Annotated in this window: 35 protein-coding genes and 2 pseudogenes (1 of these 37 only partly in view); 18 read left to right on the top strand and 19 right to left on the bottom strand. The window is 70.9% G+C overall.

Annotated elements, in window-relative coordinates; genetic code table 11:
• The first annotated feature begins 153 nt into the window (after positions 1–153).
• A complete protein-coding gene (locus ACIP9H_RS37800) occupies positions 154–942 on the top strand; it encodes an alpha/beta hydrolase family protein (RefSeq protein ID WP_401595640.1) in 789 nt (262 codons plus the stop codon).
• 7 nt (positions 943–949) lie between these two features.
• Here ACIP9H_RS37800 and ACIP9H_RS37795 read toward each other — a convergent pair whose 3' ends face one another.
• Both ACIP9H_RS37795 and ACIP9H_RS37790 read right to left on the bottom strand, forming a co-directional pair.
• The gene (locus tag ACIP9H_RS37795) at positions 950–1945 is read right to left on the bottom strand and encodes a helix-turn-helix domain-containing protein (RefSeq protein ID WP_401595638.1); all 996 of its coding nucleotides are present in this window, start codon (positions 1943–1945) and stop codon (positions 950–952) included.
• A gap of 229 nt (positions 1946–2174) precedes the next feature.
• Positions 2175–2858, bottom strand: coding sequence for a hemerythrin domain-containing protein (locus tag ACIP9H_RS37790; protein WP_401595635.1), 684 nt, complete (start codon positions 2856–2858; stop codon positions 2175–2177).
• A gap of 490 nt (positions 2859–3348) precedes the next feature.
• Here ACIP9H_RS37790 and ACIP9H_RS37785 point away from each other — a divergent pair, with 490 nt between their 5' ends.
• On the top strand, positions 3349–5772 hold the full coding sequence (locus ACIP9H_RS37785; RefSeq protein WP_401595633.1) for a SpoIIE family protein phosphatase: 2424 nt from the start codon (positions 3349–3351) through the stop codon (positions 5770–5772).
• A 21-nt stretch (positions 5773–5793) separates the two neighbouring features.
• Here ACIP9H_RS37785 and lepB read toward each other — a convergent pair whose 3' ends face one another.
• From lepB to ACIP9H_RS37770, 3 genes are all read right to left on the bottom strand, one after another.
• Positions 5794–6546: a signal peptidase I gene (gene lepB, locus ACIP9H_RS37780; protein ID WP_401595631.1), complete on the bottom strand. Its 753-nt coding sequence runs from the start codon at positions 6544–6546 to the stop codon at positions 5794–5796.
• An 87-nt stretch (positions 6547–6633) separates the two neighbouring features.
• Entirely contained in the window at positions 6634–9435 is a 2802-nt protein-coding gene (locus ACIP9H_RS37775) for an FtsX-like permease family protein (RefSeq protein WP_401963495.1), read from the bottom strand.
• Between the two features lie 5 nt (positions 9436–9440).
• On the bottom strand, positions 9441–10139 hold the full coding sequence (locus ACIP9H_RS37770) for an ABC transporter ATP-binding protein (protein ID WP_401963490.1): 699 nt from the start codon (positions 10137–10139) through the stop codon (positions 9441–9443).
• 70 nt (positions 10140–10209) lie between these two features.
• On the opposite strand from ACIP9H_RS37770, the gene ACIP9H_RS37765 reads away from it, so the two are divergent.
• From ACIP9H_RS37765 to ACIP9H_RS37755, 3 genes are all read left to right on the top strand, one after another.
• On the top strand, positions 10210–10821 hold the full coding sequence (locus ACIP9H_RS37765; protein WP_401963488.1) for a PadR family transcriptional regulator: 612 nt from the start codon (positions 10210–10212) through the stop codon (positions 10819–10821).
• Between the two features lie 139 nt (positions 10822–10960).
• Positions 10961–13732: an AAA family ATPase gene (locus ACIP9H_RS37760; protein ID WP_401963486.1), complete on the top strand. Its 2772-nt coding sequence runs from the start codon at positions 10961–10963 to the stop codon at positions 13730–13732.
• A 181-nt stretch (positions 13733–13913) separates the two neighbouring features.
• Positions 13914–14993, top strand: coding sequence for a PP2C family protein-serine/threonine phosphatase (locus tag ACIP9H_RS37755; protein WP_401595622.1), 1080 nt, complete (start codon positions 13914–13916; stop codon positions 14991–14993).
• A gap of 135 nt (positions 14994–15128) precedes the next feature.
• Here the strand turns inward: ACIP9H_RS37755 and ACIP9H_RS37750 are convergent, their stop codons facing one another.
• Positions 15129–15911: an IclR family transcriptional regulator gene (locus ACIP9H_RS37750; protein WP_401595620.1), complete on the bottom strand. Its 783-nt coding sequence runs from the start codon at positions 15909–15911 to the stop codon at positions 15129–15131.
• A 487-nt stretch (positions 15912–16398) separates the two neighbouring features.
• Here ACIP9H_RS37750 and ACIP9H_RS37745 point away from each other — a divergent pair, with 487 nt between their 5' ends.
• Both ACIP9H_RS37745 and ACIP9H_RS37740 read left to right on the top strand, forming a co-directional pair.
• On the top strand, positions 16399–16638 hold the full coding sequence (locus ACIP9H_RS37745) for a hypothetical protein (RefSeq protein ID WP_401963484.1): 240 nt from the start codon (positions 16399–16401) through the stop codon (positions 16636–16638).
• Positions 16626–16976: pseudogene (locus ACIP9H_RS37740) on the top strand (transposase); the annotation flags it as partial. The gene ACIP9H_RS37745 and the pseudogene ACIP9H_RS37740, both read left to right, overlap by 13 nt.
• Before the next feature lie 100 nt (positions 16977–17076).
• Here ACIP9H_RS37740 and ACIP9H_RS37735 read toward each other — a convergent pair.
• The 5 genes from ACIP9H_RS37735 to ACIP9H_RS37715 all read right to left on the bottom strand — a co-directional run bounded on the left by ACIP9H_RS37735 (position 17077) and on the right by ACIP9H_RS37715 (position 23435).
• A complete protein-coding gene (locus tag ACIP9H_RS37735; protein ID WP_401963482.1) occupies positions 17077–17736 on the bottom strand; it encodes a hemerythrin domain-containing protein in 660 nt (219 codons plus the stop codon).
• Between the two features lie 244 nt (positions 17737–17980).
• Complete coding sequence (locus ACIP9H_RS37730; RefSeq protein WP_401963493.1) at positions 17981–18763, bottom strand: maleylpyruvate isomerase N-terminal domain-containing protein; 783 nt, start codon at positions 18761–18763, stop codon at positions 17981–17983.
• Positions 18764–18940: 177 nt separating this feature from the next.
• A complete protein-coding gene (locus ACIP9H_RS37725; protein ID WP_401963480.1) occupies positions 18941–20203 on the bottom strand; it encodes a hypothetical protein in 1263 nt (420 codons plus the stop codon).
• On the bottom strand, positions 20196–21737 hold the full coding sequence (locus tag ACIP9H_RS37720) for an alkaline phosphatase D family protein (RefSeq protein ID WP_401963478.1): 1542 nt from the start codon (positions 21735–21737) through the stop codon (positions 20196–20198). The genes ACIP9H_RS37725 and ACIP9H_RS37720 overlap by 8 nt, the downstream gene beginning before the upstream one ends.
• 360 nt (positions 21738–22097) lie before the next feature.
• The gene (locus ACIP9H_RS37715) at positions 22098–23435 is read right to left on the bottom strand and encodes an FAD-binding oxidoreductase (protein WP_401963476.1); all 1338 of its coding nucleotides are present in this window, start codon (positions 23433–23435) and stop codon (positions 22098–22100) included.
• A 482-nt stretch (positions 23436–23917) separates the two neighbouring features.
• On the opposite strand from ACIP9H_RS37715, the gene ACIP9H_RS37710 reads away from it, so the two are divergent.
• Positions 23918–24457 (top strand): hypothetical protein, encoded by a 540-nt coding sequence (locus ACIP9H_RS37710; RefSeq protein WP_401595606.1) that lies wholly within the window; start codon positions 23918–23920, stop codon positions 24455–24457.
• Between the two features lie 11 nt (positions 24458–24468).
• On the opposite strand, the gene ACIP9H_RS37705 is transcribed toward ACIP9H_RS37710, so the two are convergent.
• Positions 24469–24729: an Imm51 family immunity protein gene (locus ACIP9H_RS37705; RefSeq protein WP_401595604.1), complete on the bottom strand. Its 261-nt coding sequence runs from the start codon at positions 24727–24729 to the stop codon at positions 24469–24471.
• Positions 24730–25405: 676 nt separating this feature from the next.
• Between ACIP9H_RS37705 and ACIP9H_RS37700 the strand changes: the two genes are divergently transcribed.
• The 5 genes and pseudogenes from ACIP9H_RS37700 (at position 25406) to ACIP9H_RS37680 (ending at position 28459) form a co-directional block, all read left to right on the top strand.
• A complete protein-coding gene (locus ACIP9H_RS37700) occupies positions 25406–26125 on the top strand; it encodes a DinB family protein (RefSeq protein ID WP_401963474.1) in 720 nt (239 codons plus the stop codon).
• A gap of 26 nt (positions 26126–26151) precedes the next feature.
• A pseudogene (locus tag ACIP9H_RS37695) lies at positions 26152–26399 on the top strand (transposase); the annotation flags it as partial.
• A gap of 209 nt (positions 26400–26608) precedes the next feature.
• Positions 26609–27535, top strand: coding sequence for a phosphotransferase (locus tag ACIP9H_RS37690; RefSeq protein ID WP_401595599.1), 927 nt, complete (start codon positions 26609–26611; stop codon positions 27533–27535).
• A gap of 128 nt (positions 27536–27663) precedes the next feature.
• Positions 27664–28122, top strand: coding sequence for a hypothetical protein (locus ACIP9H_RS37685; protein ID WP_401595596.1), 459 nt, complete (start codon positions 27664–27666; stop codon positions 28120–28122).
• Positions 28112–28459 carry a hypothetical protein gene (locus ACIP9H_RS37680; RefSeq protein WP_401595593.1) on the top strand — a complete coding sequence of 116 codons (348 nt, stop codon included), beginning with the start codon at positions 28112–28114 and terminating at the stop codon, positions 28457–28459. Before ACIP9H_RS37685 ends, ACIP9H_RS37680 begins: the two co-directional genes overlap by 11 nt.
• An 81-nt stretch (positions 28460–28540) precedes the next feature.
• Here ACIP9H_RS37680 and ACIP9H_RS37675 read toward each other — a convergent pair whose 3' ends face one another.
• Both ACIP9H_RS37675 and ACIP9H_RS37670 read right to left on the bottom strand, forming a co-directional pair.
• Positions 28541–30904: a glycosyl hydrolase family 95 catalytic domain-containing protein gene (locus tag ACIP9H_RS37675; protein ID WP_401595591.1), complete on the bottom strand. Its 2364-nt coding sequence runs from the start codon at positions 30902–30904 to the stop codon at positions 28541–28543.
• A 227-nt stretch (positions 30905–31131) separates the two neighbouring features.
• On the bottom strand, positions 31132–31794 hold the full coding sequence (locus ACIP9H_RS37670; protein ID WP_401963471.1) for a TetR/AcrR family transcriptional regulator: 663 nt from the start codon (positions 31792–31794) through the stop codon (positions 31132–31134).
• Between the two features lie 62 nt (positions 31795–31856).
• On the opposite strand from ACIP9H_RS37670, the gene ACIP9H_RS37665 reads away from it, so the two are divergent.
• A complete protein-coding gene (locus ACIP9H_RS37665) occupies positions 31857–32483 on the top strand; it encodes a class I SAM-dependent methyltransferase (RefSeq protein WP_401963469.1) in 627 nt (208 codons plus the stop codon).
• Positions 32484–32613: 130 nt separating this feature from the next.
• Here ACIP9H_RS37665 and ACIP9H_RS37660 read toward each other — a convergent pair whose 3' ends face one another.
• Positions 32614–33036 (bottom strand): MarR family winged helix-turn-helix transcriptional regulator, encoded by a 423-nt coding sequence (locus ACIP9H_RS37660; RefSeq protein ID WP_401595584.1) that lies wholly within the window; start codon positions 33034–33036, stop codon positions 32614–32616.
• Between the two features lie 77 nt (positions 33037–33113).
• Here ACIP9H_RS37660 and ACIP9H_RS37655 point away from each other — a divergent pair, with 77 nt between their 5' ends.
• Positions 33114–34211: a hypothetical protein gene (locus tag ACIP9H_RS37655; RefSeq protein ID WP_401595582.1), complete on the top strand. Its 1098-nt coding sequence runs from the start codon at positions 33114–33116 to the stop codon at positions 34209–34211.
• 39 nt (positions 34212–34250) lie between these two features.
• Here the strand turns inward: ACIP9H_RS37655 and rph are convergent, their stop codons facing one another.
• The gene (gene rph, locus ACIP9H_RS37650) at positions 34251–36881 is read right to left on the bottom strand and encodes a rifamycin-inactivating phosphotransferase (protein WP_401963467.1); all 2631 of its coding nucleotides are present in this window, start codon (positions 36879–36881) and stop codon (positions 34251–34253) included.
• 343 nt (positions 36882–37224) lie between these two features.
• Between rph and ACIP9H_RS37645 the strand changes: the two genes are divergently transcribed.
• Entirely contained in the window at positions 37225–38196 is a 972-nt protein-coding gene (locus ACIP9H_RS37645) for an alpha/beta fold hydrolase (protein WP_401963465.1), read from the top strand.
• Between the two features lie 323 nt (positions 38197–38519).
• On the opposite strand, the gene ACIP9H_RS37640 is transcribed toward ACIP9H_RS37645, so the two are convergent.
• Positions 38520–38693, bottom strand: coding sequence for a CsbD family protein (locus ACIP9H_RS37640; protein ID WP_360903657.1), 174 nt, complete (start codon positions 38691–38693; stop codon positions 38520–38522).
• Positions 38694–38978: 285 nt separating this feature from the next.
• Between ACIP9H_RS37640 and ACIP9H_RS37635 the strand changes: the two genes are divergently transcribed.
• Together ACIP9H_RS37635 and ACIP9H_RS37630 are read left to right on the top strand one after the other, a co-directional pair.
• Positions 38979–39950 carry a TIGR03557 family F420-dependent LLM class oxidoreductase gene (locus ACIP9H_RS37635; RefSeq protein WP_401963463.1) on the top strand — a complete coding sequence of 324 codons (972 nt, stop codon included), beginning with the start codon at positions 38979–38981 and terminating at the stop codon, positions 39948–39950.
• Positions 39951–40088: 138 nt separating this feature from the next.
• Positions 40089–40943 carry a hypothetical protein gene (locus ACIP9H_RS37630; protein WP_401963462.1) on the top strand — a complete coding sequence of 285 codons (855 nt, stop codon included), beginning with the start codon at positions 40089–40091 and terminating at the stop codon, positions 40941–40943.
• A 97-nt stretch (positions 40944–41040) separates the two neighbouring features.
• Here ACIP9H_RS37630 and murQ read toward each other — a convergent pair whose 3' ends face one another.
• Together murQ and ACIP9H_RS37620 are read right to left on the bottom strand one after the other, a co-directional pair.
• Positions 41041–41946: an N-acetylmuramic acid 6-phosphate etherase gene (gene murQ / locus ACIP9H_RS37625; protein ID WP_401963461.1), complete on the bottom strand. Its 906-nt coding sequence runs from the start codon at positions 41944–41946 to the stop codon at positions 41041–41043.
• Between the two features lie 58 nt (positions 41947–42004).
• Positions 42005–42602, bottom strand: partial view of a MurR/RpiR family transcriptional regulator gene (locus ACIP9H_RS37620; protein WP_401963460.1) — the 3' portion only. 362 nt of this gene lie beyond the right edge of the window; only the last 598 of its 960 coding nucleotides appear in the window; its start codon lies beyond the right edge, outside the window; its stop codon occupies positions 42005–42007.

Here is a 42602-nt window from a genome sequence, read left to right as displayed (position 1 = left end):
CCCACATGCACAACCTCGCCCTCGTGTCATGAGAAGACGAGCCCGGCGCCCACTCTGACCTGCCCGCGCGCAGGCTTGTGCAACACCCTTTAGCAACCTCGGTCCGTTGGCAGCCCGCCGCCGCCCGGAGCCGCAGAGCCGGAGGACACACCGATGCACACCAAGAGGGTCGAGTTCACGGGGTCGCAGGGCGCCGCGCTGGCCGCGCGGCTGGAACTGCCCGAGGGCGAGCCGCGGGCGTACGCGCTGTTCGCGCACTGCTTCACCTGCGGCAAGGACCAGGTCGCGGCCACCCGTATCTCACGGGCGCTGACGGAGTTCGGCATCGCGGTGATGCGCTTCGACTTCACCGGTCTCGGGGGCTCCGGTGGAGAGTTCGGCAACACGCACTTCAGCTCCAACACCGACGACCTGGTGCACGCCGCCGAATACCTGGAGGCCCACCACAAGGCCCCAGGCCTCCTCATCGGGCACTCGCTCGGTGGTGCGGCGGTCCTCGCCGCACGGCACCGCATCCCCCGGGTACGGGCCGTCGCCACGATCGCCGCACCCTTCAGCCCCGCTCACGTCCTGCACCTGCTCGGGGACGACCGCGACGAGATCGAGCGGGAGGGCGAGGCCGAGGTCGTGCTCGCGGGCCGCACCTTCTGCATCCAGCGGAACTTCCTGGACGACTTCGCCACCCAGCCGCAGACCGAGCGCATCGCGGGCCTCAGAGCCCCGTTGCTCGTCTTCCACTCGCCGACGGACGAGTTGGTGGGCGTCGACAACGCACGGCACATCTTCGACACCGCGCGCCACCCCAAGTCCTTCATCGCTCTCGACGGGGCCGACCACCTGCTGACCAAGGTCGCCGACGCCGCGTACGTGGCGACCGTGCTCGCCGCGTGGGCCGGCCGCTACGTGCTCGGACCGGCCGGGCAGCCCAGCCTTACGAATTGACGGCTCGTCAGAGACGATGGACGGCGTCGGGTACCGCAGCCGCCTGCGGGAGGCCGGCCTGACGCCACTCCGCCGGCGACGATCCGTAGACCGCCCGGAAAGTACGGCTGAAGTGGGCGTGGCTCGCGAAGCCCCAGCGGTGCGCGATGGCCGCCACGGTCTGCCCCGCGAGTTCGGGACGTACGAGGTCCCTCCGGCAGGCCTCGAGCCGCAGGCGCTGGATCCACCGGCCGACGGTCATGGGTTCGCCCTGGAAGAGCTGGTAGAGGTAGCGGACCGAGATGTGGTGCGCCGCCGCCACCGAGGCCGGGCAGAGTGACGGATCGTTGAGGTGGCTGCGGATGTAGGTGCGCAGGCGAAGCAGCAGGGCCGCCTCCACGGCGGGCGTGGCCTCCTGCTTGACGTTCCCCTCCAGGGTGACCAGGGCCGTCAGCACGTCGACGATCCCCTGCTTGAGGAATTCCTTCGGCGCCGGTGCGCAGATGCAGTTGTCCGTGATCGTGACGAGTCCGTTCACGTACGACGCGAGGATGCCGCTGATGCCCTGGCCGGGGGAGTAGGTCCGGCCGGTGGCCAGGCGCAGGGCCGAGTCGGGGAGGTCCACCATCTCGCGCGGGACGGTGGCGACGTGCTGCCGCACCGGGCCGGCGAAGTCCAGGACGTACGGCCTGCGGGTGTCGAGGATGACGAGCTGGCCGGCGGCGACCGGCGCCTCCCGGCCGTCCTGGGTCGCGACGCCGGCCCCCGTCCTTTGCAGGCTCACGACGAGTGAGTCGTCGCCGTCCGCGGCGATGAGCGGCGCGGACCGGGTCATCCGTTGCGGGCTCGCCTCGAGGGACCCGACCTGGACGCCCGCGACGCATGCCCGCCGTATGGTGCCGTGGATCGTGGCCTCCCCCCGCGTGCGGACCTCCAGCTGGATGAACGCCTTGCCCACGGCGTCCGTCCAGTAGTCGGTCCTCTCGTCGGGCGGTTTGATGTCCGTGGAGAATGCTTGGATCACGATGCCCTCGCGAATTGCCAGGAGGCATTGGGTCCCAGGAACCGGCGTGGTACGTGGTTCCGGGGGAACCCCTTACGCTGCCACCGTAAAGTCCGGCCGCGGTCCCGGAAGGCGTTTTGGGCGAGACTGCGGGACACCCGCAGAAATGCGAATCCGGGGTTGCGGCAAATCCCGGAGACCTCCTCCGGGCAAATGCGCGCGTGATCCGGTCGCGGGCCTGCCAGGACTGTCAGGCGCCGATGCGGGGCGGCGTGGCGGTTCCGTGGACGGCCTTGGCGTGGGACGCGTACCGGCGGCGTGCCAGCGCGGGGACGATCAGCCGGACGGGCAGCGGGGCCGTCGCCAGTACGGCCTTGACGACCTCCGGATCGCCCTCGTACATCGCCATGCCGAAAGCCAGTGGCAGGTCCTTCTTCGGCGTGGCCGTCATCCCGTGCTCGCCGAGCCGGTGCCACTCCGCCGCGGTCACGTGTTGCTCGGCGAGCGGCAGGATCTCCTTCTCCTCCAGGGCCATGTGCTCCAGGAGCACGCTCGCGAGGCGCTCCAGCGCCTCGGCGAGTTCCGCGCCGCGCAGCCCGGTGGAGCGCCAGCCTCCGAGGAGTGCGGTCACTTCCTGGTGCGCGGTGTCGATGGCGTGGTGCTGCTCCTCCATCGTGGGCACGACGGCGGCGGCCTCCGCACCGCCGCGCTCGACGAGCTTGGGCCACAGCAGCAGGTCCTCGCCCTCGTGGTGGGTGTGCAGGATGCGGCACAGCAGGTCCGCGTGGGCACCGACGACCTCCGTGCGCCGGATGTCGCCCGGCGCCACGGTCCGGACGAGGCCGGGAAGCAGGATGAACTCGCGGCGCAGCGCGGTGTGGGCCATGTACATGTCGCGCGTATCGGCCATCGGTTCAACGACGTGTGGTGCCATGGTGCGTTCCTTGTCCTGCCGTCTGCTGTGTGTGGGGGCGGGCGGCGAGCACGGAGCCGGCGGGCGATGCCTGTCGCGGACGGGAGAGCCCTGCCGTGTCGCTGCCCGGGCCACTGTGTCACCGGCGCCGATGGTCGCGCATGGGTCATATGCCCTTCGTGCGCGGCCGACGCCCGGGTCGTTCGGCCCTGCCCCCGTGTGCTGTTCGAGTCGGCCGCCGCAGGCCGGGCGACCGCGCCGGGTCCGTCCCGCGCCCTTTGCCCGTGCGTGCACGGTCTTTGTCCCTCCACGCAATCCACCGCCGGCGGCACGGAAATCGTCCGCGTCGCAGTTCCCGCGGGGGCACACTGTAATCCGACTCACAGTCCTCCTTCTTGAATGCGACGTGAACGCATTCCTGCGAGCACAATTCGGCGAGCACGCCCACGCCATGGCTTGTCGAGGATCTACATCAGTCAGGAATCTCCGATGACAGCACGCAAAGAACGGCTTGACGCAGCGTTTTTGGGGGGTCTCGGAGGTCGTCTGCACACCGATCGCGATACTCGGTGCGGACGGCTCGGTGTCGGGGTGGGTCGAGTCCGCCCGGCACCTCCTCGGCTACTCCGCGCAGGACGCGGTGGGGCGGCCGGCCGCGGCCATGCTGGCCTCGCCCGGCGACCGGGCCGCGGCATCCGCGCTCGCCCGGCGCTCCCACGTGCTGCCGCAGGCGTGGGCCGGCACGGTCGGGGTGCGCCACAGGGACGGCCGGGCGCTCGACGTGGGGCTGCGCGTCTCCCGGCTGTCCGGACGGCAGGACGGTTGCCGATGGCTGGTCTCGGCGACCCGCGTGGACGGGGTGGCGGACTCGCCCGCGGTGAGCGGGCTCCCGCTGTCGTCGCTCCTGGGCAGCGCACCGGTCGCGATCTGTGTCCGCGACACGGGGCTGCGCTGCGTGTGGGTGAACGACACCGCTGAACTCCTGGACGGGATACCGCCCGTGACACGCCTCGGCCGGCGGCTGACGGAAGTGCGGCCCGGCGCCGAGTCCGGCGCGCTGGAGGCGGTGATGAGGAAGGTGCTGGACAGCGGGACCCCGGCGCTCGACCTCGAGTACCCGGAGTGGCTCTCGGCGGTCGGCACCTGCGGCCCCTTCGAGGCCTCGTACTTCCGTCTGGACGGCGCGGACGGCAGCCCCGTGGGCGTGTGCTCGATGTGGGTGGACGTCGCCGAACGGGACCGGGCCCGCGAACGCCTGGCGATCCTGAGCGAGGCCGACAGCCGTGTCGGGACCACCCTGGACGTCGCGCGGACCGGGCAGGAACTGGCCGCCGTCGCGGTGCCGGCGCTGGCGGACTTCGCGATCGTCGACCTTGCGGACCCGGGCGGGCTCGGCCCCGACGTGCTGTTCCATCCGGCCCTGGTGGACGGGCCCGTCCCCGTGTTCCGCCGGGTCGCCCTGGCCTCGATCCACGAGGGGCCGTGCGAACCCCTGTGGACACCGGGGGAGGTGATCCTCGCGCCCGCGAACTCGACCTATGCCGGTGTCCTGTCCACGGGGAAGCCGGCGTGCACGGTCCTGGAGCCCTCCTGCCTCGACCCGCAGGACCCCTGGGCGGAGAAGGCCCGCACGTACGGGATCCACGCCCTCATGGCGGTACCGATACGAGCCCGCGACGAGGTGCTGGGCGTGGCGGTCTTCGCCCGGTCGAGGAATCCGGCGCCGTTCGACGAGGGCGATCTGCTGCTGGCCGAGGAACTGGTGGCCCGTGCCGCGCCGAGCCTGGACAACGCCGACCGCTACTCCCGCGGGCGCGCGTTCGCCCTGACCCTGCAACGCAACCTGCTGCCCCGGAAGTTGACGGGCGGATCGGCCGTCGAGGTGGCCTCTCGCTATCTGCCCGCGGACATCGTCGCGGGAGTCGGCGGCGACTGGTTCGACGTGATCCCCCTGTCCGGCGCCAGGGTGGCGCTGGTGGTGGGGGACGTGGTCGGGCACGGCATCGAGGCCGCCGCGACGATGGGCCGGCTGCGCACCGCGGTTCGGGCGCTGGCCTATCTGGACCTGCTCCCCGACGAGTTGCTCACCCATCTCGACGACCTGGTCACCCGCATCACCCAGGAGCACGAGAACGTCCAGGGACCGCCTGCCCAAGTCCTCTGGGCCACCTGCCTGTACATCGTCTACGACCCCGTCACGCGGACGTGCACCATGGCACGGGCCGGCCATCCGCCGCCCGCCGTCATCGACCCCGAGGGCCGCATCACCTTCCCGGACCTTCCCCCCGGAACGCCGCTCGGGGCAGGCGTGTCCTCCTTCGAGGCGGTGGAACTCGAACTGCCCGAGGACAGCGTGCTCGCCCTGTATACCGACGGCCTGGTCGAGTCCCGGACCCGGGACATCGACGCCGGCATCGACCGCCTCACGACGGTCCTGGCCCGGCGCGGCCGCTCGCTGGACGTGCAGTGCTCCGACGTCGTCGACGCCCTGTCGACACACCCGCCCGACGACGACGTCACGTTGCTGCTGGCGCAGACCCGCGTCCTCGGCCCCTGTCAGGTCGTCTCCTGGGACCTTCCCCTCCAGCCTGCCGCGGTGAGCAGCGCACGGGCCCTGACCACCCGGCAGTTGGCGCGGTGGGGGCTGGAGCATCTGGTGCCGTCCACCGAACTCATCGTCAGCGAACTGGTCACCAACGCGATACGCCACGGCAGGGGGCCCATCGGCCTGCGGCTGATTCGCGACCAGGTCATGACCTGCGAGGTCTCCGACAGCAGCAACAGCCTGCCGCGCCTGCGCCACGCCCGCCCCACGGACGAGAGCGGCCGCGGGCTGCTCCTGGTGAACCGGCTCTCCCGACGGCGCGGCACCCGCTACACGCGGGGCGAGGGGAAGATCGTCTGGGCCGAGCAGGACGTGGCACCCGGGGCGTGACGCGCGCCGCGCCACCGGGTGTCATCCCCCGTCGAAGCCGACGGGCACCGGAAGCGTGGACCACCGCGGCACCGGCCAGGCGACGGCGAAGGCCCGGCCGATCACGTCGTCCACGGGCACGAAGCCGCCGCCCGGTTCCTGGACATGGACGCGGGAGTCCCCGGAGTCGTCGCGGTGGTCGCCCATCACCCACAGGCGGTCCTTCGGGACCTTCACGGTGCCGACCGGGAAATCGTCGCACGGTGTGGCCCCGGGATAGATGTAGGGCTCGGCCAGGGGCTTCCCGTTGACCTCGACGGGCTTGCCGCTCTCGCACGTCACGGTGTCGCCGCCGACCGCGATCACGCGTTTGATGAGGTCCTTCTCGTCGGCCGAGGGCATCAGCCCGACGAAGGCCAGGACCTTCGTGACCGCGTTCGGGGCGGGGGCGCTCCGCTGCGCGGACCGGTCGTCCAGCCAGCCGCCGGGGTCCCGGAAGACCACGACCTCACCGCGTTCCGGCTGCGCGCCGAACCACGGGGTGAGCTTGTCCACCAGCACCCGGTCGCCGACCTGGAGGGTGTTCTGCATCGAGCGCGAGGGGATGGAGAAGGCCTGGACGAAGAAGGTCTTGATCCCCAGCGCCAGGACCAGTGCCACCACGATCAGGATCGGCAGCTCCTGCCACCAGGGGCGCGGCTCACGGACCGTGCGCGGCCGCTTGCGGCCGGCTGCCGCCGTGCCGTCGTCACCGGACCCCGCGGTGCCGGTGCGGTCGTCTTCCCCGACGGTCATGGCTGCTCCTTCGCGCTGAACGGGTGTACGGCGCACCGCGGTGGGTGCCGCGCGCTCCTGGACATCGTCATCTTGCGTCACGACCGGTCAGTCCGCCGCGAGGAGGTGGGCGGGGGCGATGCGGGAGTGGGCGCGGATGGGGAAGGCGAGGGCGGCGCTGACGAGGGTGATGGCGGCGAGGGTGGCCAGGCCGGCGGCACCGGCCACGGTCAGCAGGTGTCCTTCCAGCACACCCCGTCCGATGGCCAGGACCGCGGCGAGTCCCGCGACCGCGCCGGTGAGCCCGCCGAGCAGGGCGAGCAGGATGCCCTCGTAGAGGGTGAGGCGGGCGAGTTCCCGGGTCGTCCATCCGGTGGCGCGCAGGACGGCTAGGTCGGCGGCGCGTTCGCGCTGCGACAGGACGAGCACGTCCACGGCCCCGGCCGCGCCGAGCAGCAGGGAAAGGGCGACGCTGAGGTAGTCCGCGGAGCGCGCCTGGGCGACCACGCTGTTGCCGAGCAGGGAGCCGGCGACCTCACCGCGGAAGGCGAGGGTGAGGGCGAGGAGCACGGTGAACGCGGCGACGCCGAGGGCGAGTCCGGCCGCGCCCAGCAGGGTGCGGCCGCGGACACGCAGGAGGTTGCGCGCGGCGAGGCCGATCAGGGAGTGGACCGGCGCGGTCCGGCCGCCGGCCGTGACCGGGGGTCTGATGGCGTCCAGGGGGCGCAGCCTGGTGGCCCGCCAGGCGGGGAACGCTCCGGCCGTGACCGCGAGCAGCAGGGCGACGGGCAGGACGAGGGCGGCCTTCGCACCCGCGTCGGGGAGCCCGAGCAGGGCGCCCAGGACATAGGCGAGCAGGGAGCCGGCGGCGCCCGCCCCGAGCCCGATGGCGGCGAGTTCGCCGAGGACCAGCCGGAGGATGTCGGAGGAGGTCCAGCCCACGCAGCGCAGGGTGCCGATCTCGATGCGGCGGGAGCGGACGGAGGCGAGGGCGGCCTGTGCGAGGAAGAGCGCGCACACCACGAGTACGAGCACGAAGAGCACCGCGCTCTTGGTGTCGACGGCCTTGAGGATGTGCAGGGCCACGCCCTTGGCGGTCCAGTACTCGCGGACGTTGATGCCGGACAGGGCGACGGTCTGCGGCGCCGGGGAGCTGCCGATGGTGATGTCCACCTGGAGGCCGGGGAAGGCGGTGCGGATGTGTCCGGCGACGGCGTTGACGCGGGCCTGCGAGGCGGGGTCGACACCGGTGACGCCGCTCACCCGGATGCGGATGGCGCTGACGGGTGCCTTGTCCTGCAGGGAGGGTTGCCGGCGGCTCTTGGTGAGGGTGGGGATCGAGTCGAGGGTGGTGAGCATGGTGGGCGGGGCCGTGAGGTAGCCGCCGAGGTTGCGGTCGGGGGCCAGCGGCCGGTCGTGCAGGGCGGTCCGCGCTTCCTTGTCGGCGCCCGTGACCTCTGGCGAGCGGTAGGTCTCCAGCGGCACCTGCGACAGCGAGGAGAAACCGGGCAGTTCGCCGGCGTCGTAGCGTCCGACCGGGACCAGATACGGGATCGAGGTCCGCCCGTAGTCCTCGTGGTCGCAGGTGAGGTAGCCGAAGCAGAAAGTGCCGGGGTGGCTGGTGACCTTCCGGTACTGGGTGCCGGTGTTCTCCTCGGGGACGAGGTCGACGAACTGGCGGTTCACGTTGGTCCGCCAGATCTCGGGTGACTGGCCGGCACGAGGCCGCGGGACCAGGCCGTGCGCCGTGCGGCGGTAGTCGACCGGGCCGACCGTCCAGTAGTTGGACAGCGTGGGCGGATACGCGAACTTCTCGGGGTAGCCCTTCTCGATCTTCGCGGTGGCGTGGCCGACGGGCGTTCCGCGCAGGCCGTTGACGAAGTCGTGGGCGGCGGGGCTGCCGAGCTTCGCGGGCAGGAGGGCCGGGTCGCCGGCCTGGAGGCGTTCGACACGGGCGTCGAGAGTGCCGGCGGTCAGCGTGCGGTCGTTGAGCAGGACCGGGACCTTCCAGTACGAGGACTCCGCCGACCAACGCTCCTTGTTGCCCCAGACGGGCTTGTCCCGGTCGGTGAGCACACGGCCGGAGGTGACCGCCTGGTTCAGGCCCACCAGTTGGTTCTCGGCGACGGGGTCGATCGCCGACAGCAGCACCGGATAGGAGACCGGGACTTCGGCCGCCACTTTTTCGTGGCCGGTCCGGCAGGTCAGCCACGCGTTCATGTCGCGGTCGAACGGTGACTCCTCGCGACGGTCCTCCGGGATGAAACTGGGTTCCAGCGGTTCGTAGCCGCCGTCGTCGGAGTGCTGAATGTGGAGGTCGGTCTTGTTGTAGTTGTAGTACCAGCAGACCGAGTACACGCCGTGCCCCGTGTCCTCCTGGAGCAGGTCTTCCGGCGACGAATCGTGGGGAAGCTCGGCGGGCCGCTTGATCGGGTTGCGGCTCACGTACACGTACTGGTCCGCGGTCCGGTACTGGTTCGGGCCCGCGGTCAGGGTCGGCCGGATCCGCAGCATCTGGGCGGGCGCGCCCGGATCGAGGAACGTGGAGACGTCGATCCTCATGGTGCCCTGCACCATGAGGTAGCCGAGGTTGGCGACCGGCGCGGCGATCTGTACTCCGGCCATGTCCTTGATGGCGTCGTACTGGTCCAGGGTGATCCCGCCGTAGATCCCGGACAGGAAGTTGGCCTCGACCAGGCCGTCGGCCCGCTCGACGGCGCCCTGACTGCCGTGGGGGCGGACGAGGACGTCGTAGGCGGAGCGGGCGTTCTTGCGGACGGTGTCGGTGGTGCGGGCCTGACTGGTCGTCACCGTCGAGGTGAGCAGGGTGAAACTGGTGGCGGCCACCAGGATGCCGGCGGCCAGCGCCAGCGCGCGGCCGCGGTGGCGCCGCAACTGCGAGAGGATCATGGCGATCACGGACGCAGGCCCCCCAGGCGGTCGAGCACGTCGGCGGCGGGTGTCACCTGCCGGTCGGAGGTGATCCGGCCGTCCTGGAGCCGGACGATCCGGTCGCAGTTCGCGGCGACTTCGGCGTCATGAGTGGCGATCAGCATCGTCATGGCGTACTGCTCGCTCAGCGTCAGCAGCAGGTCGATGATCTCCCTTCCGGTGGCACTGTCGAGATTGCCCGTCGGCTCGTCCGCGAGCAGGAGTCCCGGACGGTTGATCAACGCCCGGGCCACCGCGACCCGTTGCTGCTGGCCACCCGAGAGTTGCGAGGGCAGCGCACCGGCACGCCCGGCCAGGCCGACGGCGTCCAGGAGTTCCATGGCGCGGGCCCGCCGGTCGAAGTCCACCCGGCGCGGCAGCACCGGCACCAGGACGTTGTCCAGCGCCGTGAGGGCCGGCAGCAGGTGGAACCGCTGGAAGACGAAGCCGATGCGGCGGCGGTGCGCGTCCAGCCGGGACGCGGTGAGTTCGGCCCCGTCGACCTCGACCGTCCCGGAGTCCGGCCGGTCCATTCCGCCGATCACATGGAGCACGGTGGACTTGCCCGCGCCCGACGGCCCGGTCAACGCGACCGACACACCGTCGGCGATCACCAGGTCGACACCGTCCAGCGCCGTGATCCCCGGGTAACGGCGGGTCACCCCCCGCAAGGTCACACCCATGAGCCCTTCCCACCCTCCTGCATTGCCGCAATGCAGCGGTACATTGTCACAATACATAGGGGGTGTGAAAGTGCCACTGCATCATGCGGTGCTCGCTCTGCTGTCCGAAGGGCCCAGCCACGGCTACGAGCTCAAGGGCCGCTTCGAGCAGGCCATCGGCCCGCAATGGGGCGGCCTCAACATCGGCCACCTCTACCAGATCCTCGACCGCCTCGTCCGCGACGGCTACGTCACCCGCTCCCAGGTCGCCCAGACCGACCGGCCCGACAAGACGCGCTACCAGCTCACCCCCACCGGCCAGGACGAGTTGACCGAGTGGGCCACCGCCGCCTGGACCCGCACCGGCGGCTTCCGCGACGAGTTGTTCCTCAAGCTCCTCGGTGCCGCCTCCCTGGGGGCCGACGCCCTGGACACCCTCGTCGAGGCCCAGCGGCAGACCTACGTGTCGGAACTCGCCGGACTCGCGCGCCTGCGCCGCACCCACGCCGACGACCCCCTCGTCGCCCTGCTCATCGACGCCGCCATCGCCCACACCAAAGCCGATCTCAACGTCGTCGACAACGCGGTGCAGCGGCTCACACCACTCATCAACACCGGGCTGGGCACTCGTGGTGACGCATCCCCGTCAGGAAGTGCGAGCGGTGAGGAGCAAAGCGGACGAAAGGAAACACTGTCCGCATGAGGTCTCTTCTCGTGTCATGTAACACTTTCCAGTACAGATCATGGTGAGAAGGTGATGCTTTCGACCCTGCCGGACGCCAGGCGTCCCGGATCGAGAGCGCCCGCCTGAACCAGGGAGCACGAACCATCCGATGCAGTCCATGGTGTACACGGCCGACGCAAACAGCCTTCCGGCACTGGTGGGTCGTGATGAGGATGTGGAGCGGGTCGAGGCTCTGCTCGGCTCGGTCGACTCCGGCGGTGCGGTGCTGCTGTCGGGAGAGCCCGGAGTGGGCAAGACGACGCTGCTCAACCTGCTCGGCCAGCGGGCCCTCACCGCGGGTGCCAGGGTGCTGCGCGCGGGGGGCACGGCCGTCGAGAGCGAGGTCGCGTACTCGGGCCTCAACCAGCTGCTCTTCCCCGTCTGGGAGGAGAGTTCCGGGACCTTGGAAGGCGCGCACCGGGACGCGCTGCGCGTGGCGCTGGGCTTCGGCAGCGGAACGCCGCCGGACCGGTTCCTGGTCTCCAACGCCGCCCTCGTGCTGCTGCGCGGCGCGGCCGCCGAGACACCCATCCTGCTGATCGTCGACGACCTCCAGTGGGTGGACCCGGCCAGCACGGCCGTGCTGCAGTTCGTGGCACGCAGGCTCTCCGGCAGCCGCATCACGTTCCTCGCCGCGACCCACCCGGGGAAGCGCGGCCATCTCGAGAGCGGTGGACGCGCCGAGTACGAGATCCCGCCGCTGGACGGGGAGTCGTCACGGCTGCTGGCCGGTCTCCGCCATCCGGACCTGGCCGGATGCGCGCTGGACTGCGTCATCGCCGCCGCGCAGGGAAACCCGCTGGCCCTGGTGGAACTCCCGGCCGCGCTCAGCGGACCGCAGCGCGCCGGGCTGGAGCGCCTGCCCGACCCGCTGCCGCTCAGCCGCCGCCTCCGGGAGGCCTTCGGTTCGCGGGTCGCGGCGCTGCCGGCGGCCACCCGCAGACTGCTTCTGGTCTCCGCGGTGGAGGAGACGGGGGACGTCGCGGTGCTCCAGGCGGCCGTGCAAAGGCTCTGCTCCGCGTCCGGTCCCACGGACCTCGAGGCCGCCGAGTGCCACGGACTCGTGCACATCGACCAGTTCGGCCATCGCCTCAGGTTCCTGCACCCGATGATCCGTACCGCGGTGCTGGAGGGATCCACCCCCACTGAGCGCCGCGCCGTGCACCGCGAACTCGCCGAGGTGCTGAACGAATGGCCCGACCGGCGCGCGTACCACCTGGGGGAGGCGTGCACGGAACTCGACGAGTGCGTCGCCGCCCTGCTGGAGGGCAGCGCCCACCGCCTCGTGCGGCGGGGCGACGCCACGGCGGCGATCCGCGCCCTCACCAAGGCCGCGCACCTGTCCCCCGGCGCCGCCGACCGCGCGCGCCGGCTCTCCGCGGCCGCCTACGTACGGGCGGACGCCTCCGGTGAGTTGATCACGGCCTCCCGGCTGATCGACGACGCCCGGCGCGTCGGCACCGACGAACGCGCGCTGCTCTACTCGGCCGCCGTCTCGGTCCACCGGCTGCTCGACGGCGAGGGGGACATCGACACGGCCCACCAGACGCTGCTCAAGGCGATCGAGAGCCTCGACCGCTCCTACGACGCCTGCGATCTCGCGCTGGACGAGGCGCTCCACCTCCTGGTCCTGCTGTGCTGCCTCGGCGGCCGCCGGGAGCTGTGGGTCCCCCTGGAGAAGATCCTCGACCGACTCGGGGCCGACGTCCCCCGGCTGCTGGCCGTCTACGTCGCGACGCAGGGCGACCCCGCCCGCACCGCCCTGCCCGCGCAACCCGACCTGGAGGAACTCATCGCCGGGTTGCCCCAGGAGAGCAGTCCGGCGCGGATCACGCGGATCGGTGTCGTCAGCCTCACCGCCGACCGCTTCGCCGATGTGCGCGACTCCGTGTCGCGCATCTCGCCCCAGGGGCGCAAGCAGATCTTCGTGCTGCCGCTGCTGTGCACGGACGCGTTCCTGACCGGCAGGTGGGACGAGGCGACGGCGCTGGCCGACCAGGGGGTGCGGCTGTGCAAGGAGCTGTCCTTCGAAGCCCTCTCCTGGTACTTCGTGTACTACCGGGCCGTGGTCGCGGCGGCGCGCGGCGACGCCGCGACCGCCGGGGAGGCGGCCGAGGCGATGGCCCTGTGGGGGACATCGCGCGGCGCGCTCCATCTGGTGACCCTGGCCGAGCACGTCCAGGTGCTGATCCGGCAGGCGGAGGGCGACTTCGAGCGCGTCTACGGGCACGCGGCGGCCGTCAGCCCGGCCGGCGAGCTGGCCCCGTACACCCCCGTGGCACTGCTCGTGGTGGTGGACCTGGTGGAGGCCGCGGTCCGCACCGGCCGGCGGGAGGAGGCGGCCGCCCATGTCCGGGCGGTCCGCAGCGCCGGGATCGCCCGGCTCTCCCCGCGCAGGGCCATGCTCGTCGACGCCGCGGCCGCCATGGCGGCCGAAGCGGACGAGGCCGCGATCGAGTTGTTCGAGCAGGCCCTGTCCCACCCCGGTGTCCAGCAATGGCCCTTCGACTGGGCACGCGTGACCCTGGCCTACGGCGAACGTCTTCGCAAGGCGCGATCGACCACCGAGGCCAGGGCCTCGCTGCGCGCGGCCCTGGCGGCCTTCGAGGAACTCGGTGCCCGGCCCTGGGCGGACCGGGCGGCACGCACGCTGCAGGCGAGCGGGGGGATGGCCAGGCGCGCCGAGGGACCGGAGCCCGTCATGCTCACCCCGCAGGAGCTGGAGATCGCCCATCTCGCGGCCACCGGTCTGACCAACAAGCAGATCGCCGAGCGGCTCTACCTCTCCCCGCGCACCGTGGGGGGCCATCTGGGCCGTATCTTCCCCAAACTCGGGATCGCCTCCCGCGCGGCACTGCGCGATGCCCTGATGAATCTCGGCGAGCGCTGAACCGCGCGCGTCGAGCGCCGCCGGACGGGCACGTGCCGGCGGCGCCTCGGCGTCCCGGGGGGCTGCAGGGATGGGCAAGGCACCGTGCGTCACGGAGCAAGGAGCAGGACCGGTCACGAACCTACGGTCGACAGTGGCCCACCCTCAGTGGAGCCGGGACGACCGTGGAGGAGTGACGCAGATGACGCATATGGACAGGTTCGAGGAGGAGCGGGGCGAAAAGCAGCCGGGACACCATCTGGCTGTGGCAGGGATCCTGGGGGCCCTGGCCGTCTGCGGGGTGAGCGCGCTCTGCGCGACCTTGCCGCTGCACCATCCGAGCTACGCGTGCGGCCTGGCCCCGGTGATCACCACCGGGGTGGTTGCGGCGATCCTGGCCCGACTGAAGAACCGGTACCGTTCCACGGCCACGCAGGCGCGCGCGGTGTCCGACACCGTCCAGCGCGTGTTGTTGCGGCCGCTGCCGAGGCGTATCGGCGCCCTGGGCATCGCCTCCGTCTACCGCGCGTGCGGTGGCCGGAGCGAGGTGGGCGGTGACCTGTACGCCGTGGCCCGGACGGGCGGCGCGACACGCCTGATCATCGGTGACGTGTGCGGCAAGGGCCTGCCCACGTTCGAGGACGTCGCGGCCGTGCTCGGGGCCTTCCGTGAATGGGCCCCCTGCACCACCACCTTGACCGAACTGTCGGGGCGCCTGGAGCAGAGTTTCCTGCGCCACCTGGCGGAGACCGACGACAGCACCGACGGCACCCGGGCCCGGGACGAACGCTTCGTGACCGCTCTGCTCCTGGAAGTCCCGGACGGCGAGCGGCAGGTGCGCATGGTCAACCGGGGCCATCCCCCGCCGGTCCGGGCCCACTGCGGTTCCGTGGCCCTGGTCTCGGGCTGCTCGTCGCCCCCGCTGGGCCTGCACGGCCTCCAGGACGTGGGTGCCATCGAGGAGCGCTTCGAACTGGCTGCCGGGGACGCGCTGTTGCTCTACACCGACGGGCTGATCGAGGCCCGTGACGCCGCCGGGCGCTGCTACCCGCTGCTGGAGCGCGCGACGGCCTGGGAGTGGACCCGGCAGAGCGCGGCCCGTCGCGTCTGCCTGCCCGACGCGCTGTCGGAGATCCTCCAGGACCTCGTCGCGCACACCGGGGCGCTTCCCGATGACGATCTGGCGATGGTCGCGCTGACGCGGGTCGAGAAGCCGGATGCCGCAGCGCTCACCGGGGCGGCCGGCGACTCCCGCCCCGAGGAGAGGGGGCGGTTGGGGTAGGACCGGCCGGCCACCGCCTGCGGCGGTGGCCGGGCGGGGGAGCGGGCCGGCGTCCCGCGGGGAACTTCCCCGCGGGACGCCGGCTTCGTCGTGCCCGGGACGGGCGGTGCCGCCGGCCGGGTCCGGCGGACGGACTCACCCGGACCACCGGCTCGTCGCCAGGAAGCGCGATATGTCCAGGGCGCAGTCCGTCACCTGCCGGGCGAGTCCCTCCACCCGGTCCGAGGTCAGCCGCTGCGTCGGCCCCCCGAGGGTGACGGCGGCCGTCACGGTGCCGTCGGTGGCGTAGACGGGGGCGGCGAGGGCGTTCAGGCCCATTTCGTGCTCCTCGCAGACGAAGGTCCAGCCCCGCAGCCTGATCTCGTCCAGTTGCCGGTGCAGGGCCTCGGGCTGGACGACCGTTCTGCGCGTGTAGGCGGTCAGTCCCGCGTCCAGGACGAGCCGGAGGGCATGGGGTTCGTAGGCCATGAAGACCTTGCCCGCCGCACTGCCGCACAGGGGCCTGACCTGGCCGACGTAGCCGTGAGGGGTGAGCGGGTGCGTGGAGTTCGCCCACACCACGGTGACCTGGTTGCCGTGCCGGCGGATGTGGAGGCCGCAGCACTCACCGGTCTTGTCGCGGAGTGCCGCGACCGCGGGCCTGGCCGCTGTGATGAGGTCCGAGGCCACGTCCGCGGACGCCGACCACCGGATCACCCGCAGACCGACACAGAAGAAGGCCCCCTCGCGCTGGAGCGCGTTCTCCTCGACCAGTGCGTGCAGGATCCCGGTCAGCGTCGATGACGGCATGCCCGTCATGCGGACGATTTCCGAGGGGTGCAGGCACGGTGTGTCGACGGAGAAGCAGTCCAGAATTCTGAAGGCCTCCTGGAGGATCTGCGGGGCGGGGTGTGGTTCAGCTGAGTGATGGATTGTCATGTTCGTATCCTCCGCGCGCAAATCCCGCTGGGATTGAAGCGGCCACGGTGATAGGCTGGTGCATCATTCAAGTAGTCGCGTGATGACTGCAGATGATGACATGGACCGAGTGAATCGCCGCTCGGTGTCTCCGCTGGTGCCGGGCACTGCTGAACAGCGCTTTTCCCGGCCTTGTTGATCCTTTTGGCCGATGTACCGCGTTCCGCCGCATTGCGAGGGTCGGGAAGACCGGCGGCGGTCCATGCGTTTATGGTGCCCGTCGGCTTTCCTTGTCTACCCTGCGAAAAGCTTTATGGGCGTGTTTTCTTTGGCCTCTCTCCGCGGCTGATTCGTACCGTGCTCGTTCGGTGTCTCCCGCTCGGTTCCCGATTCTTCCGGGCGCAGCCAGAGGCAAGGTGCGGTGCGTTCTCGGGCAAGGAATCCGGCGGGGCCGCTGCCTACGGTGGAGACGCACATGCCCGGGAACGATCGGGAAGGAACGACGCCGATGCCGGACGCGGAGGAGACGACAGAGATGGAAGCGGCATGGGACGACGGGCGGGCGGGCCGCCACCTGGCCGTCATGGGAGCCGTGACCGTCTGCGTGGCGTGCGCGCTGTGCCTGGTCCCTGGCATCGCCCACGGCATCGCGCCGCCGGCCACCGTGGGAGCGGTGGCGGTGGTGCTCACCCGCCTCTGGGCCTGGGCCCGTGACGTGAGGGCGTTGAGCCGGCCATGGCAGACCTGACGACGCGGCTGGCCCCGGAGGAACTGTGGGTTCTGTTCCGGCTGGTCGTGCCGCCGACCGAGGTGGAGCGCGCGCAGGGCGGGGGCCGGAGGCGGGCGGGTGACCGCGAGGCCCTGGCCGCCATCATCTTCGTGGCCACGTCCGGGTGTGCGTGGCGGCAACTGCCGCCGGTGTTCGGGCCCGCCTGGCCCACGGTGTACCGGCGTTTCGCCCAGTGGAGCCGGGAGGGGGTCTGGGCACGGCTCCGCGAGGTCCTCCTCGACGAACTCAGCGCCCGCAGCGGACTCGACTGGCCGTGTTTCGCGATCGAATCCGTCAGCGTCCGTGCGGCGGAGGGCGGGCGCCCGCGGGCCGTCGTCCCCGCCGCCCAGCCACCGCCACCCACGCCCGACGGGTTCGCTGTTCACTGCGGCGGCGCGGCGGCCGACGGCGGGTGCTTCAGGAACCGACGCGAAAGGGCGTGACCGTTCCGTGGACCTGCCGGGCGTGGGACGCGTAACGACGCCGCCCCAGCACGGTGACGGCGAGCCGGACGCGCAACGGGGCGTTCGCCAGGACGGCTTGGACGACCTCCGGATCCCCCTCGTACAACGCCATCCCGAAGACCAGCGGCAGATCCCTCTTCGCGATGCCGGCCATCCCGTGCACGCCGAGCTCGTGCCATTCGGCCGCGGTGATGTGCCGCTCCGACAGCGGCAGCACCTCCTTCTCCACCAGGGCCATGTGCCTGAGGAGCAGGGGCGCCAGCCGCTCGAACGCCCCCGCGAGGCCCGCAGAGTTCCGACCGTCGCTGCGCCAGCCCGCGAGCAGCCCGGTCGCCTCCGCGTGCAGACCCGCGACGGACCGGCGCTGCTGCCGCACGGTCGAGACGATGATCTCCGCCTCCACACCGGCGCGTTCGAGGAGCCTGGGCCACAGCAGCAGCTCCTCGCCCTCGTGCTGGGTGCGCAGGATCCGGCACAGCAGCGCCGCGTGGGCACCGACGGTCTCGGCGCGACGGGTGTCGCCGGGGACGACGGACCGGACGAGGTCGGGAAGCAGCCTGAATTCGCGGTGCAGCGCGGTGTGTACGGCGCTCATCCCACGGGTGTCGGCCATGGGTTCATTGACGAGTGGAGCCATTGTCTCTTCCGTGTCGTGCTGCCCGGCAGCGTCGCGGACGCCGCCGCGCAGCCGGTACGGGGGACTGCGCGCGACGTGGCCGCGTCGGCCCACGGCGTCGCGGCGCGATGCCGGGCTCTTCTGCCCAGGCCACTGTGCCAGCGGTGCCGGACCACCGCATGGGTCGAACAGCCCTGATGTGCGGGGGCAGCGCGGGTCGTTTGACGCCGCCGCCGGTTCCTCAGGCGCCTGGGTCCCATTCCTGGAGCAGGTCGAAGAGGCGCGGGTCGCCCTCGAGCTTGAGGGAGTCCGCCGGAATGCGGCCGTACAGGACCATGACCAGCTCGTGGGCCGTGCCCCGGGCGGAGGCGTCGACCGTCTCGTCCGGGGTCGCGGACGTGGCGCCGGGTGTGGGGATACGGGCGGTCCGCGCGCCGTCGGCGGAGAGCCACAGCCGCCAGGAGCGGCCCTCGGTGGCGTGGTAGTCGACGATGGCGGGCTCGTGCGGCCAGGCGCTCGTCGTGGCGCAGCAGGTGGACAGGAACTCGTCGACCCCGTCGAGTGCCACCTCCTCCGGCAGCGGCTCGGCGCCGCCCACCGTGAGCTGCGCGTCGTAGGTGTGCACCGCGAGCTGCTGGAGCTGGTGCCGGGCGACGGCACCGCAGGTCTGCGGCGACTGGGAATCCCCCCACCACGTCCAGCAACCGCGGTCCGGGCCGGCCTCGCGCAGGGCGTCCAGCAACTCCCGCGTCGCGCCGGCCAGCCAGTCCTGCTGCGCCTCGCGCTCCCGGGGCACGTCAGGGGCGTCGACCGGTACGGCCTTCCCCGGGGCGCCGGGTCCGGCGGCGACGGTGGCCGCCCAGGCGTGGCGTCCCTCACCGATGTGCTGCACCAGATCGAACAGTGTCCACTCGGGGCAGGTCGGCACCTGCACGTCGAGGCTGGGCGCGGAGGCGACGGCGGCGCGGAAGGCGGCGGCCCGCTCGTCGATCAGCCGCAGCAGATCGGGGAAGTCCAAAGTCATGTTCACGCCGGTTGTCTACCACGGTGCTCCGGCGACGGGACAGCGGTTTTTGCCGCCCCGTCACGGGCGTGCGGCCCGGCGCCCGGAGAGGATCCGGCAGCGGTTCCGAGTGCCGCGTTCTTGCGCGGTTCCGGAACCGGCTGCCGGATCTGCCCAGTCGGCGTGGCCCGGTGGACGTCACCAGTCCGAGTTGGTCGCCCCCAGACTCAGCAGGACCTGGTCGAAGGTGTTGCCGTCGTTGTCGTCGGTGTACGCCATGGAGAGGGTGCCGAACGGGGAGGAGGTCAGCGAGAGCTGCTCCTGCCGGCCGGTCGTGACCTGGCTGACGGACTGGGCCGGCAACCGGCCGGCGAAGGTGCCGTCGGGGTTGAGGCCCCGGGCCCAGACCGCCGGATCGGTGCCGGCGACGCTCCAACCGACCACGGCGTCGCGCTGGTCGTCGATGCCGACGGTGGGGTTGCCCGCCCCGGTTCCGGTGGAGACCTCGACCTCGGCCGAGCCGGCGGTGCCGGTCGCCGTGAACGACCGGGCCCAGACACCACGGGTCCCGGTGTGATCGGACTCCCACGCCACGGCGAAGTCGCCGTTGAAGTTCGCGGCCACGGCCGGGCGCTGCTGCTGCCCGTCGCCGAGGCTGTTGGCGCTGCGGCGGCTGAGCGTGACCGCCCCGTTCGCCTTGGTCAGCTTCACCAGGCCGATCTGGTAGAAGCCGTTGTTGTCGGTGTCCTCGTCCCAGACGACGACGGCGTCGCCCGAGGCGGAGGTCGCGATGTCGGGGTTGTGGTGCGCGCCGCCGGCCGCGTTGACCGTCACCTCGTAGGCCTTCGTCGTGGTCCCGGTGAACCCGGCGGCCTTCACCGTCGCCGCCGCGGTGCCCTGGATGTCCTCCCACACCACGGAGAACGCGACCGCCGTGGTGCTGTTGGGCGCGCCGTCCGGGTCGACCGCGACGCGCGGATGGATCTGCTGGCCGTCGGCGCTCGCGTTGGCCTGGCCGGAGCCGAGGAGCGTACCGGCCGGGGAGAGCACCCGGTAGGTGATGTTGTAGAACCCGTTGCCGTCCGGGTCCTCCGCCCATACGACGACGGTGTTGCCCCGGTCGTCGATGCCCACGTCCGGCTCGAGATGGCGCCAGGCCACCCCCGCGGTCCCGCCGGCCGAGAGCTTCTTCTCGTAGGCCGAGACGCCGTTGCGGTACATCCGCACCCACACGTCGCTGTGCGCGTTGTCGCCCGGATTGGTCGAGTCGCGGTCGTCCTCCCAGACCACCGCGGTGTCGCCGAGGCGGTTGGCCGCGATCGAGGAGGTGTCCTGGTCACCGGCGGAGTCGCTGTTCGCGGTCGCCCAGGACGAGGGCCCGGCCGCCGAGGCCGGGGAGACCATGGCGAGGACCGCGGCGAAGCCGGCGACGGCCGCGCCGAGTACGGAGAGCTTACGCATCGGCCAACCCCGGCTGTCCGTCGTGAATGACAAAGGTCCGCGCGGTGGTTGCCGCCGCGCCGTGTTCGGTCACCGTCGCCACCGACCGGAAGTCGGCTGTCAGCTGCGACGGCGTGATGTGGGTGCGGACGTAGCCGCGCCGCTCGGAGTAGAAGCGCAGGTGCGGGTTGAGCGATCCGTTGGGGATCGTCGTCGTGGCGCTTCCGTTGCCGGTGCTGGTGATGGAGGTGCAGACCAGCTCGGAGCCGATCGTCGCCGACGACGGATTGGCGTAGTCGGCCTTGAGGTTGTTGCCCCACGACGCGTGCACGTCACCGGTGAGGACGACCGGGTTGCGTACGCCGCGGTCGATGATGCCCTGCTGGATCCGCGCCCGGCTGCCCCGGTACCCGTCCCAGGCGTCCATGTTCATCGCGCCGGCCGAGTTCACGTTGCGGGCGAAGAAGACCTGCTGGCCGATGAGGTCCCAGGTGCCCAGACGCTGGCCGAGTCCGTCGAGCAGCCACGCCTCCTGAGCCGCGCCGGTGATCGAACGGGACGGCAGATCGGCGTCGGCACAGACCTTCGTGCCGTCGCCGCAGGCCTGGTCGTCGCGGAACTGGCGGGTGTCGAGCATGTGGAACGTGGCGAGGGTGCCCCAGCGGACCCGGCGGTAGAGCTGGATGCTGTTGCCGGAGGGCGTCGCGGCGGCCCGCAGCGGCATGTTCTCGAAGTAGGCCTGGTACGCGGCGGTGCGGCGCGCGGTCCACTGGGCCGCCGTCAGCGCGGGGCTGCTGTCGGCGCGGACCATGTTGGCGTAGTTGTTCTCCACCTCGTGGTCGTCCGGCACGACCAGCCACGGCGCGATCGCGTGCGCGGCCTGCAGGTCGGGGTCGCTGCGGTAGAGCGCGTAGCGGCGGCGGTAGTCGGCCAGCGACACGATCTCGCTGCCGAGGTGCTGGCGCACGGCGCCGGCGGTGGCGCCGCCCTCGTAGATGTAGTCGCCCAGGTGCAGGATCAGGTCGGGGCGGTCGTCGGCCATCCGGCGGTAGGCGGTGTAGTAGCCCTGCTCGTAGTGGGCGCACGAGGCGAAGGCCATCGTGAAGTCGCGCCCGACCGTGTTCACCGCCGGCGCGGTGCGGGTCCGGCCCACCGGGGAGATGAATCCCTGCGCCCGGAACCGGTAGTAGTACTCGGAGTCCGGAGCGAGTCCGCCGGCCAGCACGTGCACCGCGTGGGCCTGGGCGTAGCGCGCGGTGAACGTACCGGAGCTGACGAGGGTGGTGAAGTTCTGGTTGGTCGACACCTGCCAGTCGACGGCGACGTCGGCGTTGGGCATGCCGCCCTGACCGTCCGCGTTGGTCGGTGCGGGAGCCAGACGCGTCCAGAGAACCACGCTGCTGTCGTCCGGTTCGCCGGAGGCGACACCGAGCGTGAAGGGGAAGGGAGTGGAGGCGGCGGCCGACGGCTGGGCCGTCGCCCCGATCTGGAGCGCCGCGACGCTCGCTGTGGTGAGCCCGCCTAGGATGAAGATGCGGCGACTGAGGTTGCTCATGGGCGCCGATGCTCGTGGACCCGGGTGAACTTCCCGCCCTGCGACGGGGGCGGTCAAGTGACATGCCCAGGCCGCGAGTTGGTGCGCTTTTATGGGCATGTCGCGGGCGCCGGAACGGGGGCTCGGCCGCTGATCAGCCGTTGTGGTCCAGCCGCGCTGTTCACATTCCCGGCGTCCGTTAACCACCCGTCCAATGAGCGCCCCGGCACGCAACCCGTCCTTCATTTTTTGGCATGCCTCGACCAGTGGGTGCACGTCGTGACCGGCCGTTGTGTCGCTCGCCGCGGGGGACGTCAGGTTCCGCGATGCCGTCCGGAACGCGTCTCCCGGCCCGCCGTGTACGCCACGCGGAGTGTCCGGTCAGGCAGCCGGCGCCACGTTGTGGTTGAGCCGGAACATGTTCGCCGGATCGTAGGTCCTCTTGACCGCCGCCAGCCGCTCGTAACGCTCCGGCCCATAGACCGCGGGGGCGTCGGCAGCCTCGTCCGGCGCCAGGTTGTTCACCAACCGCCGGTCGCCCCGCCAGGGCTCCATGCCGTCGAGCAGCACGGCGACGGAGTCCTTGAGCTGCTGCTCCCGCGAGACCGGACCGCCCGCGACGCCCAGTAGGACGTACGGCAGTCCCCTGGTCGCGACGGCGTTGGGCACGGCCGGTTCCCGGTCCCATGCGCCGCCCAGAGCGCGCAGTTCGACCATCGTCAGGCTGCTCCCGGAGCCCGGGCCGGCGAGGTCGACGAGCCGGTGCTGGGCCAGTGAGGGGAACTCCCGCAGCATGATGCTCCGTTCGTAGTAGGGCACTGGTTCGGCCGGCTCATTGTGGATTGTCGCCACCTTCGTGTACGGCATGTCCGCAACGGTGTCCATGACGGCCGGGGCCGCCGCCCGCAGCGGCGCCACCATCCACTCGCCGTCCGAGACGGTGCCGTTGTAGGCGATCCGAACGGACACCAGGAACTGCCGGTGCAGGGGCACGGGCAGTTCGGTCTGCCCTGCGAGCCGCAGGACGGCGAACGACGAGACCATGGTCTCGGGCGTGCCCGGGTGCCAGGCAGTCCAGGCGCCCAGCACGTCGGCCATCCGCTCACCGGGGAAGTAGAGGGCGCCGCCGTAGAGCCGGGACACCGGGAACAGGTCGAATTCCAGCGCGGTGACGACCCCGAAGTTGCCCTTGCCGCCGCGCAGTGCCCAGAACAGTTCGGGCTCGGAGCGCGCGTCGGCATGCCGTAGTGCGCCGTCGGCGGTCACCACGTCGAGCGAGCGGACGTGGTCGGCGGCGTAGCCCTGGGAACGGCCGAGGGTCGGGCTGAGTCCGCCGCCCAGGGTGTAACCGGCAACGCCCACCGTGGGGTTGGACCCGTTCAGCGGAGCCAGCCCGGCCTCGGCAGCCCTCTTGACGACCTCGGACCACACCGCTCCGGCGCCGACTCGGGCCGTGCGGCCGGCCGCGTCGACGTTCACGTCGTTCATCCGGTGAGTAGCGATCACGACGGCGCCGAGAGCCGGGCCGACCATCTGGTGGCCGGTGCTCTTCACCACGACCGGCCGGCGCTGTCCCGCCGCGAACGTGACGGCCGCCCGGACATCGGCCGCGTTCTCCGCCACCACGATCACCGCGGGCAGCAGGTCGTGATTCAGGTTGAAGACCACGCGTTCGTCGTCGTATCCGGCGTCGCCCGGCAGCAGAACCGAACCTGTCACCGCTGCATCGAGGGCCGCCGCGGCATCCGCCGACAGGACCGGTGAAATGGATGAATTGCCGAAAGCCATGGCACACTTCCCGCTACTCGTGTGAATACCCGGGAGCCGCGACACCCGGGTACACCCGGAAGCCCCGTACTCGCTCCCAACCTTCACACTGCCCGACCTGAGTTGCCACGCCCATTCGGCCCAAAAGCACCTTAATTCGGACATTGGGGGGTGGGGCTGAAGCAACCAAGTAGGCTTTTTGCTTCGGGTCCTTCGCCACGTCGCGGAGTGCTCCGCGTCAGGTGTGTGTGCCTGGACCTGGCCCGGCCACCACCGGACGTCGGGGGAGTCGGCGCGAATGACCTTGGCTCTGCTGAGGATCTTGGCGTCGAGCGTGCCCGGGACCGGGTCGCGCACGAAACGACAGCGCGGCAGCGCCCCGGTCTGATCTACAGTCACGAAATCTGGTCGCAGATCGACAGGGGGTACGTACGGTGCCTACTACTGGCGAGAAAATAAGTAGCTGGGTCGAGGAAATGGCGGGACTCTCCTCGAAGTTTTCGAGGGGCTTTGAGGTGTGGTACGGATACGAGCCGGACGCGAACGAGTTGATGCTGACATCACTAGCCGAGTCTGATGCCCGCCGGGCTCTCTCGGCCATGGGGGCTCCTGGCGATCTGCTGAAATTCTATGAGCGGGTACTCCGGATATCGTGGCCCGATGTTGGTAATGGATTCTTTGTGAATTCCGCTGAAGAGGTCGTTGCTGGGCGCGGAGACTGGCAGCCGGCCGAGGTGATTGGGGCCGTTACTGACTCGGTCATCGTGTTCGCGTCTGACGGCGGGGGTGGCCTGTACGCCCTGACGTCCACCGACGGAAAGGTGTACCGACTGTTTGGCGGGTCTCTCGTCGGTGCCACCTACGACGTTGATGAATCGGGCGTGGGGCTAATTGCAGTCGACTTCTGGGAGTTCCTGGAATATCTGCGAAAGCAATTGTTGCTCGCCATGACCGCACAGATCCCTGAATGCTGATGCAGAGGAAGTCAGGCGCCACGCCCTGGGTCGTTACCCCGCAATAGGTGGAAAGTTCGGCAGTGGAGCTTGTCGACGCTTTCCGGCAAGCGGGAGCGGACCAGTGACTCGGCCAGGCCTTCCCAGCCGTGACCGTGGCTTTCGGCATTGTGCCCCTCGAAGACGTCAGCGACCTGCTCCATGTCGATTTCGAATAGGTAGAGGCAGTGGGAGGGCTCGGATTCGCGGCCCTCGTCCAGGTGGAACGGTGCCAGGGCTGATGGTTCGCTCATGCGGCGATGGTGTTGATGGCCGTGTTCCGACGCTGCGCCCTGGTGCACGGTCGGTGTGCAGAGGCTTTGGGCTGGAGCTGCCATCGGGCGAGAGACATCTCATGTCGTTGCGGGTCAAGTCTGAGCGTCAGACTGCCGGGGTTGGCGAGGTGGCGAAGGCTCGGTTGGGGTCGTACTTCGTGTGCCTCGCCGGGCTGCAGGGTTCCGTCTGCCTCTCCGACGGCGTACCAAAAGTCGTAGTCGAGCATCACTACGCGAACTGTCGTGGGCACCGTGCCGTCATACAGCCACGCACCCGTCGCCACGACTGACCCCATGCGATCATCCTAAGCGCGGCCGGATCGGTCGCCGGCGGCCGTTTCGAAGGCTGCGCGCACAGTTCTTGTCGAAGTGGAGGGCCGGTCTCTCACGTGGGCGTCTCTCCTGGCCGACCATCGTGACCTGAGGGCACACCATCAGCCTCGGTTGTCGTCTGTCAACGTCGGCCTGCCTCGGACGGCCCAGGGGCGGCCCGACGCGGCTCAATACCGGAAGCGTGCGGTATCGCCGTCGATCCGCAGCAGAAGTCTCTGATGACTTCGCCCCACTTTCGGGCACCAATTGGGTCTGATGCCTGTCCCGCAAGTCGCGATCCGGGGATGCTGGCTTGTCGGTGCTCGGACCTAGTATGCGAAGCATGACGCGGTATGTTGATGAGGATCTCCACGGTGTGGAGTTCCGCGAGTGCGATTTGACCGGGGCACGCCTGATCGGCGTCGTCATGCAGGATGCCGTGATCGACGGGCTCGTCACCAACCTTGTGGTGAACGGTGTCGAGGTCACCGAGTACGTCGAGGCAGAGCTCGACCGGCGTCATCCGGTGCGGGTGCTGATCCGCTCGGAGGACCCTGCTGATCTGCGCGAGGCATCGCGTCAGCTCCATGCGGGCTGGGCCGCCACGATCGAGAGAATCCGCCGTACGCCCGGCATCGAGCGCCGCAGCGTGAACGACGAGTGGTCGGCGGTGGAGACGATGCGCCACCTGGTCTTCGTCCACGACTCGTGGTTCCGCCGCTGCTGCCTGGGCTCGACGGAGCTGTTCACGCCGATGGGCATCGGGCCGACCGTTGAGCCCTACCGTGAAGCGCACGGGCTCGACCTCTCGCTCGATCCGGGCCTCGACGAAATCGTGAGCGTGCGCGAGGCGCAGGCCGCCGAGCTCGACGCCTGGCTCGACGAGGTCACCGCTGTCCAGCTCGCAGCGCGAGCGCCGGTGCCCGACGACGATGTCTGGCCGCCTTACGCCCGGGGCCGTTTGGTGCGGCAGTGCCTCCGCACGGTGCTCCACGAGACCTTCGAGCACCACGGCTTCTGCGTCCGTGACCTCGACCTGATCGAGGCACAGGACGCTGAGTAGGGCCGGGTGTGAACTCGGCCGGCGGCTTCTTGGCCACGGCGGGGTGTACCTGGCGGCAACTGCCGCCTGGGTCTGACCCGTCCGGGCCGACCGCACGCCGGAGGTTCACCGAGTGGAGCCGAGCCCGGGTATGGGGGGACCGGTCAGCCCCTCTCCATCGGAGTCTCCGCAGCCAACACCCGCAACATCCAGGGGCTCGCCCCCTGTGCCCGGCATACCGCCCATCTGCTCACACCGTGGATCGCGGCTGCGAAAATCCGTCAAGCCCCATGGCGCGGTATGACCGCGCGCTGCGGATCAGGTCAGGGGGCCCGCGATGCCGCTCATCAGCTGATCGAACATCCCCCGCCAACAGGCGGGCACTACGCTGTGACTCGCGGCATCCGCTTGATCCTCAGTCGTCACGCACCGATGATCATTGCTGGCCCCACCGCCTGTTCGTCGAGCTCACCAGCAAGATCACCGTCAACGGCTGGAGTACTGATGACCGACTTGCGGCAGGCTCACGATGCCGCTCGCGCGATCGCGGTAGCGACCCTCGGACGTGACCCCGGTGTCATGACCACCGCTGAGAGCAGCTCCCATCACGTGTTTGTCGGCTCGGACGTCGTCGTGAAGATCATCGATGCCGACGGCCACGCGCGACTGAACCGGGAGATCACGCTCGCGCCCCACCTGCCACTAGGCCTGACGGCCCCTCTGCTCGGCAGCGGGTTTCATCACCTGGGGACTCGGGACGTTCGCTACGCCTGCTATGCCCGCATGCCGGGGGCGGCTCCCGGTATGGGCATGCCCGGTGTCGACGGTGTGACCGCGCGTCTTTTGGCGGAGGAGGCAGTCCAGCGGCTCGACGCACTGCACAGCTGGATGCCCACGGCCCACGTCGAACGCACGCTCAGAGAATCTCTCGACCACGGCGGGTTCACCAGCCGGGCCGCGCTCTTTGCCGAGGTTGAGAGCCTCGCCGCCCTCGACCAGCACGGAACCGTGCCTCGCCGTCTGCTCGACGGCCTGACGGCGATCGCGGAGCGGGCACCGCTGCATGCACGAGCAGTTGTTCCGGTTCACGCGGACTGTCACTGGGGCAACTGGCTCGCGTGCGACCAAAGCGTGACGGCCCTGCTGGACTTCGAATGGGCCCGCTTCGGCGAACCGGTCGATGACTGGTTCTTCCTGGCCCGATTCAGCGGGCCGCACATGGAGACCGTACTCGACGTCATCGCCCGCGCGACGACGACCTCTCCGGAGACTCTTCGAGCAGGATGCGAGGTCCGTGAGGCGAGCTACCTCGCTTCCGACCTCCGTACCGCGATCGAACACCCTGGTGCCTCCGCGCAGATGGCTGCTGCGAGGCTCCGTGAACTCGAGGAGCTCGTCGTCGGACGCTACTGGTGGCGACACACCCAGTGATACCAGCTGTGGCGAGGACTGAACGTCGGCCCATGCCACTGACCGCGCGTGTGCGAGCACGGTGTCGACTTTGCAGGTGTCAGAGGGGGTATCGCCGCCCCGGCTCCGGCCCCTGGCAGGATCGGGGCATGGAGGTCATCCCCGGACGTGGTGTCGACCTCGTCAAAATCGGCGAGCACCGTTCGCGAGTCGAGGAGCGCGTCGGGCTGCCGCATCACGGGCCCGGCGGCGAGCGCGCGGTCTGCAACACCTCGCCAATGCTGGTGATCACCTATGCGGCGGACGGCACGGTCGAACTCGTTGAGATCAGTCATGGCGGCGGGGGCGGGGATGCCGAAGCCGAGTTCGACGGAGTCCAGCTGACCTACCGCTTTCTCGATGATGTCGTCTCTGAACTCCATGCCCGCGGGTACACCAGCACCCGCTCCGACATCGGTCACGACTTCCATGCCGGCTTCGCGGTGTGGTCCATGGACTCACTGTGGGCAGGCGACCTCGATCCAACAGCCGGCGAGGACGATGAACGTGCCATTTCAGAGGGCGTGTCCGTAGCGCCGTACTCCTACTTCCGTGGGAATGAGACGTAGTTCCGAGCGTTACGCATGCCGCTGGGCGGCGGATCCGGGCCCGTACAGCTCTGGGCGACTCGGGCAGGACGCGGCGGCTTCGGGCAACGGCACCCCAGCGATCGACGCCGTCGAGCACGCCGGCTCGTTCCTCCGGCTGTGGGCCGACAGCGCCGATGAGCGGCCCATCGAAATTCCCGCCGTTGAGCTGCTGGGCATGCTTCAGACCGTGCACACCGAGCTGAGCGGCTTCCTCGCTCTCGTCGAGCTGTGGGCGGATCGGTACGTCCCTGCACTCGCCCCAGCGCTTGTGGGCAAGCTCGCGGAGGATCTGGACATCGGCGCCCCGCTGGGCTGAGCCCACGCCCCGGCTGACCGCGACGGCCGAGGGGGTGTGCTCCAACCGGCCGGAGCACACCCCCCCTGTACCGCCGACGACCTACGGGATCCGTACCGTCACGGACTTCCCCGGCTTGACGGTGAGCTGCTTGCGGAAGGCGCCCGCGCGCAGTTCGGTCGTGGTTCCGCCGGTGCTGCGGACGGTCGCCTCGGTCACCTTGCCGTTGCGCCAGGCGAGGTCCACCTCGAAGCCGCCGCGGGCGCCCACTCCGGTCACCGAACCCTTCGCCGCCCAGGCGTCGGGAAGTGCGGGCAGCAGCTCGATGACGCCCGGTCGCGAGTAGAGGATCATCTCCAGCGCGGCGGTGGCACCGCCCAGGTTCGCGTCGATCTGGAAGATCGTGTAGCTGCCCTGGCTGTACATGTCGAACCAGTTGGCCGAGGTGCCGTTGCTGTTGGTGATGGACGGCCGCAGCACGGTCAGATAGAGCTGGTAGGCCTTCTCGGCGTCCTTCAGCCGCGACCAGCACAGCGAACGCCACGCGCACGCCCAGCCGTAACTGTCCATGCCGCGGGCCGTGAGCAGCGCCCGCACCCCGTCGAGCAGCGCCGGCGAAGCGGTGTCGGAGGCGATCCGGTCGCCCGGGTAGAAGCCGATGAGCGGGGACAGGTGACGGTGCGTGACCTCGCCGAGGTTGTCGGGGGTCATCCATTCCTCGAGCCAGCCGGTCTTCGGGCTCACCCGGGGCAGGTAGAGCCTGGCCTGCATCGCGTCCAGCTCGGCGGCCATCCCGGTGTCCCGGTCGAGTACGCGGGAGGCGGTCTTGAACTCCTCGAAGAGCTCCCACGCCAGTTCCTGGCCGTAGGTGTTGCCCTTCCCGTCCGGGCCGTGCTCGGGCGACCAGGAGGTGTCGTCGATCAGGACCTCGTGCGACGTCCCGTCCTCGTCCTTGACGGTGGTCGTGATCAGCCGCGCCTGCCAGAACTCGGCCGCGCCCTTGAGGACCGGGTAGATCAGCTCCAGGTACTCCCGGTCCTGGCTGTACTCGTAGTGCCGCCACAGCGAGTTGCACAGCCAGGCGTTGCCTGAGGGGTGCCAGGCCCAGCCGCTGCCGCCGTGGATGTTGGTGGAGAACGCGACCGCCCACCCGGCGATCTTCCCCGAGCTGTTGCGGAACCGGTTGCGGTCGCTGTTGAACAACCGCTTGGTGACGTCGGTCCAGACGGGCAGCTGGGACACGCAGTACCGGGCGAGGGCGAGGGAGTTCTCGCCGAGGCCCGCCGGGTCGGCGAGCCAGTAGTTCATCTGGATGTTGATGTCGGTGTGGTAGTCGGCGTACCAGTCCGGGTTGTTGTTGTGCACCCAGATGCCCTGCAGGTTCATCGGCAGCCAGTCGCGGGAGCCGGTGATCGTCAGGTAGCGGCCGTACTGGACGTACGCGGCCTCCAGTTCCGGGTCGGGCGTCGTCGCGTCGGTGTACCTGACGGCGATGCGCGACCACGAGTCCAGGGAGCGCTGCAGCGCCGACGACTCGCCCAGGTCGATGGCGAACCGGTTGTAGAGCCGCTGGTAGTCGGCGACGTGCGTCCGCAGCAGCGCGTTGCCGGAGACCTTAGCCGCGGCGGCGACCTTGGCGCGGGCCACGGCCAGGGGATCGGTGCCCGGCTCGCGGAAGTCCTTCGCGGCGTCGGGGGAGTAGTCCGTGCCGCCGCACACCACGATCAGCAGCTCACGGCAGCCGGCGAAGGACAGCTTGTCGCCGTCCACACTGACCCGGCCCGTGGAACTGACCGCGGTCACCGCGGCGGCGTAGCGCAGGCCGTTCTTCAGCGCGCCATTGAAGGCGAGTTGCCCGCTGCCGCCCGTGGTGGTCTCGCCGTGGGTGCCGGCCAAGGAGACGGTACCGGTGTGCGGGCCGCCGGAGAGGCGGATGACGACCACGTCGTCCGGGTGGCTGGCGTAGACCTCGCGGCGGTGGACGCTGCCGTTGTGGAGGTACGTCGCCGAGACCACGCCGTTGCTGAGGTCGAGCTGCCGGCGGTACTTGGTGACCGCGTCACCGGAGTGGCCGGGCAGCGCGATCCGGAGCTTGGCGAGCAGGCCGAAGCTGCCGAAGTCGTCGGGACCGTACGGGAGTTGCCCGTCGTCGGTCGGGGTGTCGTTGGCGCCGCCGGACCAGAACGCGCCGTCGGTCAGGTAGAGGAAGTCGTCCGCCGGGTCGCAGCCGGTCAGCGCGCCCAGCCGGCCGTTGCCGACCGGCAGGCCCTCCTGGATGATCCGTCCCTCGTTGGCGGGCGTGCGGTACCAGAGCGTCGTGGCCTGGCCGTCGGGAACGAGGTCCACGCTGGTCGGGCGGGCGGGGGCGGCGTGTGCGGCGAACGGGGAGAGGCCGCCCGACAGGGCGATACCTCCGCTGGTGACGCCGGCGATGCGGAGGAAGTCGCGGCGGGAGGAAGCGGACACGGCAAGGGGTCCTTTCCAGGGGTTGCGGGGAGCCCACGAGAAGTATTCATAAATAATCAACTTGCCTTGGGCACGTCAACGCCTGGAGGCCAAATTAGTCCGACCTTTCTTGCGATGGGTGCGGGTATTGTCCCTATTTAGTCCGTGATTTCGGCACGATAGGCCCAGTGTCGGGGCGCTCTCGCGGGAGTAGATCGGATGTCTGCAGTGTGTGGTGCCGAGTGCGGCTACTCCGGGACGATGCAGAGGTCGGCGGTCAGCGCCGCGCGCGCCCATTCCTCCCAGGCCCCGGGGGGCCAGCCCCGGTCGCGCACGAAGATCAGGTACAGCTCGGGGCTGAGCAGCCCGTACAGCAGGTCGGCGGCGCGGGCCGCATCGATGCCGGGGCGGACGTCGGGCTTGGCGACCAGCGCCTCCGCGGCGGCGTACTGGACGGTGTACCGCGGATCCGGGTCGGCGGCCCACTCCGCGGCGATCTGCGGGTCGGTGGCCGCGGCGGCCGCGATCAGCGGCATGATCGGGCCGACCCGGCCGAGGATCCCGCCGACGCCCTGTACGTGGGCGCGCAGTTGGCCGACGGCGGTGGGCTCGGCGCATGCCGCGCGGAACCAGGGCCGGTCCATCGTGGCGACCGGTTCCGCATCGCCGGCGATGGACGTGTCGACGACGTCCTTGAACAGCGCGCGCTTGTTTCGGAACACGAAGTAGACGGTCTGCACGGCCACCCCTGCGTGGTCGGCGACCTCCTGAAGGCTCGTCGCCCCGTACCCCTGCGCGACGAACAACTCCCGCGCCGCCGCGACGATCCTCTCGCGGGTGCGCCGCGAGCGTTCGGCCCGCTTGTCGGGGAGTTTGACGGTGCGTTGGCCGGAACCCTTGACCGCGTCCATGGGGGAAGTCTATCTCTAGAGTCAGTCACTAGAGTTGGACTCTAGATTTCTGGAGGGCAGTCGTGAGCGAGCCTCGGACCGCTGCGGAACTCGACCAAGAGGCGGCCCTGCGCCGCGCGTTGGAGGACTACTACCGGGACGGCAAACCACCGTGGGACAGCGGTGTCACGCCGCCCGAACTGATCGCCCTCGTGGAGGGCCCGGACGCGGTCCCGCCCGGCCGCGCCCTCGAACTCGGCTGCGGCACCGGGACCAACGCGGTGTACCTGGCCCGGCACGGCTGGCACGTCGCGGCCGTCGACCTGGTCGACCGCGCCGTCCGGCAGGCCCGTGGGAAGGCCGACGCGGCGGGGGTGGACATCGCGGTGCTGTGCGGGGACGCCACCCGGCTCGACGAGGTGGGCGTGCCCGGTCCGTACGACCTCTTCTTCGACCTGAGCTGCTACTGCGGCATCCCCCCGCACCGCCGCGACGCCTACGCGGACGGCCTCACGAAGCGGGCCGCGGAGGGAGCGCGCCTGCTGATGTTCGGCTACGGCCCCGGAGCCCTGGACGACCCGGTCCCCGGCGTCACCGCGGACGAACTCAGCACCAGGTTCGCCGGGTGGCACCTGACCGACGTGACCCCCGGCACGAACCCCTTCCCGACGTTTTGGTTCACGCTGCGCCGCGCTTCCGCACAGGCGTGAGGGCCGCCGTGCCCCCGCGCGGCAGGCGTCGCTGACGCGGCCGGATCCGCCCGCCCGGCGGATCCGGCCGGCCGTGGCCGCGTCACACACCGGCGCTTCGGGCCTGACCGGGGGCGCTCTGCGTGAGGGCTCAGTCGGCCGCGTTGTAGCGCTGGAGGTGGTCGGCGAGCTGCTGCACGTCCGTGTCGTCCCAGTCGGCGAAGCGTCCGGCGAAGGCCTGCCGGCGTCGTTCATTGGCCTCGGCCAGCAGGCGCAGGCCCTGTTCGGAGGGGTGGAGGATCTGTCCGCGCTGGTCGTTCGGGTCGGCGGCGCGCACGATCAGGCCGGCGCGCTCCAGCACCGCGGTCTGGCGGCTGACGGTGGACTTGTCGAGCAGGAAGTGGCAGGCCAGGTCGGTGCCGCGGCAGCCGCCGCGCTCCGTCATGTAGTCGAGCATGCCGTACGCCACCAGTGACAGTTCGGGGTGGATCTGCGCGGCGCGCGTGCGGGCGCGGCGGGCGAACGCGGTGAGTTCGCGCTGGATCGTGTCGATGGCGTTCTCGCGTGCGGGCATCCGGGCCTCCTCCATATAGATGTACTATACAAGAAAGAAGGTTGCATTTACCAATCACATCGAGAGGTATGTTCCCCATGACCGCATCCTCGGCCGCCGCCGCTTCGGGAGGGGCCCACGCTCACGCGGCCCCCCGTCTGCGCCACAGCGTGGGGCGCATAGCCCTCCACCTGGTGACCCCGCTGCTGATGTGCCTGGGCATGGGCCTCGCCTACCTGGGTGCCTTTCACGCCCCCGAGCCGCACGGGATGAAGGTGGCGGTTGTCGGGACCGGACCGCGCGCGCAGGTCCTCGCGCAGACCCTCAAGGACAAGGCCGGCGACGCGCTGGACGTCACGACCGTCCCCACGCGTGGCGCCGCCGTGCACCAGCTGATGGACCGCGACCTGGCCGGTGCCTACCTGCCGTCCGCGGACCATCCGCGCCTGCTGGTCGCCAAGGCCAACTCCGACACCACCGCGACGGCCGCCGAGACCGTCTTCCGCCTGGTGGCCGACCGCACGGGTACCGCCCTGGACGTCACGGACGTCGCGCCCACCTCGCACGGCGACCCGACAGGGCAGGGCCTCTTCTTCGTCCTGGTCACCATCAGCATCGGCTCCTACGCCAGCGTGGCCGCGATCGGCGCGGCCGGCGCCGCGCTGCGGCTGTGGACCCGCGCCGCCATCGGCCTGGCGACCTCACTGGTGGTGAGCGTCATCGGCACCGTGCTCGCGGGGCCGGTGTTCGACATCGTCGATCACGACCTCGCCGCCGTGTGGGCCATGGCCTGGCTCTACTCGGCGGGCATCATCGCCATCGGTGTCGGCCTGCACACCTTCCTCAAGCGGTGGACCACCCTGACGATGATGACCCTCTTCGTCATGCTCAACTTCACCACCTCGGGCGGCATCTTCCGCCCCGAACTCCAGAACGGCTTCTTCGGCGCCCTCCACGCCTTCTGGAACGGCGCGGGCTTCGTCGAGGGCGTCCGCAGCATCCTCTACTTCCCCTCCGGCGCCGGCCTGGCCGGCCGGGTCACCTCGCTGGTCCTCTGGCTCGGTGCCGGACTCATCGCCCTGGCCGCTGCGGACGCGGCGGAACGACGCACCCGCCGGGCCGGTGCGCCGCCCGCCGCGCTGCCCCCGGTGGAACGGGAGGCCGAGGAGGAGATCGGCGAGGCCGTGGCCGTCTGACGCCCGGACCCCGACCCCGGCCACTGCCTGCGCCGCCGGTCAGGACAGGATCTCGACGAACCCGTCGGTCCCGTGCACGCGGATCCGCTGCCCGTCCCGGATCAGCCGGGTGGCGCTCTCCACGCCCACGACGGCCGGCAGGCCGTACTCCCGGGCGATCACCGCGCCGTGCGTCATCAGGCCGCCCACCTCCGTCACCAGGCCCGCGATGCCGACGAACAGCGGCGACCAGCTCGGGTCCGTGAACGTGGTGACCAGGATGTCGCCCGCCGCGAGGTCGGCGTCCCCGATGTCGAGGACGACACGGGCCCTGCCCTCGACGGTCCCGGCCGACACCGGCAGACCGGTGAGGGCGCCGGCCGGCACGTCGTCGCGCCGGTAGGCCCCGTTCAGGGCCTCACCGTCCGAGGTGAGCACCCGGGGCGGTGTGAGCGCGGCGTACGAGCGGAACGCCTCCTTGCGCTGCCGGATGAGCCCGCCGTCCACCCGCCGGGAGCGCACCGCCTCGTGGAACTCCTGGAACGTCAGGTGGAAGACGTCCTCCTGCTCCGGCAGCACACCGTCCCGCACGAGGCGCTCGGCCTCGCCCATCAGGGCCCGCTTGTAGACGAAGTAGCGGCTGACGATGCCGTACTTCGGGTACTCCCGGTAGCCGATGAAGGTACGGACCCGGTCGATCATCCACTTCGCCTCGCCGGCCTTCCGCTCCCCGTCCGGCAGGGCCCGCAGACGCGACAGCACGTCCCGTTCCTTCTCCTCCGCCTTCCGTCGCCCCTCCTCGAAGCGCCGCCCGGCCGCGCCGGGCCCGGAGTTCCTGACGTTGTCGAGGATCACGGGCACGAGCGCGGTGGGGCGTTCGCGCCACCGCGGCCTGGTGATGTCGATCTCGCCGACGCAGCGCATGCCGTACCGGTCGAGGTAGGCCTCGATGGCGTCGCGCGCCTCCGTCCCGCCGGGGACCTTGGGCAGTTCGTCCAGGAAGCCCTCGTCCAAGGCGCCCTGGAGGAACGCCACCACCTCGGCGCGCGGGCGGACGACGTCCGCGACGTCGAGCAGCGCCAGCCCCATCTCCGACGTGATGTTGTCGGGGGCGGACAGCGTGAGCGTGTCGGCCGCGTTCTTCTCGCCCAGCCACTCCCGCAGCCTGTCGTTGAGCCACCAGGTGGCCTCCATCCCCGCCATGATCGCCTGCATGCTCAAGGGATCACCGAGGGCCCGCTTGTGCTCGGCGAAGGCCTCCAGCAGGAAGTCGAACAGCGCCGGACCGGTCTTCGCCCGGATGTCGCGCTCCAGGGCGGCGACCGACGCCCGGCTGCGCTCGATCAGCTCGGTGACGACGGCCGGATCGTTCCCGATCGGCTCGGGCGCGCCCCCGGCCGGCGGCCCGCCGGGAGCCGGGGCCGGGTCCGGGAGCGACGGGACGAAGTCGCCCCGGTCGAGGACGGTTTCCAGTGCATCCCTGACCAGGGGATCCCCCTTCCCCATGATGTCCAGGAGGGCGGCGCGGCTCGCGGGGGAGGCCAGGCGCCGGGTGGCGTCGACGAACAGCCTCCCGCCGGCCTCGTGCATCGGCGCCATGGCCGTCAGCTGCCACATGGAGTACCCCAGGGCCTTCATGGGGTCGGTCATCATCTGCTGGTGGCCGACGGAGACGTAGACATGGTTCTCCTCGTCGCCGGCTTCCGGAACGGGGAACAGCGTCGTGATCGGCCGGCTCTGGACGATCCGGAAGCCGTCGTCGACCAGGCACCACTCGATGTCCTGCGGGCGGCCGAAGTGGGTCTCGATCCGCCGCCCGAGCTCCACGAGCCGCACCACTTGCGCGTCCGTCAGCGCCGGCTGCTCCCGCCGCCGCGCGTCGATCGCGACTTCCCGCGTACCGCCCGCCGGAAGGGGCTGCACGGCACGCTCCTTGGCGGCGATCGTCCTGGCGACGACCTCGCCGTTCCGTACCGTGAAGACGTCCGGGTCGACCAGTCCGGAGACCAGGGCCTCCCCGAGACCGAAGCCCGCGTCCACGGTAGCGGCCTTCCGGTTGCCGGTGACGGGATCGGCTGTGAACAGAACGCCGGCCGCATCCGGGAAGACCATCCGCTGCACCACCACGGCCATGTGGACCGTGCGGTGGTCGATGCCGTTGCGCCGGCGGTAGGTCACGGCCCGCTCGGTGAACAGCGAGGCCCAGCAGCGGCTGACGTGCCGCAGGATCTCCGCCGGCCCCACGACGTTCAGATACGTGTCCTGCTGGCCGGCGAAGGAGGCCGTCGGCAGGTCCTCCGCCGTCGCACTGGACCGGACGGCGTACGCGGCCCGCTCACCCAGCCCGGCGACCGCGCCGGTGATCGCCGCCGCGAGACCGTCCGGGACGGCGGTCTCCTCGACGGCCCGGCGGATCGCCGCGCTGAGCGTCCTGATCGCCGCCCGGTCGTCCGGGTCCACGCGCGACAGCTCGTCGAGCCGGTCGCCGAACGACGGTACGTCCGCCATGACCCGCCGGAAAGCGGCCGTTGTCACGCAGAAGCCGTCGGGCACGCGGACGCCCTCGATCCGCGACAGCCCGCCCAGGTGCGCTCCCTTGCCGCCGACGACCGCGACCTGCGTCTCGTCGACCTCCTGAAGCCCCAGCACGTACGCGTCCCTGCTTGCCTTGTCGTCCTGCTGATCCCGCACGCACCCTCATTTCCGCACGTTCTGACATCGGCCGACGATTCTGCGGCACGACCGGGGCCTTGCCGCAAGCCCCCCAGTGCGCTATAAGTTGAGAGTGGCAAGGAGAGCTCTCTCCTTGCCTTTGCCTTTGCCGCACCGTTCCGTGCCACTCCCGGACGGGCAGCCCCCCTGGCGGCACGAAGTTGCACCGCACCGGGGGCCGATTTAGCGTCGATTGACCGCCGGTACCGAGTGCGCGCACGAATCGCTCCGCGCCGCGGCGGACTCGCATGACCACACATCGGTCCCGGATTGGTGCAACGTGGGCGTTCGACGAGTGAAAAGCAATGAGCTGATCGCACTCATGGCGGCGTTGGCGGCCGTTCTGACGATCTCCGGCGTCGTGAGTTTCGCCGCCTGGAGCGGTGGTCCGGGCGGTCCCGGTGCCGCCGCCGAGCAGTGGCCGCAGGCGGCACCGCCCCCCGGCTTCCAGTCCAAGTACGCGACGGTGAACGGCTTCCGGATGCACTACGTGAAGGGCGGCAAGGGCTCACCGGTGGTGCTGATCCACGGCTTCCCCCAGACGTGGGCCGAGTGGCGGCCGCAGATGGGCCCGCTCTCCGAGGACCACACCGTGATCGCCGTCGACCTGCGGGGCATCGGCGACTCCGGGATCCCCACGAGCGGCTACGGGACCGCCCGGATGGCCGACGACGTGCACCAGTTGCTGAAGCAGTTGGGGCTGAACGACGGCGTCCAGGTCGTCGGCCACGACGTCGGCCTGTACGTCGCCTACGCCTACGCGGCCCAGTGGCCGTCCGAGGTGCGCCGCATGGCGGTGCTGGAGGGTCACATCCCGGACCGGAGCATCTACAGCCTGCCGGCTCTGCCGGCCAGCCCGAAGACCCCGTCGGTCTGGCACTTCGGCTTCTTCCAGACGCCTCTCGCCGAGGAGCTCATCGCCGATCACGAGCGCACCTTCATCCAGGGCTTCATCGCGCAGCATCTGGTGGTCCGGTCCGCGTTCAGCCCGGCAGACTACGACTTCTACGCCCACTACCTGAAGCAGCCCGGCCGCACCGTGGCCTGGATGCGCGTATGGCGCCGGCTCCGCGACGACGTCGCCCAGAACGAGAAGTTCGCGGCCCAGGGCAAACTCACGATGCCCGTCCTGGCGATCGGCGCCCAGGCATCGTTCGGCGACAGCATCGCGCAGCAGTGGCGGCAGTACGCCGTGAACGTCGAGGGGCGCGTCGTCCCGGGTTCGGGGCACTGGGTGACCGAGGAGAAGCCGCGGGAAGTGACCGCCCTGCTGCGGGGTTTCCTGCAGAAGTAGCGTCCCCGGGGGCCGGAGCGGGCGGGCGCCGTTGCCGTACGCACGGTGCGCGTTCCGGGGAGCGGTGATCAGGCGCGGAGCCCGCTCGGGGTTGTGACGGCCTGACGGGCTCCGCGATGCGCACCGACAGCGACGATGACACCGGTGCGCTGCCTCCACTGAAGTCGACCAGGGGTGACGTGCCCACATGGCGCGGCGGGCCGCCCCGCGCTTTCACCCCATCGGCGGCACCTCGCGCCGCGCGGGCGCCGGAATCCGGGCACGCGTGGGGGCGGCTCCCTGCGGGGGCCGCCCCCAACGCGATGGACTCCGTGTACCGGCGGTCAGTGCCGGCCGATGTCCTTGATCTTCTCCTTGGCCTCACGGGCGTCGCCGATGGCCTCCTCGGCGCGGCCCTCGGCCGTCAGCCGTTCGTTGCCCACGGCCTCACCGGCGGTCTTCTTGACCTTGCCGACGGTCTGCTCGGTCTTGGCCCTGGCCTTCTCGTTGCCGGCCATGCTGTCACCTTCCCTGGCGTCGACGTCGTGTGCTGTGGGTTCGTCTGACCGCTGAAAGCCTCCGCAAACATGGGGAGATGGCGCTCGGAGGGGTGGGGGTCGCGGGCGGCCGTCCCTGACCCCTGCGGCGTAACCGGACCGCGCGCGTAGCGTGCCTGCGCCCGCGAGCACGCCCCGTGGGGAGAATCGGGTGGGGCCACGGAAGCGGCGCACTCGGGCGCCCGTGGGGGAGCACTCTCGCCGACCCGGTCTTGTCTGATCTTCAACCTGCCGGAAGGGACACGCATGACCGCCTACGGATACTTCCTCTCCTCCGAGGAGTTCACCCCAGCGGAACTGCTCGACCAGGCCCGCATGGCCGAGCAGGCCGGTTTTGAGGGGCTGGCCGTCTCCGACCACTTCCACCCGTGGAACGACGAGCAGGGGCAGAGCCCGTTCGTCTGGTCCATGATCGGAGCCTTGTCCCAGGTGACGTCGCTGCCGATCACCACACTGGTCACCTGCCCCACGGTCCGCGTGCATCCGGCGATCAACGCCCAGGCCGCCGCGACGGCGGCCGTGCTGACCGGTGGCCGGTTCCGCTTCGGCCTGGGGAGCGGTGAGGCCCTCAACGAGCACATCCTCGGCGGCGCCTGGCCCGAGGCCGCGGAGCGCCTCCAGATGCTCGAAGAGGCCGTACAGGTCATCAGGAAGCTCTCCACCGGGGAGCGCGTCACCCACCACGGCACGCACTACACCGTGCAGAACGCCCGCCTGTACACCCTCCCCGCGGAGCCGGTCCCGCTGTACGTCTCGGGCTTCGGGCCCGAGGCCGCGGCGCTGGCCGGCCGTATCGGGGACGGTTTCGTGACGATGACTCCCGACGCGACCCTGGTGGAGCAGTTCCGGCGGGCCGGCGGCGGGGGCAAGCCGGTCATCGGCGGACTGAAGGTGTGCTGGGACACCGACCGGGCGCGCGCGGTGAAGACCGCGCACCGGCTGTGGCCCAGCGAGCAGCTTCCGGGTGAACTGGCCCAGATCCTCCCCACCCCGGAGCACTTCGAGCAGGCGGCCGGCCTGGTCACCGAGGACATGGTCGCCGACGCGGTCGTCTGCGGCGATGCCACCGGGGACCATGTCGCAGCGGTCAGGGCCTACTCCGAGGCCGGTTTCGACGAGGTCTACGTCCAACAGATCGGCCCCGACCAGAAGCAGTTCTTCGACTTCTACCGCGCGGAGGTGCTTCCCCGGCTGCGGGACGGCATGTCCGTCGACTGACGCCGCGAGCCGTCCGCGCGCTCGCCGCGCGGATTGCCATGGCTGCCCGCAGGATGGAGCGAAGCCGGCAACGCGGGCCCCTCGGGGCGGCGGCCGGTGTGCCGACGGCCCGCCTCACGACGCATTCGAGGACCTGCGATGGCTGCAACGACCGATGCCCTCACGTCCGTGCTGGAGGATGCCCGGCGGGCCCATTCCGCCGTGATCGAGCGCTTCGTGGCGGATCTGGCGGTCACCCCGGCGGGGCCGCACCGGCAGGTGCTGGAGGACCATGTGGCCTACGCGCAGGCCTGCATGGCGGTGATGGACGGCTGCCTCCAGCGGCTGCGGGGGCGCCGGATGCGGACGGACCTGCTGGGCCCCGCCCGGCGGATCGCTCAGGACGCCGCCCTGGTGGGACGGATGCCCCTGGTCATGGCCTCGCGGATGGGCGCGGCCGTGCTGCGCGGGCGTGGGCCGGCCGACGAGAAGCGGCTGCTGAGGAACACGGCCGACGAGTACGGCATCACCGCCCGCGCTCTGGCCGGCAGCCAGGCGGGGGAGACCGTCGCCGCCCGCGCCCATGACGACGTCGCGCTGGAGCTGTTCGCCTCCCTGCGCCGCGAGAACCAGCAGGTCCTGCAGATCCTGGGGGCCAGTCTCACCGAACACGCCGCGGCCCTCGCCGACGGCGGCGGCAAGGCGCCGCTCGGAGGCGTTCTGGGCGCGGTGGCCCGCAAGGCCACGGCCCTGTGGAACCGCGCGACCGGGGACTGGGTGGTGGCGGGCCTGGCCGGGGTGCGCCAGGCGGCCGACAACGCGCAGGGCGCCGCGAGCCGGGAGGAGGCGCTGCCCATCGCCCGCTACGGCCGGTTGTCCACGGGGGAGATCGCCGGCCGGCTGCGCGGCCTGTCGCCGACGGAACTGGCGTGGATCGAGGGCTACGAACGTGCGCACGCCCGGCGCGCCGAGGTCCTGCGGGCCGTCACGGACGTGCGCGCGTCGGGTCGGTGACGTTCCGTATCGCGGCGCGCCGCGGTGCACGACCGTGCGGGCGCCCCGGCTTGCGGGGACGCCCGCACGGCGTGCCGCTCCTGGCGTGTCAGGTACGTCAGGAGTGCCCGACGGCCGTCCGCGTGTCGCCCTCCGCCTGGGCGAGACGCTGGGCGGCCTCCTCGGCGGTGAAGCCGGCGAGGAGCATGACGATGGCGGTCTTGGCGTGGCCGCCCGCGGCGTCGAGGGCCCGGGCGACGGAGTCCGCGTCGGCGCCGGTGGCCTGGGACACCATGCGGCGGGCCCGGTCGACGAGCTTGCCGTTGGTCGCCCGCATGTCGACCATGAGGTTCCCGTAGACCTTGCCCAGACGCACCATCGAGGCGGTCGAGAGCATGTTGCAGACCATCTTCTCGGCGGTGCCGCCCTTGAGGCGGGTGGAGCCGGTGAGGACCTCGGGGCCGGTGACGACCTCGATGGGGATGTCGGCGTAGCGGCTGACGAGAGCGTCGCGGTTGCAGGCCACCGACACCGTGACGGCGCCCGCGGCGGCGGCGTGCTGGAGTCCGCCGACCACGTACGGGGTGCGGCCGCTCGCGGCGAGGCCGACGACCGTGTCCCGCTCGTTCACGCCGATCTCCTCGAGGTCCGCGACCGCCCGCGCCGGCTCGTCCTCGGCACCTTCGACGGCGACGATGAACGCCCCCGGGCCACCCGCGAGCAGACCTATGACCTGCTCGGGCGGGGTGCCGAAGGTGGGCGGGCACTCGACCGCGTCGAGCAGGCCGATGCGGCCGCTGGTGCCGGCGCCGATGTAGATCAGCCGGCCGCCGCGCCGCAGGGAGTGCGTGATCGCCTCGACGGCGTCACCGATCTGCGGGAGCGCGTCGCGCACCGCAAGGGCGACGGTCTGGTCCTCGGCGTTCATGACCGAGAGCAGTTCGGAGACCGGCATGCGGTCCAGTTCGGCGGTCCGGTCGTTGCGGATCTCGGTACCGAGGGTGCCGAGTGTGCTGAGGTCCACGGCGCGGTCGTCCTTTCAGGGGTGGTGCTCAGGGGTGGTGCTGGGGGAGGGCCGGCGGTCAGTCGGCGGCCGGGGTGCGGCGCGGCGGCTGAGGGCGTTTACGGCGCTGGACCGCCCCGTAGGTCTTCTGCAGCGCGGCGGTCGTGGCGTCGTAGGAACGCTGGGCCACGCCGACGAACAGGCAGTCGATGAGCGCGAGTTGGGCGATCCGGCTGACGGTCGCGCCGGACCGGAAGGGGGTCTCCCGGGCGCATGTCGTCAGCACGAGGTCGGCGCTCTCCGCGAGGGAGGAGCGCGCGACGTTGGTCAGGGCGATGGTGGTGGCACCGCGTTCGGCGGCGGCCTGGAGCGGCTCGACGGTGTCCTCGGTCTCCCCGGAGTGGGAGATGGCCAGGGCCACGTCACCGGGGCCGAGCAGGGCGGTCGCGGTGAGGGCGGCGTGCCGGTCGGTCCAGATGAAGGCCATGTGGCCGATGCGGTGCAGCTTCTGGTGCAGGTCCTGGCCGACGAACGCGCTGGCGCCGATTCCGAAGATGTCGACCCGGCGGGCGCCCGCGACGGCGTCGACCGCGCGGCCCAGCACCTCGATGTCGAGTTCGGCGCCGGAGTCCTCCAGGGCGCGGATCTCGTTGTAGACGATCTTGCTGACGATCTGG

It is taken from the genome of Streptomyces sp. NPDC088732 (assembly GCF_044751205.1).
Classification (GTDB): Bacteria; Actinomycetota; Actinomycetes; order Streptomycetales; family Streptomycetaceae; genus Actinacidiphila.
The sequence above is the reverse complement of the archived record's forward strand: the minus strand, read 5'-3'. Positions and strand labels throughout refer to the sequence as shown.

Coding starts and splice junctions, on each gene's coding strand:
- ACIP9H_RS37645 (WP_401963465.1), top strand. CDS start 37,225: ATGGCGGCGTTGGCGGCCGTTCTGACGATCTCCGGCGTCGTGAGTTTC.
- ACIP9H_RS37705 (WP_401595604.1), bottom strand. CDS start 24,729: ATGAGCGAACCATCAGCCCTGGCACCGTTCCACCTGGACGAGGGCCGC.
- ACIP9H_RS37760 (WP_401963486.1), top strand. CDS start 10,961: ATGGTGTACACGGCCGACGCAAACAGCCTTCCGGCACTGGTGGGTCGT.
- ACIP9H_RS37700 (WP_401963474.1), top strand. CDS start 25,406: ATGACGCGGTATGTTGATGAGGATCTCCACGGTGTGGAGTTCCGCGAG.
- ACIP9H_RS37745 (WP_401963484.1), top strand. CDS start 16,399: ATGCCGGACGCGGAGGAGACGACAGAGATGGAAGCGGCATGGGACGAC.
- lepB (WP_401595631.1), bottom strand. CDS start 6,546: ATGACCGTCGGGGAAGACGACCGCACCGGCACCGCGGGGTCCGGTGAC.
- ACIP9H_RS37755 (WP_401595622.1), top strand. CDS start 13,914: ATGACGCATATGGACAGGTTCGAGGAGGAGCGGGGCGAAAAGCAGCCG.
- ACIP9H_RS37735 (WP_401963482.1), bottom strand. CDS start 17,736: ATGGCCGACACCCGTGGGATGAGCGCCGTACACACCGCGCTGCACCGC.
- ACIP9H_RS37685 (WP_401595596.1), top strand. CDS start 27,664: ATGGAGGTCATCCCCGGACGTGGTGTCGACCTCGTCAAAATCGGCGAG.
- ACIP9H_RS37725 (WP_401963480.1), bottom strand. CDS start 20,203: ATGCGTAAGCTCTCCGTACTCGGCGCGGCCGTCGCCGGCTTCGCCGCG.
- ACIP9H_RS37690 (WP_401595599.1), top strand. CDS start 26,609: ATGACCGACTTGCGGCAGGCTCACGATGCCGCTCGCGCGATCGCGGTA.
- ACIP9H_RS37660 (WP_401595584.1), bottom strand. CDS start 33,036: ATGCCCGCACGCGAGAACGCCATCGACACGATCCAGCGCGAACTCACC.
- ACIP9H_RS37640 (WP_360903657.1), bottom strand. CDS start 38,693: ATGGCCGGCAACGAGAAGGCCAGGGCCAAGACCGAGCAGACCGTCGGC.
- ACIP9H_RS37790 (WP_401595635.1), bottom strand. CDS start 2,858: ATGGCACCACACGTCGTTGAACCGATGGCCGATACGCGCGACATGTAC.
- ACIP9H_RS37680 (WP_401595593.1), top strand. CDS start 28,112: ATGAGACGTAGTTCCGAGCGTTACGCATGCCGCTGGGCGGCGGATCCG.
- ACIP9H_RS37630 (WP_401963462.1), top strand. CDS start 40,089: ATGGCTGCAACGACCGATGCCCTCACGTCCGTGCTGGAGGATGCCCGG.
- ACIP9H_RS37800 (WP_401595640.1), top strand. CDS start 154: ATGCACACCAAGAGGGTCGAGTTCACGGGGTCGCAGGGCGCCGCGCTG.
- ACIP9H_RS37770 (WP_401963490.1), bottom strand. CDS start 10,139: ATGGGTGTGACCTTGCGGGGGGTGACCCGCCGTTACCCGGGGATCACG.
- ACIP9H_RS37655 (WP_401595582.1), top strand. CDS start 33,114: ATGACCGCATCCTCGGCCGCCGCCGCTTCGGGAGGGGCCCACGCTCAC.
- ACIP9H_RS37635 (WP_401963463.1), top strand. CDS start 38,979: ATGACCGCCTACGGATACTTCCTCTCCTCCGAGGAGTTCACCCCAGCG.
- ACIP9H_RS37750 (WP_401595620.1), bottom strand. CDS start 15,911: ATGACAATCCATCACTCAGCTGAACCACACCCCGCCCCGCAGATCCTC.
- ACIP9H_RS37720 (WP_401963478.1), bottom strand. CDS start 21,737: ATGAGCAACCTCAGTCGCCGCATCTTCATCCTAGGCGGGCTCACCACA.
- ACIP9H_RS37775 (WP_401963495.1), bottom strand. CDS start 9,435: ATGATCCTCTCGCAGTTGCGGCGCCACCGCGGCCGCGCGCTGGCGCTG.
- ACIP9H_RS37670 (WP_401963471.1), bottom strand. CDS start 31,794: ATGGACGCGGTCAAGGGTTCCGGCCAACGCACCGTCAAACTCCCCGAC.
- ACIP9H_RS37730 (WP_401963493.1), bottom strand. CDS start 18,763: ATGACTTTGGACTTCCCCGATCTGCTGCGGCTGATCGACGAGCGGGCC.